The sequence below is a fragment of the Burkholderia sp. AU28863 genome (assembly GCF_002223195.1).
GTDB lineage: Bacteria > Pseudomonadota > Gammaproteobacteria > Burkholderiales > Burkholderiaceae > Burkholderia > Burkholderia sola.
In genome coordinates this window covers 397,802-453,724 of record NZ_NKFE01000003.1, presented here as the reverse complement: position 1 = coordinate 453,724, position 55,923 = coordinate 397,802, and the positions used below count along the sequence as shown (strand labels likewise).

56 protein-coding genes, 1 tRNA gene and 1 pseudogene (2 of these 58 only partly in view) are annotated in these 55,923 nt (G+C 67.6%); 40 read left to right on the top strand and 18 right to left on the bottom strand.

Annotated features, from left to right (window positions below):
* Positions 1-1,790 carry the 5' portion of a DNA translocase FtsK gene (locus tag CFB81_RS04435; protein ID WP_069621126.1) on the bottom strand. It extends 520 nt beyond the left edge of the window, so 1,790 of the gene's 2,310 nt are visible here — the first part of the coding sequence; its start codon is at positions 1,788-1,790; its stop codon lies off the left edge, out of view.
* A 387-nt stretch (positions 1,791-2,177) separates the two neighbouring features.
* On the opposite strand from CFB81_RS04435, the gene trxB reads away from it, so the two are divergent.
* The 3 genes from trxB to CFB81_RS04420 all read left to right on the top strand — a co-directional run bounded on the left by trxB (position 2,178) and on the right by CFB81_RS04420 (position 4,665).
* Complete coding sequence (gene trxB, locus CFB81_RS04430; protein WP_050011600.1) at positions 2,178-3,140, top strand: thioredoxin-disulfide reductase; 963 nt, start codon at positions 2,178-2,180, stop codon at positions 3,138-3,140.
* 135 nt (positions 3,141-3,275) lie between these two features.
* A complete protein-coding gene (locus CFB81_RS04425) occupies positions 3,276-4,055 on the top strand; it encodes a Smr/MutS family protein (protein WP_089434682.1) in 780 nt (259 codons plus the stop codon).
* Positions 4,042-4,665, top strand: a complete 624-nt coding sequence (locus CFB81_RS04420) for a trimeric intracellular cation channel family protein (protein WP_069621128.1) — start codon at positions 4,042-4,044, stop codon at positions 4,663-4,665. The genes CFB81_RS04425 and CFB81_RS04420 overlap by 14 nt, the downstream gene beginning before the upstream one ends.
* A gap of 103 nt (positions 4,666-4,768) precedes the next feature.
* Here CFB81_RS04420 and CFB81_RS04415 read toward each other — a convergent pair whose 3' ends face one another.
* The 4 genes from CFB81_RS04415 to CFB81_RS04400 all read right to left on the bottom strand — a co-directional run bounded on the left by CFB81_RS04415 (position 4,769) and on the right by CFB81_RS04400 (position 9,171).
* Positions 4,769-5,887 (bottom strand): ABC transporter ATP-binding protein, encoded by a 1,119-nt coding sequence (locus CFB81_RS04415; RefSeq protein WP_069621129.1) that lies wholly within the window; start codon positions 5,885-5,887, stop codon positions 4,769-4,771.
* Between the two features lie 112 nt (positions 5,888-5,999).
* Positions 6,000-6,857, bottom strand: a complete 858-nt coding sequence (locus CFB81_RS04410; RefSeq protein WP_011544828.1) for a carbohydrate ABC transporter permease — start codon at positions 6,855-6,857, stop codon at positions 6,000-6,002.
* Positions 6,847-7,785 (bottom strand): carbohydrate ABC transporter permease, encoded by a 939-nt coding sequence (locus tag CFB81_RS04405; RefSeq protein WP_069621130.1) that lies wholly within the window; start codon positions 7,783-7,785, stop codon positions 6,847-6,849. Before CFB81_RS04405 ends, CFB81_RS04410 begins: the two co-directional genes overlap by 11 nt.
* Before the next feature lie 138 nt (positions 7,786-7,923).
* Positions 7,924-9,171 carry an ABC transporter substrate-binding protein gene (locus tag CFB81_RS04400; RefSeq protein ID WP_006491170.1) on the bottom strand — a complete coding sequence of 416 codons (1,248 nt, stop codon included), beginning with the start codon at positions 9,169-9,171 and terminating at the stop codon, positions 7,924-7,926.
* 431 nt (positions 9,172-9,602) lie between these two features.
* Here CFB81_RS04400 and zwf point away from each other — a divergent pair, with 431 nt between their 5' ends.
* From zwf to CFB81_RS04375, 5 genes and pseudogenes are all read left to right on the top strand, one after another.
* Positions 9,603-11,072, top strand: a complete 1,470-nt coding sequence (zwf, locus tag CFB81_RS04395; protein WP_069621131.1) for a glucose-6-phosphate dehydrogenase — start codon at positions 9,603-9,605, stop codon at positions 11,070-11,072.
* An 88-nt stretch (positions 11,073-11,160) separates the two neighbouring features.
* Entirely contained in the window at positions 11,161-11,841 is a 681-nt protein-coding gene (gene pgl, locus CFB81_RS04390) for a 6-phosphogluconolactonase (RefSeq protein ID WP_069621132.1), read from the top strand.
* Positions 11,819-13,747, top strand: coding sequence for a bifunctional transcriptional regulator/glucokinase (locus tag CFB81_RS04385; RefSeq protein ID WP_069621133.1), 1,929 nt, complete (start codon positions 11,819-11,821; stop codon positions 13,745-13,747). The genes pgl and CFB81_RS04385 overlap by 23 nt, the downstream gene beginning before the upstream one ends.
* A gap of 570 nt (positions 13,748-14,317) precedes the next feature.
* Positions 14,318-14,748, top strand: a pseudogene (locus CFB81_RS04380) (STM2901 family protein).
* Positions 14,748-15,104 (top strand): DUF1493 family protein, encoded by a 357-nt coding sequence (locus tag CFB81_RS04375; RefSeq protein ID WP_089434679.1) that lies wholly within the window; start codon positions 14,748-14,750, stop codon positions 15,102-15,104. Before CFB81_RS04380 ends, CFB81_RS04375 begins: the two are co-directional and overlap by 1 nt.
* 289 nt (positions 15,105-15,393) lie before the next feature.
* Here the strand turns inward: CFB81_RS04375 and CFB81_RS04370 are convergent, their stop codons facing one another.
* The gene (locus CFB81_RS04370) at positions 15,394-16,611 is read right to left on the bottom strand and encodes a Bcr/CflA family multidrug efflux MFS transporter (RefSeq protein WP_069621136.1); all 1,218 of its coding nucleotides are present in this window, start codon (positions 16,609-16,611) and stop codon (positions 15,394-15,396) included.
* Between the two features lie 249 nt (positions 16,612-16,860).
* On the opposite strand from CFB81_RS04370, the gene CFB81_RS04365 reads away from it, so the two are divergent.
* The 9 genes from CFB81_RS04365 (at position 16,861) to CFB81_RS04325 (ending at position 24,912) form a co-directional block, all read left to right on the top strand.
* Positions 16,861-17,313: a hypothetical protein gene (locus CFB81_RS04365; RefSeq protein WP_012328082.1), complete on the top strand. Its 453-nt coding sequence runs from the start codon at positions 16,861-16,863 to the stop codon at positions 17,311-17,313.
* A 179-nt stretch (positions 17,314-17,492) separates the two neighbouring features.
* Positions 17,493-18,776 (top strand): glutamate-1-semialdehyde 2,1-aminomutase, encoded by a 1,284-nt coding sequence (gene hemL / locus CFB81_RS04360; protein WP_089434678.1) that lies wholly within the window; start codon positions 17,493-17,495, stop codon positions 18,774-18,776.
* A gap of 15 nt (positions 18,777-18,791) precedes the next feature.
* Entirely contained in the window at positions 18,792-19,913 is a 1,122-nt protein-coding gene (gene ribD / locus CFB81_RS04355; RefSeq protein WP_089434677.1) for a bifunctional diaminohydroxyphosphoribosylaminopyrimidine deaminase/5-amino-6-(5-phosphoribosylamino)uracil reductase RibD, read from the top strand.
* Between the two features lie 14 nt (positions 19,914-19,927).
* Positions 19,928-20,557, top strand: a complete 630-nt coding sequence (locus CFB81_RS04350; protein ID WP_089434676.1) for a riboflavin synthase — start codon at positions 19,928-19,930, stop codon at positions 20,555-20,557.
* Between the two features lie 268 nt (positions 20,558-20,825).
* Complete coding sequence (locus CFB81_RS04345) at positions 20,826-21,344, top strand: DUF1993 family protein (RefSeq protein WP_069621140.1); 519 nt, start codon at positions 20,826-20,828, stop codon at positions 21,342-21,344.
* A 157-nt stretch (positions 21,345-21,501) separates the two neighbouring features.
* Positions 21,502-22,644, top strand: coding sequence for a bifunctional 3,4-dihydroxy-2-butanone-4-phosphate synthase/GTP cyclohydrolase II (gene ribBA / locus CFB81_RS04340; protein ID WP_069621141.1), 1,143 nt, complete (start codon positions 21,502-21,504; stop codon positions 22,642-22,644).
* A gap of 53 nt (positions 22,645-22,697) precedes the next feature.
* The gene (gene ribH / locus CFB81_RS04335) at positions 22,698-23,213 is read left to right on the top strand and encodes a 6,7-dimethyl-8-ribityllumazine synthase (protein ID WP_006476661.1); all 516 of its coding nucleotides are present in this window, start codon (positions 22,698-22,700) and stop codon (positions 23,211-23,213) included.
* Entirely contained in the window at positions 23,210-23,647 is a 438-nt protein-coding gene (gene nusB, locus CFB81_RS04330) for a transcription antitermination factor NusB (protein WP_089434675.1), read from the top strand. The genes ribH and nusB overlap by 4 nt, the downstream gene beginning before the upstream one ends.
* A 68-nt stretch (positions 23,648-23,715) precedes the next feature.
* Positions 23,716-24,912 carry a pyridoxal phosphate-dependent aminotransferase gene (locus CFB81_RS04325; protein WP_089434674.1) on the top strand — a complete coding sequence of 399 codons (1,197 nt, stop codon included), beginning with the start codon at positions 23,716-23,718 and terminating at the stop codon, positions 24,910-24,912.
* A 110-nt stretch (positions 24,913-25,022) separates the two neighbouring features.
* Here CFB81_RS04325 and CFB81_RS04320 read toward each other — a convergent pair whose 3' ends face one another.
* The gene (locus CFB81_RS04320; protein WP_089434673.1) at positions 25,023-26,159 is read right to left on the bottom strand and encodes a lytic transglycosylase domain-containing protein; all 1,137 of its coding nucleotides are present in this window, start codon (positions 26,157-26,159) and stop codon (positions 25,023-25,025) included.
* 597 nt (positions 26,160-26,756) lie between these two features.
* On the opposite strand from CFB81_RS04320, the gene CFB81_RS04315 reads away from it, so the two are divergent.
* On the top strand, positions 26,757-28,313 hold the full coding sequence (locus CFB81_RS04315; RefSeq protein ID WP_069621144.1) for a UbiD family decarboxylase: 1,557 nt from the start codon (positions 26,757-26,759) through the stop codon (positions 28,311-28,313).
* A 58-nt stretch (positions 28,314-28,371) separates the two neighbouring features.
* The gene (locus tag CFB81_RS04310) at positions 28,372-29,037 is read left to right on the top strand and encodes a LysE family translocator (protein ID WP_089434672.1); all 666 of its coding nucleotides are present in this window, start codon (positions 28,372-28,374) and stop codon (positions 29,035-29,037) included.
* A gap of 125 nt (positions 29,038-29,162) precedes the next feature.
* On the opposite strand, the gene CFB81_RS04305 is transcribed toward CFB81_RS04310, so the two are convergent.
* Positions 29,163-29,459, bottom strand: a complete 297-nt coding sequence (locus CFB81_RS04305; protein WP_006488565.1) for a hypothetical protein — start codon at positions 29,457-29,459, stop codon at positions 29,163-29,165.
* A gap of 511 nt (positions 29,460-29,970) precedes the next feature.
* On the opposite strand from CFB81_RS04305, the gene CFB81_RS04295 reads away from it, so the two are divergent.
* Both CFB81_RS04295 and CFB81_RS04290 read left to right on the top strand, forming a co-directional pair.
* Entirely contained in the window at positions 29,971-30,900 is a 930-nt protein-coding gene (locus CFB81_RS04295) for a Rossmann-like and DUF2520 domain-containing protein (RefSeq protein WP_089434670.1), read from the top strand.
* 75 nt (positions 30,901-30,975) lie between these two features.
* The gene (locus CFB81_RS04290) at positions 30,976-31,539 is read left to right on the top strand and encodes a YggT family protein (protein WP_069621147.1); all 564 of its coding nucleotides are present in this window, start codon (positions 30,976-30,978) and stop codon (positions 31,537-31,539) included.
* A 13-nt stretch (positions 31,540-31,552) separates the two neighbouring features.
* On the opposite strand, the gene CFB81_RS04285 is transcribed toward CFB81_RS04290, so the two are convergent.
* Together CFB81_RS04285 and crcB are read right to left on the bottom strand one after the other, a co-directional pair.
* Positions 31,553-31,903, bottom strand: a complete 351-nt coding sequence (locus tag CFB81_RS04285; RefSeq protein ID WP_069621222.1) for a DUF190 domain-containing protein — start codon at positions 31,901-31,903, stop codon at positions 31,553-31,555.
* A 23-nt stretch (positions 31,904-31,926) separates the two neighbouring features.
* Positions 31,927-32,313, bottom strand: coding sequence for a fluoride efflux transporter CrcB (crcB, locus tag CFB81_RS04280; RefSeq protein ID WP_069621148.1), 387 nt, complete (start codon positions 32,311-32,313; stop codon positions 31,927-31,929).
* 407 nt (positions 32,314-32,720) lie between these two features.
* Here crcB and CFB81_RS04275 point away from each other — a divergent pair, with 407 nt between their 5' ends.
* Entirely contained in the window at positions 32,721-33,932 is a 1,212-nt protein-coding gene (locus CFB81_RS04275) for a S53 family peptidase (RefSeq protein WP_069621149.1), read from the top strand.
* Positions 33,933-33,968: 36 nt separating this feature from the next.
* On the opposite strand, the gene CFB81_RS04270 is transcribed toward CFB81_RS04275, so the two are convergent.
* The 3 genes from CFB81_RS04270 to CFB81_RS04260 all read right to left on the bottom strand — a co-directional run bounded on the left by CFB81_RS04270 (position 33,969) and on the right by CFB81_RS04260 (position 35,998).
* Positions 33,969-34,838: a Sir2 family NAD-dependent protein deacetylase gene (locus CFB81_RS04270; protein ID WP_089434669.1), complete on the bottom strand. Its 870-nt coding sequence runs from the start codon at positions 34,836-34,838 to the stop codon at positions 33,969-33,971.
* Positions 34,839-35,021: 183 nt separating this feature from the next.
* Positions 35,022-35,402 (bottom strand): DUF4406 domain-containing protein, encoded by a 381-nt coding sequence (locus tag CFB81_RS04265; RefSeq protein ID WP_069621151.1) that lies wholly within the window; start codon positions 35,400-35,402, stop codon positions 35,022-35,024.
* Positions 35,399-35,998 carry an NUDIX domain-containing protein gene (locus tag CFB81_RS04260; protein ID WP_089434668.1) on the bottom strand — a complete coding sequence of 200 codons (600 nt, stop codon included), beginning with the start codon at positions 35,996-35,998 and terminating at the stop codon, positions 35,399-35,401. The genes CFB81_RS04265 and CFB81_RS04260 overlap by 4 nt, the downstream gene beginning before the upstream one ends.
* Positions 35,999-36,088: 90 nt before the next feature.
* On the opposite strand from CFB81_RS04260, the gene CFB81_RS04255 reads away from it, so the two are divergent.
* The 3 genes from CFB81_RS04255 (at position 36,089) to CFB81_RS04245 (ending at position 38,135) form a co-directional block, all read left to right on the top strand.
* Positions 36,089-36,844: a DeoR/GlpR family DNA-binding transcription regulator gene (locus CFB81_RS04255; protein ID WP_089434667.1), complete on the top strand. Its 756-nt coding sequence runs from the start codon at positions 36,089-36,091 to the stop codon at positions 36,842-36,844.
* Positions 36,845-36,984: 140 nt separating this feature from the next.
* Complete coding sequence (locus tag CFB81_RS04250; protein ID WP_069621153.1) at positions 36,985-37,596, top strand: chromate transporter; 612 nt, start codon at positions 36,985-36,987, stop codon at positions 37,594-37,596.
* Positions 37,593-38,135, top strand: a complete 543-nt coding sequence (locus CFB81_RS04245; protein ID WP_089434666.1) for a chromate transporter — start codon at positions 37,593-37,595, stop codon at positions 38,133-38,135. Before CFB81_RS04250 ends, CFB81_RS04245 begins: the two co-directional genes overlap by 4 nt.
* 144 nt (positions 38,136-38,279) lie before the next feature.
* On the opposite strand, the gene CFB81_RS04240 is transcribed toward CFB81_RS04245, so the two are convergent.
* Both CFB81_RS04240 and CFB81_RS04235 read right to left on the bottom strand, forming a co-directional pair.
* Positions 38,280-39,458: an enolase C-terminal domain-like protein gene (locus CFB81_RS04240; protein WP_089434665.1), complete on the bottom strand. Its 1,179-nt coding sequence runs from the start codon at positions 39,456-39,458 to the stop codon at positions 38,280-38,282.
* A gap of 338 nt (positions 39,459-39,796) precedes the next feature.
* Entirely contained in the window at positions 39,797-40,141 is a 345-nt protein-coding gene (locus tag CFB81_RS04235) for a cupin domain-containing protein (protein WP_027783759.1), read from the bottom strand.
* 200 nt (positions 40,142-40,341) lie between these two features.
* Between CFB81_RS04235 and CFB81_RS04230 the strand changes: the two genes are divergently transcribed.
* Both CFB81_RS04230 and trmB read left to right on the top strand, forming a co-directional pair.
* A tRNA-Gly gene (locus CFB81_RS04230) sits at positions 40,342-40,416 on the top strand.
* 140 nt (positions 40,417-40,556) lie between these two features.
* Entirely contained in the window at positions 40,557-41,333 is a 777-nt protein-coding gene (gene trmB / locus CFB81_RS04225) for a tRNA (guanosine(46)-N7)-methyltransferase TrmB (RefSeq protein WP_089434664.1), read from the top strand.
* Positions 41,334-41,426: 93 nt separating this feature from the next.
* Here the strand turns inward: trmB and CFB81_RS04220 are convergent, their stop codons facing one another.
* The 3 genes from CFB81_RS04220 to CFB81_RS04210 form a co-directional block, all read right to left on the bottom strand.
* Positions 41,427-42,257, bottom strand: coding sequence for an undecaprenyl-diphosphate phosphatase (locus CFB81_RS04220; RefSeq protein ID WP_089434663.1), 831 nt, complete (start codon positions 42,255-42,257; stop codon positions 41,427-41,429).
* 79 nt (positions 42,258-42,336) lie between these two features.
* Positions 42,337-42,918 (bottom strand): DUF1439 domain-containing protein, encoded by a 582-nt coding sequence (locus tag CFB81_RS04215; protein WP_089434662.1) that lies wholly within the window; start codon positions 42,916-42,918, stop codon positions 42,337-42,339.
* Positions 42,915-43,232: a YkgJ family cysteine cluster protein gene (locus tag CFB81_RS04210; RefSeq protein WP_089435324.1), complete on the bottom strand. Its 318-nt coding sequence runs from the start codon at positions 43,230-43,232 to the stop codon at positions 42,915-42,917. Before CFB81_RS04210 ends, CFB81_RS04215 begins: the two co-directional genes overlap by 4 nt.
* Positions 43,233-43,404: 172 nt before the next feature.
* Between CFB81_RS04210 and hemN the strand changes: the two genes are divergently transcribed.
* The 13 genes from hemN to ureC form a co-directional block, all read left to right on the top strand.
* Positions 43,405-44,796 (top strand): oxygen-independent coproporphyrinogen III oxidase, encoded by a 1,392-nt coding sequence (gene hemN, locus CFB81_RS04205; RefSeq protein ID WP_069621159.1) that lies wholly within the window; start codon positions 43,405-43,407, stop codon positions 44,794-44,796.
* An 88-nt stretch (positions 44,797-44,884) separates the two neighbouring features.
* Entirely contained in the window at positions 44,885-45,142 is a 258-nt protein-coding gene (locus CFB81_RS04200; RefSeq protein ID WP_006488573.1) for a hypothetical protein, read from the top strand.
* 104 nt (positions 45,143-45,246) lie between these two features.
* Complete coding sequence (locus CFB81_RS04195; protein ID WP_069621160.1) at positions 45,247-45,903, top strand: protein-L-isoaspartate O-methyltransferase; 657 nt, start codon at positions 45,247-45,249, stop codon at positions 45,901-45,903.
* A gap of 14 nt (positions 45,904-45,917) precedes the next feature.
* Positions 45,918-46,241 carry a rhodanese-like domain-containing protein gene (locus CFB81_RS04190; protein WP_089434661.1) on the top strand — a complete coding sequence of 108 codons (324 nt, stop codon included), beginning with the start codon at positions 45,918-45,920 and terminating at the stop codon, positions 46,239-46,241.
* A 345-nt stretch (positions 46,242-46,586) separates the two neighbouring features.
* Positions 46,587-47,894, top strand: a complete 1,308-nt coding sequence (gene urtA, locus CFB81_RS04185; protein WP_069621162.1) for an urea ABC transporter substrate-binding protein — start codon at positions 46,587-46,589, stop codon at positions 47,892-47,894.
* Between the two features lie 142 nt (positions 47,895-48,036).
* A complete protein-coding gene (urtB, locus tag CFB81_RS04180) occupies positions 48,037-49,656 on the top strand; it encodes an urea ABC transporter permease subunit UrtB (RefSeq protein WP_089434660.1) in 1,620 nt (539 codons plus the stop codon).
* A 1-nt stretch (position 49,657) separates the two neighbouring features.
* Complete coding sequence (gene urtC / locus CFB81_RS04175; protein WP_089434659.1) at positions 49,658-50,845, top strand: urea ABC transporter permease subunit UrtC; 1,188 nt, start codon at positions 49,658-49,660, stop codon at positions 50,843-50,845.
* Positions 50,842-51,702 carry an urea ABC transporter ATP-binding protein UrtD gene (gene urtD / locus CFB81_RS04170; RefSeq protein ID WP_069621165.1) on the top strand — a complete coding sequence of 287 codons (861 nt, stop codon included), beginning with the start codon at positions 50,842-50,844 and terminating at the stop codon, positions 51,700-51,702. The genes urtC and urtD overlap by 4 nt, the downstream gene beginning before the upstream one ends.
* Before the next feature lie 4 nt (positions 51,703-51,706).
* Entirely contained in the window at positions 51,707-52,399 is a 693-nt protein-coding gene (gene urtE, locus CFB81_RS04165; protein ID WP_069621166.1) for an urea ABC transporter ATP-binding subunit UrtE, read from the top strand.
* Positions 52,400-52,576: 177 nt separating this feature from the next.
* Positions 52,577-53,452 carry an urease accessory protein UreD gene (locus tag CFB81_RS04160; protein WP_089434658.1) on the top strand — a complete coding sequence of 292 codons (876 nt, stop codon included), beginning with the start codon at positions 52,577-52,579 and terminating at the stop codon, positions 53,450-53,452.
* Between the two features lie 231 nt (positions 53,453-53,683).
* Positions 53,684-53,986, top strand: a complete 303-nt coding sequence (gene ureA, locus CFB81_RS04155) for an urease subunit gamma (protein ID WP_006406310.1) — start codon at positions 53,684-53,686, stop codon at positions 53,984-53,986.
* A 10-nt stretch (positions 53,987-53,996) separates the two neighbouring features.
* Positions 53,997-54,302: an urease subunit beta gene (locus CFB81_RS04150; protein ID WP_011544772.1), complete on the top strand. Its 306-nt coding sequence runs from the start codon at positions 53,997-53,999 to the stop codon at positions 54,300-54,302.
* Positions 54,303-54,330: 28 nt separating this feature from the next.
* Positions 54,331-55,923 carry the 5' portion of an urease subunit alpha gene (gene ureC / locus CFB81_RS04145; protein ID WP_089434657.1) on the top strand. The gene runs 114 nt beyond the window's last position, so 1,593 of the gene's 1,707 nt are visible here — the first part of the coding sequence; its start codon is at positions 54,331-54,333; its stop codon lies beyond the right edge, outside the window.

Sequence of the window (55,923 nt, the reverse complement as noted above, 5' to 3'; positions counted from 1 at the left end):
ACGTCGACCGACGGCCGCTGCGTCGCGAGGATCAGGTGGATGCCGGCCGCGCGCGCCTTCTGCGCGATCCGCGCGATCAGCTCCTCGACCTTCTTGCCGACGACCATCATCAGGTCGGCCAGCTCGTCGATCACGACGACGATGTTCGGCAGGCGGCCCAGCGGCTCAGGATCTTCCGGCGTCAGGCTGAACGGGTTCGGGATCTTCTCCTCGCGCTTCGCCGCCTCGTCGATCTTGTTGTTGTAGCCGGCGAGGTTGCGCACGCCGAGCTTGCTCATCAGCTTGTAGCGGCGCTCCATCTCCGCGACCGTCCAGTTCAGCGCGTGGCCAGCCTGGCGCATGTCGGTGACGACCGGGCACAGCAGGTGCGGAATGCCTTCGTAGACGCTCATTTCGAGCATCTTCGGATCGATCAGGATCAGGCGCACCTGCTCGGCGGTGGCCTTGTACAGCAGCGACAGGATCATCGCGTTGATCCCGACCGACTTGCCCGAACCGGTCGTGCCGGCCACCAGCAAGTGCGGCATCTTCGCGAGATCCGCGCACACCGGCTTGCCGCCGATGTCCTTGCCGAGGCTCAGCGTCAGCGCCGACGATGCGGCCGCATACACCTCGGAGCCGATGATCTCGGACAGGTGCACCGTCTGCCGACGCTGGTTCGGCAGCTCGAGCGCCATGTAGTTCTTGCCGGGAATCGTCTCGACCACGCGGATCGACACGAGCGACAGCGAACGCGCGAGATCCTTCGCGAGGTTGACGATCTGGCTGCCCTTCACGCCGGTGGCCGGCTCGATCTCGTAGCGCGTGACGACCGGGCCCGGATACGCGGCGACGACGCTCGCCTCGACGCCGAAGTCCTTCAGCTTCTTCTCGATCAGCCGCGACGTGAATTCGAGCGTATCGGCGGAAATCGCTTCCTGCGTCTTCGGCGCCGGGTCGAGCAGCGACACCGGCGGCAGCGTCGAATCGCCCGGCAGGTCGGTAAAGAGCGGCACCTGGCGTTCGCGCTCGACGCGCTCGGACTTCGCCGGCGTGACGACCGGCGGCACGATCGTCACCGGCTCGTGATCCTCGATGCGCACGCGCTCCTCCTCGACCTTGCCTTCACGGCGCACGGCAGCGGCCTCGCCGAGCTTGCGGTCGCGCTCGGCCTCGCGGCGCAGCTTCGCGACGTTGACCGCGGACAGGATCGCGCCGCCGACGCGCTCGGCGACCGACAGCCACGAGAAACGGAAATACAGCGACAAGCCGATCGCGAGCGCGATCAGCAGCAGCAGCGTGCCGCCCGTGAAGCCGAACGCGTGCGACATCGCACCGGCGACGGCCTCGCCGACGACGCCGCCCGGCGCGCGCGGCAACTGCACCTTCAGCGACCACATGCGCAGCGCCTCGATGCCGTCGCATGCGAGCACGACCAGCACGAACGCGAAGATCTCGGTGAGCCAGCCGATCGGCCGCTCCGGTTCGTCCGGAATCGCGTCGTGGCGCGTGATGCGGCGGTAGTTGACGGCGATGCGCCGCCCGAGCGGCACGATCAGCCAGTAGGCCGACAGGCCGAACAGCAGCAGGATGATGTCGGCCGTCCACGCGCCGACGCGACCGGCCCAGTTCGAGATGTGATCGACCTGGGCGGCGTGCGTCCAGCTCGGATCGCGCCGGCTGTAGCTCAGCAGGGCCATCACCAGAAAAGCGCAGAGCGCAACCTGGAGAATCCAGCGGATCTCCGTGAGGAGCTTCGACATCCGGTGCGGCAACGCCTGTGCCTGGGCGGAATAAGGAGCTTTTGCCATGAATCCGTATAAAGAGGACGGGCCGTGCGCCCGCCTGTCGTTCGATCGCGCTTATTGTAAACGCTGCACCGCGCCGCCAAGTGTAAATGACGGTTACATAGCGGGGACCGGGCGCCGAACCGGCGTGACCGGCCGCGCCATGCGGAGCCGAGGCCCACGTCTGCGACAACGCGCCGCCGCCGGCGAGGCTGCCGTCCGCCTCGCCGCCGCGATACGTGGGGCACGCCGCGAAACGCTATCGCCACGATTGAAACTCTCGTTCGGCAGCGCAGCAACGGGGCCTTTATAATGCGCGTCTGATACCCATCTATGACGGCATCCCGGTCACCCCGGACCGTCCGGCGAGCCGCATCCCGCCCGCCGCAGCCGCCTTTTACGGATTCGCACATGTCCACGCCCAAACACGCCAAAGTCCTGATTCTCGGTTCCGGCCCCGCCGGCTACACGGCCGCCGTCTACGCGGCACGCGCCAACCTGTCCCCGGTGCTGATCACCGGCATCGCGCAGGGCGGCCAGCTGATGACCACGACCGACGTCGAAAACTGGCCGGCGGACGCGAAGGGCGTGCAAGGGCCGGAACTGATGGCGCGCTTCCAGGAGCACGCGGAGCGCTTCAACACCGAAATCGTCTTCGACCACATCCACACCGCGAAGCTGCACGAAAAGCCGATCCGGCTGATCGGCGACTCGGGCGAATACACGTGCGACTCGCTGATCATCGCGACCGGCGCGTCCGCGCAGTATCTCGGCCTGGCCTCCGAGGAAGCGTTCATGGGCAAGGGCGTGTCGGCCTGCGCGACCTGCGACGGCTTCTTCTATCGCAACCAGGAAGTCGCGGTGATCGGCGGCGGCAACACGGCGGTCGAGGAAGCGCTCTACCTGACCGGCATCGCGAAGAAGGTCACGGTGATCCACCGCCGCGACAAGTTCCGCGCGGAGCCGATCCTGATCGACCGCCTGCTGGAAAAGCAAAAGGAAGGCGTCGTCGACATCAAGTGGGATCACGTGCTCGACGAAGTGACGGGCGAAGAGTCGGGCGTCACGGGCCTGCGCATCAAGAACGTGAAGACCGGCGCGACGGAAGACCTGCACGTGCAGGGTGTGTTCGTCGCGATCGGCCACAAGCCGAACACCGACCTGTTCCAGGGCCAGCTGGAGATGAAGGACGGCTACATCCTGACGAAGAGCGGGCTGCAAGGCAACGCGACGTCGACGAGCGTGCCGGGTGTGTTCGCCGCGGGCGACGTGCAGGACAACGTGTACCGCCAGGCGATCACCAGCGCGGGCACGGGCTGCATGGCCGCGCTCGACGCGCAGCGCTACCTCGAAAGCCTGCACGACAAGAAGTAAGCCGGAAGGCTTGCCGCGGCGGGCGCTACAATGGCGTCCGCTGCCGCGAAGCGGGCTCGACCGGAAAGCCGCTGCCGCCGCGCAGCGGCTTTTTTTTGCCCGCGCGCCCGAACGCGCCTGCCCTGTTACCGAATCATGGCGAAGAACCAGCCCCATCCGAGCGATCCCGCGAAGCGGAAGATCGCTGCCCGTCCCGTGACCCCGGCGCCCGCCGCGCCGCCGCCCGCGCCCGATGCGGCCGCGTTGCGCGGCCAGGGGCTCGCGGGCCTCGGCGCGTTGCGCAAATCGCTGCAAGGCGAGGCCGATCGTCGCGAACGCGCACGCGTCGAAGCCGCGCAGGCCGAGCGCAAGGCGGAAGCCGACGCGAACCTGTTCCGCAACGAAATCGGCACGGTCCGGCCGCTGAACGCGCCGCCGCGCGCGTCGTCGGGCCGCATGCCGCCCGACCCGGTGCCGAAGCAGACGCAGCGCGACGAGGAAGCCGTGCTGAACGCGACGCTGTCCGACGAATTCGATCCCGAGACGCTGCTCGACAGCGACGACTCGCTCTATTACCACCGCCCCGGCATCAGCCGCGACGTCGTGCGCAAGCTGCGCAGCGGTGCGTGGATCGTGCAGGCGCAGATCGATCTGCACGGCATGCGGCGCGACGAAGCGCGCGATGCGCTCGCCGAATTCATCCGCGAAGCCGGCAAGAAAGGGCTGCGCTGCCTGCGCGTGATCCACGGCAAGGGGCTCGGCTCGATCGGCAAGGAACCGGTGCTGAAGGGCAAGGTGCGCGCGTGGCTCGTGCAGAAGGAAGAAGTGATCGCGTTCTGCGAAGCGCGCGGCCACGACGGCGGCGCGGGGGCGGTGCTCGTGCTGCTGCAGCCGCACGCGGCGCCGGCCGACCGGGGGCCGCGTGCCGCATCCTAGGCTGACGCTCGCGATCGCGGTACTGGAGGCGATCGCCACGCTGGCTTTCGCGATTTCGGGGTTCATCGAGGCGCGCAAGAATCGCCTCGACTCGGTCGGCACGTTCGTCGTCGCGCTCGCGACCGCCTTCGGCGGCGGCACGCTGCGCGACATCCTGCTCGAGCGCCGGCCGTTCTACTGGGTCGTGCACGACGACTACGTGATCGCGATCTTCGTGCTCGCGCTGTTCGCGCCGTTCGTGCTGCGGATGCTGTCGCGGCTGTCGGCCGAACGGCTGCTGCTGATCGCCGACGCGATCGGGCTCGGCATTTTCAGCATCTCGGGCACGTCGATCGCGCTCGACGCCGAGATGCCGCGCTTCATCGCGGTGATGATGGGCGTGATCACCGGCGTGGTCGGCGGGATCGTCCGCGACGTGCTGTGCAACGACATTCCGCTGATCCTGCGCGATTCCCGGCCGTACGCGACCTGTGCGTTCGTCGGCTGCTGGTTCTACCTGCTGCTCGTGTGGCTGCAGTTCGACTCGGTGTACAGCGTGCTGCTCGCGACCGGCTTCATCCTCGTCGCACGGCTCGCGACGTTCAAGTTCGACGTACGGTTACCGCATTGACCTGACCGACGCATCCGCGGACGCGTCAGCCGCATCGCCGAAACGAAAAAGGGGCCGTTCATCGAAACGGCCCCTTCGTCTTTCGTTCAGCGCAAGCGTCGCGTCACGCGATCCGCTCTTCCGACGCCGGATCGAACAGCACGGCCTTCGACACGTCGAACAGCAGCGACTGCGTCTGCCCCGGCTGCGGGTTCGCGGCCGGGTGCACGCGGCTCACGATCCGTTTGCCGTTCACCTGCGCGAACACGTGCGTGTCCGGGCCGGTCGGCTCGGTCACGTCGACGCGCACGTCGATCGGCTGCAGCTTCGATGCCTCGCCGTGATGTGCGTTGCGCGCGTCGGTGATGCGCTCCGGACGCAGGCCGAGGATCACCTCGCGGCCGACGTGCGACTTCAGCTTCGCCGCGTCGAACGGCAGGATCAGCGCGCTGCGCGCGAGGCCCGTGTCGATCTCGAGCGCGATCCCGCTGCCCTGCTCGACCAGCTTGCCGTTGATGAAGTTCATCGGCGGCGCGCCGATGAAGCCAGCGACGAACAGGTTCGACGGCGAATCGTAGATGTCCTGCGGCGCGCCGAACTGCTGGACCACGCCGTCCTTCATCACCGCGATCCGGTCGCCGAGCGTCATCGCCTCGATCTGGTCGTGCGTCACGTAGACGATCGTCGTCCCGAGACGCTGGTGCAGCAGCTTGATTTCCGCGCGCATCTCGATGCGCAGCTTCGCGTCGAGGTTCGACAGCGGCTCGTCGAACAGGAACAGCGACGGATCGCGCGCGAGCGCGCGGCCCATCGCGACGCGCTGGCGCTGGCCGCCCGACAGCTGGCCCGGCTTGCGGTCGAGCAGGTGCTGGATCTGCAGCATCGCCGACACGCGGTCGACGATCTGCTGCTGTTCGTTCTTCGGCACCTTGCGGATGTTCAGGCCGAACGAGATGTTCTCGCGCACCGTCATCGACGGATACAGCGCGTATGACTGGAACACCATCGCGATGTCGCGATCCTTCGGCGACAGGTCGTTGACGACCTTGCCGTCGATGCAGATCTCGCCGCTCGTGACGGTCTCGAGCCCGGCGATCATGTTGAGCAACGTCGATTTCCCGCAGCCCGAACCGCCGACCAGGATCAGGAACTGTCCGTCCTCGATCTCGATGTCGACACCCTTCAGGACCGGCACCCCGTTCGGGTAGGTCTTGTACACGTCACGGATGGAAAGGCTTGCCATGCTGTGAATCCTCTGTCTCGTCTCGCGCGGCGCGCTCGGGCGCCGCGTCGGGTTCGTTTCGATGCGCCGCGCGTGGTGCGCGGCCGGTTCGTCGTATCGGATGAAGCCGCGCCTACCCCTTCACCGCGCCCGCCGTCAGCCCGCGCACGAAGTAGCGGCCGGCGACGATGTAGACGAGCAGCGTCGGCAGCGCGGCGATGATCGCGCCGGCCATGTCGACGTTGTATTCCTTCACGCCCGTCGACGTGTTAACGAGGTTGTTCAGCGCGACCGTGATCGGCATCGAGTCGACGCCGGAGAACACGATCCCGAACAGGAAGTCGTTCCAGATTTGCGTGAATTGCCAGATAAGGCACACCATGAAGATCGGCAGCGACACCGGCAGCAGGATCTTCGTGAAGATCGTGAAGAAGCCGGCGCCGTCGATGCGCGCGGCCTTCACGAGTTCGGCCGGCACGCTCACGTAGAAGTTGCGGAAGAACATCGTCGTGAACGCGATCCCGTACACGACGTGCACGAACACGAGGCCCGGAATCGTGTTCGCGAGACCGAGCATCCCCTGCAGGCGCGCCATCGGCAGCAGGATCACCTGGAACGGGATGAAGCAGCCGACCAGCATCATCGTGAACAGCGCGTCGGCGCCGCGAAAGCGCCAGTGGGTGAGCACGTAGCCGTTGAACGCGCCGATCAGCGACGAGATCAGCACGGCAGGGATCACCATCTGCAGCGAGTTCAGGAAGAACGGCTTCATCCCGTCGCAGCGCACGCCGGTACAGGCGCCGCTCCATGCCTTCACCCACGGGTCGACGGTCCACGTGGTGGGCGGCGTCAGCAGGTTGCCGGTGCGCAGCTGGTCGAGGTCCTTGAACGACGTCGACAGCATCACGTAGATCGGGAACAGGAAATACAGCGCGAACAGGATCAGTGCCGCATAGATCACTGCCCGGCTGATCGTCATCTTAGGCTGCATTGCGGGTGCTCCTCGATTCCATATACATCAGCGGCACCAGCACCGCGACCACGGTCGCGAGCATCATCACCGAGGACGCCGCGCCGAGCCCGAGCTGGCCGCGGTTGAACGAAAACGTGTACATGAACATGGCCGGCAGCGACGACGACGTGCCCGGGCCGCCCGCCGTCAGCGCGACGACGAGGTCGAAGGTCTTGATCGTGATGTGGCAGAGGATCAGCAGCACCGAGAAGAACACCGGGCGCATGCTCGGGATCACGATCTTGCGGTAGATGGTCGGCAGCGTCGCGCCGTCGACCTGAGCGGCCTTGAAGATCTCGCCGTCGACGCCGCGCAGCCCCGCGAGGAACAGCGCCATCACGAAGCCGGTCGACTGCCACACGGCCGCGATCACCACGCAGAAGATCGCCTTGTCCGGATCGTCGAGCCAGCCGAACGAGAAGCTCGTCCAGCCCCAGTCGTGCATCACCTTCTCGAGGCCGAGGCCCGGGTTCAGGATCCACTGCCATGCGGTGCCGGTCACGATGAACGACAGCGCCATCGGGTACAGGAAGATCGCGCGCAGCGCGCCTTCGTTGCGGATCCGCTGGTCGAGCAGGATCGCGAGGAACAGGCCGAGCCCGACGCAGATCGCGATGAACGGGATCCCGAACCACCCGAGGTTCGCGGCGGAGGTCCACCACACGTCGTTCTGGAACAGGTCCGTGTAACGGCCGAAGCCGTCGAATTCGTAGTTGGGCAACAGCCGCGAGCGGGTCAGCGACAGATAGCCGGTAATCAGGATGAAGCCGTAGATGAACACCACGGCGATCGCGACGCTCGGCGCGAGCACGAGCTTCGGGATCCAGCGATCGGCGAAGGCCGACATCGGCGACGCACGCCGTGCGGCGGCAGCGCCGGATCCGTTTCCGCTAAGAGGGGCAGCCACTTGATTCGACTCCTGGAACGAGGGCGACGCAGGCCGGGCCGGCGCCGGGTACGGCACGGGCCCGCGGGCGAGCCCGTTTGCTGCACATGCAAAAACGCCCGGCCGACGAAGCGTTTCCGGCCGGGCGCCTGGCGCGCGTTACTTGACCTTCGCGGCCTTCGCGAGCGCGGCGACCGCGCTCTTCGAATCCTGCTGCGAGTTCATGAACTTCGTCACGACGTCCGTGATCGCACCGGCGGTCGCGTCGCCTTGCGCCATGCCGTGCGCGAGCGACGGCACGAAGCCGCCCGACTTGATCGCGGTCTGCTCGTCGGCGTACGACTTCTTCGCGCAATCGTCGAACTTGTCCATCTTCACGCCGAGACGGACCGGCACCGAACCCTTCAGCAGGCTGAACTGCTCCTGGAAGTCCGGCGTCATGATCGTCTTCGCGAGCGCGAGCTGGCCCGGCGTCGCGTTCTTCTCGCCCTTCTGCTGGAAGAACACGAACGAGTCGACGTTGAACGTGTACGAATTCGCGGTGCCCGGCACCGGCGCGCACACGTAGTCCTTGCCCGCCTTCTTGCCGGCGTTCTCGAACTCGCCCTTCGCCCAGTCGCCCATGAACTGCATGCCGGCCTTGCCGTTGATGACCATCGCGGTCGCGAGGTTCCAGTCGCGGCCGTTACGGCCGGTGTCGAAGTAGCCCTGGATCTTGCGCACCGTGTCGAACACCGACAGCATCTGCGGCGACGTCAGCGTCGCCTGGTCGAGGTCGACCAGCGCCTTCTTGTAGAACGCCGGGCCCTGCGACAGCACGACGTCTTCCCACAACGTCAGGTCCTGCCACGGCTGGCCGCCCATCGCGACCGGCTGGATGCCCGCGGCCTTCAGCTTGTCGGCCACCGCGAAGAATTCCGGCCAGGTGGTCGGCACCTTCGCGCCGACCTTGTCGAGCGCGGCCTTGTTGATGTACAGCCAGTTGACGCGGTGCACCGAGAACGGCGCGGCGACGGTATGGCCCTTGTACTTGATGATCTTGTCGATTTCCGGCGGCAGGTTCTGCTTCCAGTCGCCGGCAGCCGAATCGATGTTGACGAGCACGCCCTGGTCGGCCCAGTCCTGGATCAGCGGGCCCTTGATCTGCGCAGCCGACGGAGAATCGCCGCTGATCACCTTGGTCTTCAGCGCGGTCATCGCCGCGGCGCCGGCGCCGCCCGCGACCGCGAAGTCCTTCCACACGTAGCCCTGCTTCTGCAGGTCGTCCTTCAGCACGCCGACGGCCTTCGACTCGCCGCCCGAGGTCCACCAGTGCAGCACGGTTACGTTCTCGGCTGCCTGCGCCGCCACGGCGCCAGCCATCAGGCCTGCGGCGCAGAGCGCGCCCATGATCGAGCGAACTTTCATTACTTATCTCCTCCAGACTGAATCAACTCGTGAGGTTCCCTGACCGGGAACCGGCTTCTTGATAACGACGGGGAAATCGAGCCGCGGGACGCATGCAGCGTACGGGGCCGATGACCGGCCGGGCTCTTACAGAAAGCGTGAATCGAGATTCAACGGCGTGTCTCCTCTTTGTGTTTCTGGCCCGCCGCGATGATGCGACGCGAGCCCGGGGCCGACGGCGCGCCAACGATGCGCGCCGCCAATGTCCGATAACATTCGGCACAAGGCGTTCCCGAAGGCGAAGCTCGCGCAGTTCATCGACCGCACTTCTTTTTTTCTTCACCCAGGTGCTACCCCTTGCGGCGGATTGTAGTTAAACTACAATTCAGTGTCAAAAATATTTTTATCGCACTACGGATCGCTTCCGAGCACCCCCAACACGGCGGAGACACATGCATACCGATTCCAGCTTTACCTTCGTACTTTTCGGCGGCACCGGCGATTTGTCGATGCGCAAGATCCTGCCCGCGCTGTTCGAAGCGCACCGCGCGAGCATGCTGGCGGCGAGCGGCCGGATCGTCGCCGTGGCGCGACACGAATCGGATCGGGCGGCCTATCTCGAATGGGTCGACACGCACGTGAAGCCGCATGCGGCGAAGGCGGCCGGCAACGCATTCGACGACGCGGCATGGAAGTCGTTTCTCGACCGCATCGAGTACGTGAAGCTCGATCTCGGCCGCGCGGAGGACTACGTCGTGCTGCGCGACGCGATCGCGTCGCTGCCCGGCATCCGCGTGTTCTATCTCGCGACGGGCCCGTCGCTGTTCGTGCCGATCTGCAACGCGCTCGCGTCGGTCGGCCTGAGCGAAGGCTCGCGCATCGTGCTCGAGAAGCCGCTCGGCTACGACCTGAAATCGTCGAACGCGATCAACGACGCGGTCGGCGAGATCTTCGCGGAAGGCCAGATCTACCGGATCGACCACTACCTCGGCAAGGAGCCGGTACAGAACCTGCTCGCGCTGCGCTTCGGCAATGCGCTGTTCGAGCCGCTGTGGCGCCGCGAATGGGTCGAGAGCATCCAGATCACGATCGCCGAGGAGCTCGGCGTCGAGGCGCGCGGCGATTTCTACGACAATACGGGCGCGCTGCGCGACATGGTGCAGAACCACCTGCTGCAGTTGTTGTCGATCGTCGCGATGGAGCCGCCGCACTCGATGGATTCCGACTCGGTGCGCGACGAAAAGCTGCGCGTGCTGCGTGCGCTGAAGCCGGTCGACCCGCGCGACATCGGCAAGGTTGCCGTGCGCGGCCAGTATCATGCGGGCGTGATCAAGGGCGCGCAGGTGCCGGCCTATGCGACCGAGCCGGGCGTGAAGCCCGACAGCCAGACCGAAACCTTCGTCGCGCTGAAAGTCGAGATCGAGAACTGGCGCTGGGCCGGCGTGCCGTTCTTCCTGCGCACCGGCAAGCGTCTGGCCGATCGCGTCGCGGAGATCGTCGTCAACTTCCGCCCGGTGCCACACTCGGCGCTTGGGGCCTCCGCGCTGCGCGCCGGTGCGAATCGTCTCGTGATCCGGCTGCAGCCGAACGAGACGATCCGCCTGTACTGTCTCGCGAAGCAGCCGGGCGAAGGGATGAATCTCGCGAGCGTGCACCTCGATCTCGCGTTCGACCAGTTCTTCAAGGAAGGGCAGATGGAGGCGTACCAGCGTCTGCTGCTCGACGTGATCAACGGCCGGCTCGCGCTGTTCGTGCGTCGCGACGAACAGGAAGCCGCATGGCAGTGGGTCGAGCCGATCCTGAACGAATGGGCGCGCACGCTGAAGCCGCCGAAGCCGTATGCGGCGGGCACGTGGGGGCCGGCCGCGTCGAGCGCGATGCTCGCGCAGCACGACACCTGCTGGCTCGAAGAAGAAAACTGATACAAACCGTTGCCGCGTACGCCACCGTACGCGGCAACGTGCGTCACGATTCGTACGATTTGAACAGACAAAGCAGTCCGGAGGAGATGTGATCGAGATCCACGCTTTCGACACCCAGGAAGCGCAAAGCGAAGCGCTCGCGCGCGCCGTCGGCGATGCGCTGCGCGCGGCGCTCGCCCGCCCCGCGCGGCCGACGCTCGCGGTGTCCGGCGGCACCAGCCCGCGCCCGTTCCTGCACACGCTGTCGCACGCGGCGCTCGACTGGGCCGGCGTCGACGTCACGCTGGTCGACGACCGCTGGGTACCGGACGACGACGCGGCCAGCAACGCGCAGCTCGTGCGCGACACGCTGCTGCAACACGCGGCGGCCCCTGCCCGCTTCCTGCCGCTCGTCGACACGCGCACCACGCTCGACGCGCACGTCGCCGCGCTCAACGCGAACGCCGACTACCGCGTGCCGACCGTCGCCGTGCTCGGCATGGGCGAGGACGGCCACACCGCGTCGATCTTCGCCGACGCGCCCGAATGGGACCACGCGATCACGACGCCCGAGCGGTTCGTCGCCGTGCATCCGGGCGCCGCGCCCCATGCACGCGTGAGCTATTCGCTCGATGCGCTGAAGCGCGTCGACCGGCTGTTCCTGCTGATCGCGGGCGCCCGCAAACGCGACGTGCTCGACGCCGCGGCCGCGTCGCTGCAGAAGAACGCGATTTCCCAACTGGCCAACGACAAGGGGACCCAGCTCGATGTCTACTGGTGCGCAAAGTAAGGCGGTCGTCGCGGGTCAGCATGCCGACGGCCCGCGCCTGCTCGCGGACGTCGGCGGCACCAACGCGCGCTTCGCGCTGGAAACCGGGCCGGGCGAGATCACGCAGATCCGCGTGTATCCCGGCGCCGACTATCCGACGATCACCGACGCGATCCGCAAGTATCTGAAGGACGTGAAGATCAGCCGCGTGAACCACGCGGCGATCGCGATCGCAAACCCGGTCGACGGCGACCAGGTCACGATGACCAATCACGACTGGAGCTTCTCGATCGAGGCAACGCGCCGCGCGCTCGGCTTCGACACGCTGCTGGTCGTCAACGACTTCACCGCGCTCGCGATGGCGCTGCCGGGCCTGACCGATGCGCAGCGCGTACAGGTGGGCGGCGGCGCGCGCCGCCAGAACAGCGTGATCGGTCTGCTCGGGCCCGGTACAGGGCTCGGCGTGTCGGGCCTGATCCCGGCCGACGACCGCTGGATCGCGCTCGGCAGCGAAGGCGGTCACGCATCGTTCGCGCCGCAGGACGAGCGCGAGGATCTGGTGCTGCAGTATGCGCGCAAGAAGTTTCCGCACGTGTCGTTCGAGCGCGTGTGCGCGGGCCCGGGCATGGAGATCATCTATCGTGCGCTCGCCGCGCGCGACAAGAAGCGGGTGGCCGCGTCCGTCGACACGGTCGAGATCGTCGAGCGCGCGCATGCGGGCGACGCGCTCGCGCTCGAGACGGTCGAATGCTTCTGCGGGATTCTCGGCGCGTTCGCCGGCAGCGTCGCGCTCACGCTCGGCGCGCTCGGCGGCGTGTACATCGGCGGCGGCGTCGCGCTGAAGCTCGGCGAACTGTTCACGCGCTCGTCGTTCCGCGCGCGCTTCGAGGCGAAGGGCCGCTTCACGCACTATCTCGAGAACATCCCGACCTACCTGATCACCGCCGAATACCCGGCGTTCCTCGGCGTATCGGCGATTCTCGCGGAACAGTTGTCGAACCGTTCCGGCGGCGCGTCGTCGGCCGTGTTCGAGCGGATCCGCCAGATGCGCGACGCGCTGACGCCGGCCGAGCGCCGCGTGGCCGATCTCGCGCTGAACCATCCGCGCTCGATCATCAACGACCCGATCGTCGACATCGCGCGCAAGGCCGACGTGAGCCAGCCGACGGTGATCCGCTTCTGCCGCTCGCTCGGCTGCCAGGGGTTGTCGGATTTCAAGCTGAAGCTCGCGACCGGCCTCACCGGCACGATCCCGATGAGCCACAGCCAGGTGCATCTCGGCGATACGGCCACCGACTTCGGCGCGAAAGTGCTCGACAACACGGTGTCCGCGATCCTGCAGCTGCGCGAGCACCTGAATTTCGAGCACGTCGAGAACGCGATCGAGATCCTGAACGGCGCGCGTCGCATCGAGTTCTACGGGCTCGGCAACTCGAACATCGTCGCGCAGGATGCGCACTACAAGTTCTTCCGCTTCGGGATCCCGACGATCGCGTACGGCGACCTGTACATGCAGGCCGCGTCGGCCGCGCTGCTCGGCAAGGGCGACGTGATCGTCGCGGTGTCGAAGTCGGGACGCGCGCCCGAGCTGCTGCGCGTGCTCGAGGTCGCGATGCAGGCCGGCGCGAAGGTGATCGCGATCACGTCGAGCAACACGCCGCTCGCGAAGCGCGCGACCGTCGCGCTCGAGACCGATCACATCGAGATGCGCGAGTCGCAGCTGTCGATGATCTCGCGGGTCCTGCATCTGCTGATGATCGACATTCTCGCGGTCGGCGTCGCGATTCGTCGCGCGTCGACCAACGGCGAATTGCCGGAGGCCGTCGCGCAGGCGCGCGCGCGGGCGAACGACGACGAAACGGCCGACGTGCTCGACTGGCTGAGCCACGGCGCGTCGCCGGCGGCGAAGGACGTCGCGCGGGACTGACGCTTCGGCGAAACACCGTCGACCCACGACACCCCGAACGCTGGATTCAAGCCCGGCGTTCGGGGTGTTTTGCATGAGCGCCCCCGGAACCACAGCGACTCGGCATGCATCGACGATGCCTTCTGCCGAGGGCTGCGCGTGACGTCATACGTTCGTACACGCTCCCATTTTCGAACAAGTCCAATTGTCAGCAGTTGCCCAGGCTCGGTAACGTCCTTCACTCCGCGTGATGCCGCCATCCCGGTCCGACGCGAGAAATGACACGTTTCTCACAGAACCCCGATTGGCACCGACAGCATCACGTTCATCCAGTTTGCGGAGAGGGATATGCCTAGACCACGTTTTTCAGCCGCATGGGCAGCAGCAATGCGCATTTACGCGCCGATAAATTCCGCGGAGCAAGTTGCGCTAACGATTGGGGCCAACGTGGCCACCAATATCCAGCGATGGGACAAAGCAGAAGGGATCAAATTCCCGCCTTCGCTGGGAGCCAGTACCCTGGACGGTAGGCAGGGGATCGTTCTCTTCGAGGTATCAGCCTCGTCGATAGCCTGAGAGAGGAATACTATAATGAACAATACGTATACCTTGGTACACATCGAGATCTCACGCCGATGGAGCTGTTTTTTCTCGTCTTTATCGATGAGACATGCAAGGAGCTTGGTGTTGACGATGTAGCAGCAGTGGTTGCGATTGTGGCCGGTCAAAATTGGATGCCAACACGAGCGAAGCCCTTTGGTACCACGCCGGGTACTTCTGTTGCGTCGATATTGAGTCGCAAGTATCTGGACTACGATTTGAAGAAGAAGATCCTCCCAACGCTGACCAATGCCAGCGTCAAGCGCTTGAAGTTCATTCTGGTAAGAAACATTGGGGGTTTCGTTGGGCGCGCGGTTCCTGTCGTTGGCTGGGTCATTGCTGCCAAGGATGTCACGACGATCAGCATTCGTTCCGTGTCGCGCTATAACGCGCTTGTTAAGCCTGAAGACAAGGTATTCTGATGAGCCAGTTCACATGGAATGAGTTTGAAGATTTTGTGAGAAGGGAGGCCGGCGTTAGTCCCAAGAAAATTCTCACAAAAAATCATGCCATCGAGGGTGATTTGGATATCACTGGCGACGATGCGGTCGAGTTCATGGAGCGCTTCTTCGATAAATTTCCGGTGCAAGTTGGAGATTTTGAGTTCAATCGCTACTTCTCGGGAGAGGGCTTTAGCTTGATTGAAGTGGCGCGGATAGTCTTCTCCAGAAAACACCGAAAAAAGTATGACAAAGTGCCACTGACTCTAGGCATGCTCTATCAGGCTATTTTGGATGGAGAGTGGAACAATCAGCGTTTGGAAAGCCTGCCACGCTGATTGCACCTCGCCAAATAGACCAGTTTATTGTTTAGGCGATGCGTCGGATCCGTGCATACCTCTGGAGTCCGCCATGAGACAAAATCCGCTGCTCCGTGTGTGTCGTGCCCCACCCGAAGCGCAGCTATCGACTCGACAATCGCTCGTCAGACCGTTCCAAGTGATGCGGACGCGGAAATGACCCGCGTCGCCGGCTGACCGGGTTACATCGGCATGGTGTTCGCTCGGGTTGCCGGTTGCGCGAATATCGTCGACATACTCGCGCCCTCCGCCAGTTCCGCCGCGCCGCTCAGGCGCCCGCCTTCACCGGCCGTCCATGCCAGCGCAGCACCAGATAGCGCCCGACGAAGCACAGCACGCCGGTAACGCCGATCGTCACGCCCATCGCGAACGGCGTGCCGTCCGCGAGTGCGCCGATCGCGACGCTCGCGAGCGCGCCGAGCGCGAGCTGCATCGCGCCGAACACGGCCGCCGACGCGCCCGCGTTGTGCGGATAGCGGTGCATCAGGTCGGTCGTGCAGTTCGCGGACAGGATCCCGACCACGCCGACGACGAAGAACAGGCACACGACGATCGACCACAGCCCGCCCAACCCCGTCAGCGCGACGAACGCGACCGCGAGCGACGCGATGCAGCTCACGAGCGACGCGGCCGAGATGATGCGCAGCGAGCCGATGCGGCCGACGAGCCGCGTGTTCGCGAAGTTGCCGATCATGATCCCGACGACGTTCAGGCCGAACAGCAGCCCGTAGTGCTGCGGCGACACGTGGAAATACTCGATGTACACGAACGGCGTCGCGGTGATGTACGAGAACATCGACGCGAACGCCATCCCGCCGCACAGCATGTGCCCCCATGCGACGGGGTCGGACAGGATGCGCCCGTACGATGCGAACGACGCGAGTACGGCCGCGCTCTTGCGCCGCTCCTTCGGCCAGGTTTCGGGCACGCGCAGGTACGCGGTCGTCGCGCATATCGCGCCGAACACGGCCAACACGACGAACACGCCGCGCCAGCCGGAGAAACGCAGGATCTGGCCGCCGATCAGCGGCGCGAGCAGCGGCCCGACCGCGGTGACGATCGCGACCATCGACAGCACCTTCGCCGCGTCGCTCGGCTCGTGCGCATCGCGCGCGATCGCCCGCGCGAGCACCGACGCGGCGCCGGCGCCGAGCGCCTGCAAAAAGCGCACGACGATCAGCATGTCGATCGAGCCCGACACGAAGCAGCCGATGCTCGCGAGCGTGAACAGCGCGATCCCGCCGAGCAGCACGGGACGGCGGCCCCACGTGTCGGACAGCGGGCCGTACAGCAGCATCCCGATCGAGAAGCCGGCCATGAAGCTCGTCAGCGTGCGTTGCGCGGCGCCGGGGCTGACGGAGAAGCCGGCGGCGATCGACGGCAGGCTGGGCAGGTACATGTCGGTGGCGATCGGCCCGCAGGCCGCGAGCGCGCCGAGCAACAGGATCAGCCGGGCATCGGGCCGGCGCCGGACGACGTGAGACATGGGTATCCGGAATGGGAGCCCGCGCGCATCGAAGCGCGCGTGACGGTGAAGACGGGAGGCCGCGCCGCAAGCGGCGCGCTCAGGTCCATGATTGTACGCGCAACTTTTTTGCCTGCCTCGAGCCCGGTGCGGCGGCGGACGGAGATACGCCCACACTCGCCATGAGCCGAACGAGCGCGCCGGCCGATTCGATTAAGCTTGCTGCTGCTCGCCCCTCTTGTCTGATCAATTCGACGCACGACCGAACCGATGACCGCTTTCCTGCTGATCTGGAGCCCCAAGAAATGGCCATGGCCCGAGTTGCCCGACGTCGCCGCGCGCGTGAAGGCCGGCGAGGCCGTGCATGACGTGTGGGGCTGCGGCTTCGCGCGCGGCATCCTGCCGGGCGACCGCGTGTTCCTGCACCGCGTCGCGAAGGAACCGAAGGGCGTGTTCGGCTCCGGCTATGTGACGCGCGCGCCGTACGAGGTGCCCGATCCGTCGACCAAGCGCGGCTACCGGCTGTGCATCGACTTCGTGTACGACTGGCTCGTCGACGCGCATCAGGATGTCGTGATTCCGCGTGATGCGCTGCGTGTGCATCCGTACTCGGTGCAGACGTGGGACGCGCAGAGTTCCGGCACGTCGATCAAGCCGATGGTCGAAGGTCCGCTCGAAAAGCGCTGGGCCGAGCTGACGGGCAAGCGCAAGCCGCCGCGATAAGCGAAAACCGGGGCGAATCGGGGCCGCCTTCCGCTCGGCCCTCCCCGTCGCGCGCCGAAAGGCCGCAGACCGCCCGGCGGGCTTGGCGCGCGCGTCTCCGGTACAATCAGACGATCGTTCCGCCCAGGCGCCGCGGCCCGTGCACTGGCCCCCGCGCCCTTCTCTCGCAGGTTTCGCTCATGTCCAACAATCAGATCCTCTTCGAACGCGCCCAGAAGACCATTCCCGGCGGCGTCAACTCGCCGGTGCGTGCGTTCCGCTCGGTCGGCGGCACGCCGCGTTTCGTCGCGCGCGCGCAAGGCCCGTATTTCTGGGATGCCGACGGCAAGCAGTACATCGACTACATCGGCTCGTGGGGCCCGATGATCGTCGGCCACGTCCATCCGGACGTGCTGTCGGCCGTGCAGAACGTGCTCGCCGACGGCTTCTCGTTCGGCGCGCCGACCGAAGCCGAGATCGAGATCGCCGAGGAAATCTGCAAGCTCGTACCGTCGATCGAACAGGTGCGGATGGTGTCGAGCGGCACCGAGGCCACGATGAGCGCGCTGCGTCTCGCGCGCGGCTTCACGGGCCGCAGCCGCATCGTGAAGTTCGAGGGCTGCTACCACGGCCACGCGGACAGCCTGCTGGTCAAGGCCGGCTCGGGCCTGCTGACGTTCGGCAATCCGACGTCGGCCGGCGTGCCCGCCGACATCGCGAAGCACACGACCGTCCTCGAATACAACAACGTCGCCGCGCTGGAAGAGGCGTTCGGCGCGTTCGGCGACGAGATCGCCGCGGTGATCGTCGAGCCGGTCGCCGGCAACATGAACCTCGTGCGCGGCACGCCCGAATTCCTGAACGCGCTGCGCGCGCTGTGCACGAAGCATGGCGCCGTGCTGATCTTCGACGAGGTGATGTGCGGGTTCCGCGTCGCGCTCGGCGGCGCGCAGGCGCACTACGGGATCGCGGCCGACCTCACCTGCCTCGGCAAGGTGATCGGCGGCGGGATGCCGGCCGCCGCGTTCGGCGGCCGCCGCGACATCATGGCCCATCTCGCGCCACTCGGCGGCGTGTACCAGGCCGGCACGCTGTCGGGCAACCCGATCGCGGTCGCCGCGGGCCTGAAGACGCTGCAACTGATCCAGGCGCCGGGCTTCTACGACGCGCTCACCGCGCAGACCAAGCGGCTCGCCGACGGCCTCGCGGCCGCAGCGCGCGCGGCCGGCGTGCCGTTCGCGGCCGACTCGATCGGCGCGATGTTCGGCCTGTACTTCGCCGAGCGCGTACCGACCAGCTTCGCGGAAGTCACGAAGAGCGACACCGAGCGCTTCAACCGCTTCTTCCACCTGATGCTCGACGAGGGCGTGTACTTCGCGCCGTCCGCGTACGAAGCCGGCTTCGTGTCGAGCACGCACGACGACGCGGTGATCGACGCGACGCTCGCGGCCGCGCGCCGCGCGTTCGCGGCGCTCGCCGCCTGACCCGGGGGCGCGCGCATGTTCTCGGACACCGATTTCGCCCACATGCAGCGCGCGCTCGCGCTCGCCGCGCGCGGCATGTACACGACCGCGCCGAATCCGCGCGTCGGCTGCGTGATCGTCAAGGACGGCGACGTGATCGGCGAAGGCTTCACGCAGCCGGCCGGCCAGGACCACGCGGAAGTGCAGGCGCTGAAGGACGCACGCTCGCGCGGCTACGACGTCGCGGGCTCGACCGTCTACGTGACGCTCGAACCGTGCAGCCATTTCGGCCGCACGCCGCCGTGCGCGAACGCGCTGATCGACGCGCGCGTCGCGAAGGTCGTCGCGGCGATGGAAGACCCGAATCCGCAGGTGTCGGGCCGCGGCCTCGGGATGCTGCGCGATGCGGGCATCGACGTGCGCTGCGGGCTGCTCGCGCATGAAGCGGGCGAGCTGAACATCGGGTTCGTGTCGCGGATGACGCGCGGCCGGCCGTGGGTGCGGATGAAGACCGCCGCATCGCTCGACGGCCGCACCGCGCTGCCGTCCGGCGAGAGCCAGTGGATCACCGGCGAGGCCGCGCGCCTCGACGGGCACGCATGGCGCGCACGCGCGTGTGCAATCCTCACCGGCATCGGCACCGTGCGCGAGGACAATCCGCTGCTGACCGTGCGCGGCATCGACACGCCGCGCCAGCCGCAACGCATCCTGGTGGACAGCCGCCTCGACCTGCCGCTCGACGCGCGGCTGCTCGAAGGCGCGCCGCTGCTGATCTTCTGCGGCCGGCTCGACGCCGCCGGCGAAGTCCGCGCGAACGTGCTGAAGTCGCGCGGCGCGGAAATCGTGCCGCTCGCGAATGCGCACGGCAAGGTCGACCTGCCCGCGATGCTGGCGGCGCTCGGCGCGCGCGGCGTCAACGAGCTGCACGTCGAGGCCGGCCACAAGCTGAACGGTTCGCTGCTGCGCGAGCACTGCGTCGACGAATTGCTGGTGTATCTGGCGCCGAGCCTGCTGGGCGCCGACGCGGCCGGCATGTTCGATCTCGCCGCGCCGGCCAGCCTCGATGCGCGCACGCGGCTGTCGTTCCACGGTATCGAGCGGATCGGCGACGACCTGCGGATCCTCGCGCGCATCGCGCCGCCCGACGCCTCTCACTGAACGGAATCGTCACGATGTTTACCGGAATTGTCGCGGCCGTCGGCCGCATCGAAACGATCGCCCCGCTCGGCACGTCGGCCGATGCCGGCGTGCGGCTGACCGTGCACGCCGGCGGGCTCGACCTGGCCGATGTCGCGCTTGGCGACAGCATCGCGATCCAGGGCGCGTGCATGACGGTGATCGAAAAGACCGACGCCACGTTCGACGTCGACGTGTCGCGCGAAAGCCTGAACCGGACGGTCGGCCTCGCGCAGCCCGGCGCAGTGAACCTCGAGAAGGCGCTGCGCGCGCACGATCGCCTCGGCGGGCATATCGTGTCGGGTCATGTGGACGGCCTCGGTACCGTCACGCGCTTCGCGCCGGTCGGCGAGTCGCATGAACTGCGGATCGTCGCGCCGCGCGAACTCGGCCGCTATCTCGCGTACAAGGGCTCGATCACGGTGAACGGTGTGAGCCTGACCGTCAATACGGTCGACGACCGCGCGGACGGCTGCGAATTCTCGATCAACCTGATTCCGCATACGGTCGAAGTCACGACGCTGCGTCACGTGAAGACCGGCGACAAGGTCAACCTCGAAGTCGACATGATCGCGCGGTATGTGGAGCGGATGCTGTCGTCGTCGCAGGGCGTGCATCAGGACTGATCGGCCAACTCGGTCCCCTACATGAAATGACGGCTGACGGTTCGGCCCGGCATTGTCCGGGCGTCGCCGCAGCCCTGTCGCTCCACCGGGCGTTGCTCCCTCCCTACTTCGTGCCGGGCCGCCCCGCCGGCCAGCCGACACCTGGCCGAACGGCCAACGACGCGCACGGGTCATGCCATCGCGCTAAGATGCGTCGACAGCGGTTTCCACGCCGCCACGCACGACGCGCCGCGTAGCGGCCGCCCCTCTTCCCATTGGAGTCGTCCCCATGTCCATCTCGATGTACCAGGCTTCGCTGCCCGTCCTGATCCGCGGCCTCACCAACCTGCAACACATCCTCGGCAAAGCGCAGGCGCATGCGGCCGAAAAGCAGATCGATCCGTCGGTGTTCATCGGCGCACGCCTCTACCCGGACATGCTGCCGCTCGTCCGCCAGGTCTATATCGCGACCGACACGGCCAAGGGCTGCGCCGCGCGGCTCGCCGGCGCCGAGATCCCGAGCTACCCGGATGTCGAGCAGACTTTCGACGAGCTGCATGCGCGCATTCAGAAGACGATCGACTACCTGAAGAGCTTCGACGCCGCGCAGATCGACGGCAGCGAGGCGCGCCAGGTCGTGCTGAAGATGCGCGTCGGCCCGATCGAGTTCACCGGCCAGTCGTACCTGCTGAATTTCGTGCTGCCCAATTTCTTCTTCCACGTGACGACCGCGTACGACATCCTGCGCCACAGCGGCGTCGAACTCGGCAAGCTCGATTACCTCGGCGGGCGCAACGAACACGCGTGACGCGCGGCCGGGCCACGCCCGGCCCGCAACCGTCCGCACCCGCGCGCAGGCCGGCCGCGGCGCTTTCCGGCGCCCTCGCCGGCCGCACGCGGCCCGCGCCAGCCGAAACGCCGTCCGGCTGGCGTAAAATACGCACTTTCCTCTTTCTCGCCCCCTTATGACGCTCGCCTCCACGCTCGACATCATCGCCGAGCTGAAAGCCGGCCGGATGGTGATCCTGGTCGACGAAGAAGACCGCGAAAACGAGGGCGACCTCGTGATCGCCGCCGAATTCGTCACGCCGGAAGCGATCAACTTCATGGCCAAGTACGGCCGCGGCCTGATTTGTCTGACGTTGACGCAGGAACGCTGCAAGCAGCTTCACCTGCCGCTGATGACCTATCGCAACGGCACGCAGTACGGCACCGCGTTCACGGTCAGCATCGAAGCGGCCGAAGGCGTGACGACCGGCATCTCGGCCGCCGACCGTGCGCACACGATCGCCACGGCGGTCGCGCACGACGTGCGCCCCGAGCACATCGTGCAGCCGGGCCACGTGTTCCCGATCATGGCGCAGCCGGGCGGCGTACTCGTGCGCGCCGGCCATACCGAGGCCGGCTGCGACTTCACCGCGCTCGCGGGGCTGACCCCGGCCGCGGTGATCTGCGAGGTGATCAAGGACGACGGCACGATGGCGCGCCTGCCCGACCTGCTCGAATTCGCGAAGGAACACAACCTGAAGATCGGCACGATCGCCGACCTGATCCAGTACCGCAGCCGCACCGAATCGATCATCGAGCGGATCGCCGAGCGCACGATGCAAACCGCGCACGGCACGTTCCGCGCGGTGCTGTACCGCGACCAGCCGAGCGGCTCGCCGCACATCGCGCTGGTGCGCGGCACGCCGACGCCCGACGTCGATACGCCGGCGCGCGTGCACGAGCCGCTGTCGGTGCTCGATCTGCTCGAGACGGGCGTGTCGACCCATTCGTGGACGCTCGACGCGGCGATGCGCGAGATCGCGGCGCGCGACCTCGGCGTGATCGTGCTGCTCAACTGCGGCGATACGAAGGAACACCTGATCGACGTCTTCAAGGCGTTCGACGAGGAAGAAAAGGCCGCTGCGCTCAAGCGCCGGCCAGTCGATTTCAAGACGTTCGGCATCGGCGCGCAGATCCTGCGCGATGTCGGCGTCGGCAAGATGCAGGTGCTGTCGAATCCGCGCAAGCTGGGCAGCATGTCCGGCTACGGCCTCGAAGTCACGGGCTTCATTCCGATGCCCGGCGGCGAAGCCACGTCCTGCCCGGCGTCCCACGCGTAACCCGCCACGGCGCTTTCGCCCTATAACCGTTCATCCACACCACGGACCAGATCATGGAAATCGGACAATACCAACCGAATCTCGAAGGCGACGGCCTGCGTATCGGCATCGTGCAATCGCGCTTCAACGAACCCGTGTGCAACGGCCTCGCCGACGCGTGCGTCGAGGAACTGGAACGCCTCGGCGTCACCGGTGAAGACGTGCTGCTCGTGTCGGTGCCCGGCGCGCTGGAAATCCCGCTCGCGCTGCAGAAGCTCGCCGAAAGCGGCCAGTTCGACGCACTGATCGCGCTCGGCGCGGTGATCCGCGGCGAGACCTACCATTTCGAACTCGTGTCGAACGAGAGCGGCGCGGGCATCACCCGCATCGGTCTCGACTTCAACCTGCCGATCGCGAACGCGGTCCTGACGACCGAAAACGACGAGCAGGCCGTCGCGCGCATGACCGAAAAGGGTCGTGACGCCGCGCGCGTCGCCGTCGAGATGGCGAACCTGACGATGGCGCTCGACCAGCTCGGCGACGACGAGGACGAAGAGGAAGACGAAGACGACGAAGAGGAGCGCGCATGAAGAAGAGCGCCCGCCGACAATCGCGCGAGCTGGCGACGCAGGGCCTGTATCAGTGGCTGCTGTCGAACGCGCCCTCCGGCGAGATCGACGCGCAACTGCGCGGCGCGCTCGGTTACGACAAGGCTGACAAGGAACTGCTCGAAGCGATCCTGCACGGCGTGATCCGCGAGCATGCGACGCTCGTCGAAGCGCTGGCGCCGTCGCTGGACCGTCCGATCGATCAGCTGTCGCCGGTCGAGCGCGCGGTACTGCTGATCGCGACGTTCGAGTTCACGCACCATGTCGAAACGCCGTACCGCGTGATCATCAACGAAGCCGTCGAACTCGCGAAGACGTTCGGCGGCTCCGACGGCTACAAGTACGTGAACGGCGTGCTGGACAAGCTGGCCGCGAAGCTGCGCCCCGCCGAAACGCAGGCGCGTCGCAACGGCTGATACCGTTCGTTTGTCCACGGGCGCGCAGGCGCCCGTTTTTCATTCTTTTCCCTCCGCCCTGCCCGCCGATGAATACCACCGCCGATTCGCTCGTCACGCTCGCCGCACGCGTCGACGCGATCCAGCCCTTCTACGTGATGGAACTGATGAAGGAGGCACAGCGGCTCGAGTCCTTGGGGCGCGATGTTATCCACATGGGCATCGGCGAGCCGGATTTCACCGCGCCGGAGCCGGTCGTCGAGGCCGCCGCGGCCGCGCTGCGCCGTGGCGTCACGCAGTACACGAGCGCGCTCGGCATCGCGCCGCTGCGCGAGGCGATCGCCGCGCACTACGCGCGCGCGTACGGCCTCGCGATCGCCCCCGAGCGGATCGTCGTGACGGCCGGCGCATCGGCCGCGCTGCTGCTCGCGTGCCTCGCGCTGGTCGGCCGCGACGACGAAGTGCTGATGCCCGACCCGTCGTACCCGTGCAACCGGCACTTCGTCGCGGCGGCCGAAGGTCGCCCGGTGCTCGTCCCGAGCGGCCCGGACGCGCGCTTCCAGCTCACCGAAAACGACGTCCGCACGCACTGGAACGACCGCACGCGCGGCGTGCTGCTCGCGTCGCCGTCGAACCCGACCGGCACGTCGCTCGAACCGGACGAACTGAAGCGGATCGTCGAAGCCGTGCGTGCACGCGGCGGCTTCACGATCGTCGACGAGATCTACCAGGGGCTCAGCTACGACGCCGCGCCTGTGTCGGCGCTGTCGTTCGGCGACGACGTGATCACCGTGAACAGCTTCTCGAAGTATTTCAGCATGACGGGCTGGCGGCTCGGCTGGCTCGTCGTGCCGCCGGCGCTCGTCGGCACGTTCGAGAAGCTGTCGCAGAACCTGTTCATCTGCCCATCCGCGCTCGCGCAACATGCGGCGCTCGCCTGCTTCGAGCCGGCGACGCTCGACATCTACGAAACGCGCCGGCTCGAATTCAAGCGCCGCCGCGACTTCATCGCACCGGCACTCGAACGGCTCGGCTTCACGGTGCCGGTAATGCCGGACGGCGCATTCTATGTGTATGCGCATTGCGGCGGCGTCGCCCACCCGGCGGCCGGCGACAGCGCCGCGCTCACGCAGGCGATGCTGCACGACGCAGGCGTGGTGCTGGTGCCGGGGATGGACTTCGGTGTCCATGCGCCGCGCGACTACATCCGCCTGTCCTATGCGACCGCCTACTCGCGGCTCGAAGCGGCCGTCGACCGGCTCGCGACGCTGTTCGGCCAACACTGACGCCACGGCCGGCGCACCGGCCGCTTCACGTCCCGCAAAACGAAAAGGCACCCGATTCGGGTGCCTTTTGCATGTCCTGCCGGCCGGAGCCGCGCGGAGCGCGTGACGCGTTACGCGCCGAGCTCCGAGTGATCGCCGTGCGACTGCTTCGCGGTATCGACGCTGGCGTCGTCCTGCGACGCCGCTTCCTTCGGCGCCGCCTTGATCGACGTCGTGCCGTCGAGCGTCGCATGCACGCGCTTCGCGCCGCCTGCCGCGGCCGTCACGGCAGCGGCGGTGACGATCGGCTTCGCGGGCTGCGCGGGCGTCTGCGGCGCGTTGATCGGCACGCTGCGGCCGCGCGCGACGTCGCGCAGGCGACCGCGCTCGGCCATCACCTTCGAGCCGTAGCCGTTGTCGTCAGGGTTCGTCGAGCCGTTGTAAAGGCGCAGGCCGCTCGCCAGCGAGCCGCCGCGCGCGATGCAGTCCTTCAGCACCAGGGCGCCGACCTGCAGGTTCGCGAGCGGTTGCAGCGCGGTGTCGGTGCCGCCGAAATACTCGAACTTGTCGGAGTGAACCTTCGACATTACCTGCATCAGCCCCTTCGCGCCGACGCCGCTTTCGGCGTACGGGTTGAAGCCCGATTCGATCGCCATCACGGACAGCAGCAGCAACGGATCGAGGCCGACGTCACGCCCGGTCTGGAACGCGGCCTTGACGAGCTGGCCGAGCGGCTCCTGCGCGACGCGGTAACGGCGCGACAGATAGGTGGCGACGAGCGCCTGTTCGCGGTTCGACGCGAGTGCGCGATCGTCGCGGGCATCGGCCGCCACGCGCTGAATCGGAATCAGCTTGGCCAGTGCGACGGGCGACGGGCCGTTGCGGGCCGCGTCGGACGCATCGCCCTGGGCGCCTTGAGCGCCCGGTGCGGCGGTTTCCGGTGCGACATCGAGGCCGACCGCAAGCGCATCCGCTTCCGGTGTGTCTTCCTGCTGCGGCTGCGCGCCGGCAGGCGCGAAGTTCGGCAGCGGATGGCCGGACAGCAGACGGGCCGGACCGGCCTGCACGGCCGCGGACACGACCGGCATCAGCTTCGCGGCGAGCGTGCCGCGGACGGTTGGCAGCAGCCACAGTGCAAGCGCAACCGCGACAGCGAAACAGCCGACAACGCTGAATAGATGGTGACTGACACGCGTCCCGCGACGCAGCAAGTTGCGCACGATTTGCGCATGCTGCTCAGTGGGACGCCACGATAACCAAGCGTTCATTCAGATCATCTCCCATGAACATGACTCGTGCGGCTCGCTCAGCTCGATGGCGAGACAGAAAACGCGCCGCGGAATCACGACGCCGCACGCCTTGGTTGGGACGCGCGAGCATCGGGGAAACGGTATAAGTACCGTTCGAGGCCACGGTGTAAGAAGGCCGGCGCCTTCGCACACTGGGCGAGGCGGGCATACGCGGTGGCACCCACGCAAAAAACCAGCGTCTGGTGGCGCTGGCTGGGACTACGACATAAGCCGTCGAAGACGCCGTGCAGGATTCGGCGGACGGTGACGCGCTGCGTCAAAGATCGGTGATTGGCGGCTCGAAGCCTTTTACCCTGCAACCAATGTGAGCGGATTTTAGCAGGGTTTTATAGATCGTCAACACTATAAAACTTAAAAACTATAACAAAAAGTAATTTAAAACCCCTCTTCAGAACGCAATCCCCGTGCCGTAGGGGGTTTGCGCGCGGTCGACTTTTTTCTGCGCCGGGCGGCCGGGCGGCTGCGCGGGTAAAATCATCGGTCGATTCGGGGTCGCAGCCGGCCGCTGCGCCCGCCCATCGCTGCCCGTCCCTGCGGGTAGCTCGGACCTTCTTCATGAAATACAAAGACTTACGCGATTTCATTCAGCGCCTTGAGGCGCTCGGCGAGCTGCGGCGCGTCACGCAGCCCGTGTCGCCCGTGCTCGAAATGACCGAGCTGTGCGACCGCGTGCTGCGCGCCGGCGGCCCCGCGCTGCTGTTCAACGCGCCGCCCGGCAACGCGTTTCCGGTGCTCGGCAACCTGTTCGGCACGCCGCGCCGCGTCGCGCTCGGGATGGGCGTCGATGCGGGCGACGATGCCGCGCTCGGCTCGCTGCGCGATCTCGGACGCCTGCTGTCCGCGCTGAAGGAACCCGATCCGCCGAAGAGCCTGAAGGACGCCGGCAAGCTGCTGTCGCTCGCGAAGGCGGTGTGGGACATGGCGCCGAAGTCAGTGTCGTCGCCGCCGTGCCAGGAGATCGTCTGGGAAGGCGCCGACGTCGATCTGGACAAGCTGCCGATCCAGACCTGCTGGCCTGGCGATGCGGGGCCGCTCGTCACGTGGGGCCTGACGGTCACGCGCGGGCCGAACAAGTCGCGCCAGAATCTCGGCATCTACCGTCAGCAGCTGATCGGCCGCAACAAGCTGATCATGCGCTGGCTCGCCCATCGCGGCGGCGCGCTCGACTTCCGCGAGTTCGCGCTGCAGAACCCGGGCAAGCCGTATCCGGTCGCGGTCGTGCTCGGCGCCGATCCGGCGACGACGCTCGGCGCGGTGACGCCGGTGCCCGATTCGCTGTCCGAGTATCAGTTCGCCGGCCTGCTGCGCGGCAGCCGCACGGAACTCGCGAAGTGCCTGACGCCCGGCGTCGACACGCTGCAGGTGCCGGCGCGCGCGGAGATCGTGCTCGAAGGCTTCATTCATCCGCAGGAAGGCGCTCCCGGCCCCGCTCCGGCCGGCGCGCCGCCACGCCCGGCCGGCCATGCGGCGGCCGCATACGAGCACGCGCTCGAAGGGCCGTACGGCGACCATACCGGCTATTACAACGAGCAGGAGTGGTTTCCGGTGTTCACCGTCGAGCGCATCACGATGCGCCGCGACGCGATCTACCACTCGACCTACACGGGCAAGCCGCCCGACGAGCCCGCGGTGCTCGGCGTCGCGCTCAACGAGGTGTTCGTGCCGCTGCTGCAGAAGCAGTTCACGGAAATCACCGACTTCTACCTGCCGCCCGAAGGCTGCAGCTACCGGATGGCCATCGTCCAGATGAAGAAGAGCTACGCGGGCCATGCGAAGCGCGTGATGTTCGGCGTGTGGAGCTTCCTGCGGCAGTTCATGTATACGAAGTTCATCGTGGTCGTCGACGAGGACGTGAACATCCGCGACTGGAAGGAAGTGATCTGGGCGATCACGACACGTGTCGACCCCGTGCGCGACACGGTGATGGTCGACAGCACGCCGATCGACTATCTCGACTTCGCGTCGCCGGTGGCCGGACTCGGCTCGAAGATGGGGCTCGACGCAACCAACAAGTGGCCGGGCGAAACGAGCCGCGAATGGGGCCGCCCGATCGAGATGGACGCGGCCGTGAAGGCGCGCGTCGACCGGCTGTGGCAGGAGATCGGCCTCTGACGCCACACGGCCGGCGCGCGCCGGCCCGCACATCGCAATCGCCGCAGGCACCCAGAAGATGAGCTTTCCACCCGCCTCCATGCTGTCCGACGGATTCTTTCTGTCGCTGTCGTTGTGTCTCGACATCGGCCTCGTGAACGTCGCGATGCTGTCGCTCACGCTGTCGCATGGCTTCCGGCCGGGCTTCTGGCTCGGCGTCGGGTCGTGCGTCGGCGATCTCGTCTACGCGGCGCTCGCGCTCGCGGGGATGGCCGTGCTGCTGCAGTTCGAACCCGTGCGCTGGATCGTGTGGATCGGCGGCGGCGCGGTGCTGCTGTTCCTGACGTGGAAGATGGCGCGCGAAGCACTGACGCCCGCGAAGTCGACCGACGACGCGGACGACGCACCTCAACCGCGGGCGAGCGCGCGGCGCAGCTTTCTGCGCGGGATGCTGCTCGCGATGTCGTCGCCGAGCGCGATCCTGTGGTTCGCGGCGGTCGGCGGTGCGCTGATCGCGAAAGCCGGTGCGACCACGCCGGCCACCGCGTCGGTGTTCCTGTCGGGCTTTTTCCTCGGCGGCCTCGCGTGGACGCTCTTCATGTGCACGCTCGCGAGCCAGGGCCGCAAGCGCGCGGGCGCCGGGCTGATGCGGGCGTGTCACGTCGCGTCGGCGCTGCTGTTCGCGTACTTCTCGTACAGCGTGATCGTCGGCGGCTACCGCGACCTGATCGTGCACGCGGTGTAATCGCTGCCGCGCCGGCGACGGCGACGGCGCCATCATATGTCACAGCCCCAATGAAAAACGGCGCAGCGCCCCTCGCGGGACGTTGCGCCGTTTTGCCGCGCGCGGTCAGGCCGCGCGGAGACGAATCAGCGACGCCAGTAGCCGTGATGGCCCCAGCCGCCGTAACCATGGCGCCAGTACGGGCGACCGTAGTAGCCGCCGACGACCACCGCGGGCGGCGGCGCATAGTAGGCCGGCGCCGGCGCGTAATAGACGGGCGGAGGCGGCGGCGCGTAGTACACGGGCGGCGGCGGTGCGTAGACGGGGTAAGCGGGTGCGACCGGGATGCCGATGCCGACCCCGATCGACACGTGAGCCTGCGCGGCGCTTGCGGCACCCAGGCCCAGCGCGGCGGCGGCGATGAACGGAATGAGCTTTTTCACTTCGATTCTCCTGCTGGAGCGGTATTTTAGGCGCTCCTGTCGGCAACGGCGGGCATGCACGTCGCATGCAAGCAATGTAGCGAAAACCCGCGCCGCGCGTATCGTGCATTTGTTGCAAATTGCAATTGCACGCGGCCGCAGCGGCCGTCCGGCGCGGTGCCGGGCGTCGGCCGCGCGCCTTGCGGGTCGCGCGATTCCGTCCGAGGAGTCGGCCCCCGGCACGCCGACCGGTCAGTCTTACCGGATCCAGCGCGCACAGCGGGTACGCATACGTAATGAACGATTACAAATTCGACACAACATGCCGACATTCCACACCGGATGTGGCGGCGCAGTGTTTAGGGGTCGGATTCCACGATCCTGATTCGGCCGCGATGCCGGGCGGCCGCCCATCGACCTCTCTGCGTACCGGTAATTCATACACGCGGCAGCCCCGCGGCCGGTCTTCCGCGAAACGGCCGTCATTCCTGCGATACTGGCGGCTGCTTCGTTTTTGCTTACATCCGCCGCCATGCCGCTTCCCGACACACCCCGCCTCGGCTTCATCGGCGCCGGCCGCCTCGCGCGCTGTGTCGCGCAGCGTTTCGCGCAGGCCGGCTTCCCCGTCGTCGCGATCGCGAGCCGCACACCCGCGTCGGCCGCCGGCCTCGCCGCGCGCATCGACGGCTGCCGCGCGGTCGCCACCCCGCAGCAGGTGGTCGACGCCGCCGACCTGATCTTCGTGACGACGCCCGACGATCATCTCGCGTCGAGCGCCGCGGCGCTGCGCTTCGACGCATCGCGCGCCGCCGGCCAGGCGGTCGTCCATTGCAGCGGCGCATCGCCGGTCGCGCTGCTCGATCCGGCAAAGCAACAAGGCGCGGCCACCGGCGGCTTCCATCCGCTCTATCTGTTCGGCGGCAGCGACGCCGACCTCGCGCGCATCGACGGCTGCTCGGTCACGATCGAAGCGGACGGTGCGCTGCACGCGACGCTGCTGCGACTTGCCGCCGCACTCGGCTGTCATCCGCTGTCGATTCCGGCCGGCGGCCGGATGCTGTATCACGCAGCCGCCCACTACGCGGCGAGCTTCGCGCTGTGCGGGCTGTCGGAAGCGGTCGAGCTGTGGCGCGGCCTCGGTTTCGACGAGGACGCCGCGCTGCGCGCGCTGCTGCCGATGCTCGCCGGCACGATCGAAACCGCGCGCGACAAGGGGCTCGCGAATGCGCTGGCCGGGCCGGTATCGCGCGGCGACACGGCCATCGTCGAGCGCCAGCTCGCGCTGCTCGAAGCGCGCGGCGGCGATCACGCGATGCTGTACGCGCTGCTGACGCGCCGCGCGGTCGCGCTCGCGGCAAAGCGCGCGGCGCCGCCAGCGTCGCTGCCGGCGCTGGCCGAAGCCGTTGAAAAGTCCCTCGCGCGCGCGACCACGCCCCCCTCCCCGTCGCGAGACGAGGCGTGATAAGGTGTCGGCCGATGCGCCGCCAACCGGCGTTGGCGGCCGCACGCTACTGACTGTATAAAAAGGATGCCAACGATGTTCGGCGAGATCGCCCGTTTTCTGCTCAATACCGTCTTCACGCTATTCGGCGCCGCGCTGATTCTGCGCGTCTGGATGCAGGCCGTCCGCGTGCCGCCGTACAACCCCGTCACGCAAGCCGTGCTGCAGGCGACCAACTGGCTCGTGCTGCCGCTGCGCCGCGTGATCGCGGGCGTACGCGGCATCGACTGGGCCAGCGTCGTCGCCGCGCTGCTCACCGCGCTCGTCTATGTCGTGCTGATGGTCGTGATGGCCGGCTTCGATCCGGCCGCCGTGATCGCGACGCTCGTCGTGGTCGCGCTGCTCACCGTCGTGAAATGGGCGCTCAACCTCGTGATCTGGATGACGATCCTGATGGCGCTGCTGTCGTGGCTCAACCCGCGCTCGCCGGCGATGCCGATCCTCTACCAGCTCACCGCGCCGTTCCTGAACCCGCTGCGCCGCGTGATTCCGAACCTCGGCGGCATCGACCTGTCGCCGATCCTGCTGTTCGTGATCGTGCAGGTGCTGCTGATGGTCGTCACACGCGCCGCCGTGTCGCTGACGATGTTCGGCATCTGATCCGGCGCGACGCCTACGCCGCCGGCCCCTGCGCCGGCGGTGCGCCGAGCGTGTCGATCACGCCGAACTGCACGGGCATCATCGCGTAGCACACGCGCACTTTCTCGTGCGACAACCGCTCGAGCAGCCGCTGCGCCTCGTCCTCGGTGACGATGAATTCGACCTCGATCGCAAGCGAACCCTGCAGTTCGAAAAAACGATCCTCGTGCAGCACGCGATGCTGGCCGAAACCGGCCATCGCGCGAAACGCGGAACCGCCCGCGACGCCCATCCGGTTCGCCTCGTCCAACAGCCATTCCCACAGCGGCTTCCAGTGCAACCGATGCTGCTCGTGCACGTAGAAGCGCAACAAGACCCTGTCCATCGCTCCCTCCGATGGCAGCCCGTTCAGGCCGCCGCGAGCCACGCGCGCGCGGTCCACATGCCGAGCGCCGTCAGCGCGAACGATCCAGTCAAGTGTAGGACAGCCACCGCCAACGCCCATCCGAATTCGCCGTCGAGCGCGTGCGTCATCACTTCGACCGAATAGGTCGAGAACGTCGTGAGGCCGCCGAGAAAGCCCGTGATCACGAACAGCCGCCACTCGGGCGGCAACCCGACGCGAACGGTGAACACGACGGCGGCCACGCCGATCACGTAGCCGCCGAGCAGGTTCGACGCGAGCGTGCCGAGCGGCACCGCGGGAAAGAACGCGTTGAGCGCGAGGCTCAGGAACCAGCGCAGCAACGCGCCGAGCCCGGCGCCGACGAAGATCGCGACGATCGAATAGAACAAGGGCACCCCTCACGGACGACGCCGCGCACGCGGCTACGCTGAACTGTATGCGGAATCGCGCCGCGCCGGCAATGCCGACGGGCCGCGCACGCAGGCGGCGGATCGTATCGCGATCGCATGACGCGTTTCACGATTTCCCCCGCGCGCGGCCGTGGATATTTACCGAACGATTACATCCGACATGACGAACCAATTTTGAATTCACCGATTATTCATCAGCTTTTTCAAAACCGATAAAGCAGCTCGACCGCGCGCAGGTTAACCCTGCAAACGCTTGCCCCATCAAGGCTCCACGTACTTTCCCTTATCAGACATTCCCGTATTCAGCCGATATTCGATGTAGTTATCGTCGTCGATTTCGTAGAATTGTTTCGCCACTCCACTCCATCGACATGGAGACTCGAAAAATGAACAATATCCGCCTGTCATCCATGTTGATCCCGGCGCTGTGCGCGTCGCTGCTCGCGTCGGGCGTCGCGCTCGCCGACGGCAACGGGCCGCCGTCCTACGTCGAAGGCAACCGCGCACCGAAAGGATTCGCACGCCCGCCGTTCCACACGAAACCGCGCGCGAGCACCGCCACGATCGCCGGCCTCACGCCGGCGCTCACGCGACATGCATACGGATTCGACACGATCGCGAACCAGGGCGACGGGATGATCGTCGCGATCGTCGACGCGTACGACGACCCGAAGATCGAAGCCGATCTCGGCGTGTTCAGCAATGCGTTCTCGCTGCCGCCCTGCACGTCGTCGAACGGCTGTTTCACCAAGGTGTACGCCCGCGGTGCCCGGCCCAAGCCCAATGCAGGCTGGTCACTCGAGATCTCGCTCGACGTCGAATGGGTGCATGCGATCGCGCCGAAGGCGAAGATCGTGCTCGTCGAGGCGGCATCGGCCAGCTTCAACGACCTGATGGCCGCGGTGGACGTCGCGGTCAAGCGCGGCGCGTCGGTCGTGTCGATGAGTTTCGGCGGCAACGAATTCAGCAGCGAGACCGGCTTCGACAGCCACTTCAACGTCCCGGGCGTCACGTTCGTGGCGTCGTCCGGCGACAGCGGCACCGGCACCGAATACCCGGCCGCGTCGCCTTACGTGGTGTCCGTCGGCGGCACGACGCTGTCGTCGGATACGGCCGGCAATTACATCGGCGAGGCGGCGTGGAGCGGCAGCGGCGGCGGCGTGAGCAGCGTCGAGGCCGAGCCGGCCGGCCAGACCGCCTGGCCGATTCCGGTGGCCGGCAAGCGCGGCGTGCCCGACGTCAGTTACGACGCGAATCCGTCCAGCGGTTTCGCGGTGTACGACTCGGTCACCTATCAGGGGCAGGCCGGCTGGTTCCAGGTGGGCGGCACGAGCGCGGGTGCGCCGCAATGGGCGGCGCTCGTCGCGATCGCGAATTCGCTGCGCACGGCGGCCGGCAAGACATCGTTGAGCGGCGCCTACGACACGCTCTATGCGGTCGGCAAAACCGCGTACGGCAGCGACTTCCACGACGTGACGACCGGGTCCAACGGCAATTGCGGCAGCGTCTGCAGCGCGGCGGGCGGCTACGACTACGTGACGGGCCTCGGTTCGCCGATCGCGCCGGCGCTCGTGCAAGCGCTCGTCGCGCGGCCGTAAACCCGGGCCCCGGCCGGTCGCCTCGTGGCGCGTGGCTCAGCCGCCGCGCCACGCGCGGTCGAGCGCATTCAACGTCGCCCGCGCACCGCCCTTCAGCCCGATCACGTCCGCCCGGCGCGCATGCGCGTCGCGCGTGTTGATGCGGATCACGTCGGCGCCGAGCCGTTCGCTCAGCAGACGCACGGTCGGAATCGCGGTGCCCGCGCCGATCTCGACCACGGCGACGCGCCCGGCCCGCGCGATCCAGTCTTCGAGCGCGCGCTCCTGCGCGTCGTAGCGCGCACCGAGCCAGCCGGTGTCGCCGAACATCAGGATGTTCGGTCGCGCGAGACCGCCGCAGTGCGGGCAGCGCGGCATGTCGCCAACGAGGCGGCACGTCGCTTCGTCGACCGCCGGCACGAATGTCGCCGCGTCCCACGTGTCGTCCGTGCACGGGCGCAGGCACTGCATCGCATGAATCGAACCGTGGATCTCGACGATGCGCGCCGGATCGAAGCCGGCCTTCTGGAACTGGCCGTCGACGTTGCTCGTCAGCACGAAGCCGCCGTTCGGCATCGCATCGATCCAGCGGCGCAGGATCGCGAAGCCCGCATGCGGCGGCGTCGCGCGGTAAAGCGCGAGACGATGCCCGTAGAAGCCCCATGCGAGCGCCGCACGCGCACGAAACGCGTGCGGCGACGCGATCTCGTGGAATTCGAAACGCTCGTGGCGCAGCGCCGGATACGCGCGCCAGAAACCGTCCGTACCGCGAAAATCGGGCAGCCCGGAATCGACGCCGATGCCCGCGCCGGCCGTGACGAGCAATGCGTCGGCGCGCGCGAGTGCGGCGACGGCGGACGCGACGAGATCGGCGGGAAGCGGCGCGGCGGCGGAGTCGGCGGGATCAGCGGGATCGGAAAGCGGCATGATGGAAAAACGGTGGCGTCGAACGTTGCGCGGGTGGCGTCGCGATCATACGCCGGTTCGGGTGTCGCGCCGCATCGGCGACGCAACGACGTGGCGCTGCGCGCGTGCGGCAGCCGGCGATGCGAATGCGCGCCGTCCGCAAGCGCCGCACCGGCGATGCCGCGACCCGGCGCCTACGCTTGCTCAGTGAGCCGATTCATCCTGCGCAACCGGCATCTCGTCGACCGCGAAATAGACCGGCTTGCCGAGTTGCCGCGCGAGCGCGACGTCCGCATCCGCCCCGCGCGACGCGCCATCGATGCGCAGTACCGCATCGCAACGCCGCAGCAGCCGGTGCGCGGCCGGATACAGGAACGCCTCGCCGATCGCGTCGCCCACCTGCGTCGAGCCGGCCGCGGCCGCGAGCGGCAACGACACCCATTCGCCGATCATCGGCACGTGCCCGCGGCGATACACGGCGAGCGCCGCTGCTTCCAGCCGGTGCAGGTTCGCGGCGATGCGCGCCGGGTCGCCGTCCGTGCCGCTGCGATACGGGCCGGCGATCAGCACGAGCCGCGGCGTCATGCGGCGCGTGCGCCGACGGTTTCCCGCAGCGCGACGTACTGCAGCAGCATGATCGTCTTCGCGTCGACGATCTCGCCGCGCTCGATCGCGTCCAGCGCCGCCTGCAGCGGCATCTCGACGACCTCCAGATCCTCGCCCTCTTCCGCGACGCCGCCGCCCGCGCCGGTGCGCAGCGACGCATCGTATTCGCCGACGAAGAAATGCAGCTTCTCCGTCACGGAACCCGGGCTCATGAACGCCTCGAACACCTTGCGCACGCCGCGCACGCGATAGCCGGTCTCCTCCTCGGCCTCCGCGCGGATGCGCGCCTCGGGCGTGTCGTCGTCGAGCAGCCCGGCGGCCGCCTCGAGCAGCATGCCGTCGTGTCCGCTCACGAACGCCGGCATCCGGAACTGGCGCGTCAGCAGCACGTCGCCCGTCTCGGCATGACGCAGCAGGATCGTCGCGCCGTTGCCGCGATCGTAGGTCTCGCGGCTCAGGCGCTGCCACGTTCCGTCGCGGCGCAGGAAATCGAACGTCACCTTGCGCAGCACATACCAGTCGTCGGACAGCACCGTCGTATCGACGATGCGCACCCGCTCCCGCGTTGCAGCCATTCCAGCCATTGCAGCCTCCGGTTCGACAAAGGACGGCGCTCATGGTAACGTGCAGATTCGTGCAATTTCAAGAATTTTCGTGCAAACACGATGCTGACGACGCAACGCAAGAAGGCGATCCTCGATGCGCTCGCGCGCGACGGCCAGGTACTGGCCGCCGAGCTGAGCGTGCAATTCGGCGTGTCCGAAGACACGGTGCGCCGCGACCTGCGCGAGCTCGCGGCCGAAGGGCTGTTGCAGCGCGTGCATGGCGGTGCGCTGCCGGCGTCGCCGGCCGTCGCGCCGTTCGCGCAGCGCGAGGCGCTCGACACCACGGAGAAGCGGCGCATCGCGCGGCGAGCCGCGCAGATGATCGCGCCCGGACAGGTGGCGATCGTCGATGGCGGTACGACCTCCGCGCTGCTCGTCAGCCAGTTGCCGGCCGACCTGCGCGCGACGATCGTCACGCACAGCCCGAGCGTCGCGGTCGCGCTGGCCGCGCATCCGTCGATCGACGTGATCCTGATCGGCGGGCGGCTCTACAAGCACTCGATCGTCGCGGTCGGCGCGGCGGCGATGGAAGGCATCGCGCGCATTCATGCGGACCTGTATTTCATGGGCGTCACGGGCGTGCATCCGGTCGCCGGCCTGAGCACCGGCGATTTCGAGGAAGCGGCGATCAAGCGCGCGCTGAGCGAACGCGCGGCCGAGACGGTCGTGCTCGCGTCGCAATCGAAGCTGCGTGCGGCATCGCAGTTCGTGATCGGCGACATCTCGCTGGCGCAGACGGTCGTCGTCGAGAAGGAAACCGACGCCGCGCTGACGAAGCCGATCGAGGCGGCGGGCGTGACGGTGGTGCGCGCGTAGCGTGCGATGCATTGGTATTCGCGCTTGTCAGCTCGGTTGCAAAGTGTCGTCGCGCAGGCGCCCGAGTCGATGTCAGCGTGCTGACAGGCACCGCTTGCTAACATGGGCGATCGCCCGATCGCCACGTGTCCGCCCGCCCGATGCCCTCGCCCTCCGCCCCGACTCCCTCGGCACCGCCCGCAGGCGACGCACCGTCGCCGGGCGTCCTCGCGCTGTTCGTCGCGTTCGCGCAGATCGGCCTGACCAGTTTCGGCGGCGGGCTCAGCGGCCGAATGATGCGCGACTTCGTGCACGAGCGACGCTGGCTCGACGAAGAGGCGTTCCTCAACGGTCTCGCGCTGTCGCAGGCGTTGCCGGGCGTCAACGTGAAGAACCTCGCGATCTGGATCGGCTACCGGCTCGCCGGATGGCGCGGCGCGGTGGCCGGCTTCACCGGCATCATCGCGCCGCCGGCCGTGCTGATCGTGCTGTTCGGCGTCGCGTTCTCGACGCTTACGCGCTTTCCGCTCACGCATGTCGCGCTCGCCGGGGCGGCGGCCGCGGCGATCGGGCTGTCGATCTCGATGGCCGTCACCGCGGTGCGCCGGCTGCCGCGCCGCGTGCTGCCGTTCGCGATCATGACGCTCACCTTTGTGTCGGTTGCGGTACTGCACTGGCCGCTCGTGTGGACCGTGCTGATCGGCGGCACGCTGAGCGTCGCGCTCGAATACCGTCGCGCGGCCGCCGCGCCGGTCGGGAGCGACGCACGATGAACGCATCTGCGCGGTACGCAGCACTGTTCGGCGTGTTCGCGCCGCTATCGATTGCAACGATCGGCGGCGGGCAGGCGGTCATCGCGGATATCCAGCGGCAGGTTGTCGACGTGCATCACTGGATGAGCGCCACACAATTCGTCAACGACTTCGCGATCGCACGGATGGCGCCTGGCCCCGGCTCGCTGCTGGCTACGCTGATCGGCTGGCAGGTGGCCGGCTTCTGGGGCGCGGTGATCGCGACGCTCGCGCTGTTCGGCCCGACCGCGTTCCTGATCTACGGCGTCGCGCATCTATGGCGGCGGCACCGGGGCGCGCGCTGGCAGATCGCGCTCGAAGCCGGCCTGCGTCCGGTTGCGGCCGGCATGATCCTCGCGTCGGTGTGCGTGCTGCTGCAGGCGCTCGACGGCGGGTGGGCCGCACGCGCGATCGCGATTATGTCGACGCTGTGCGTGATGTACACGCGCGTTCATGCGCTGCTGTTGATCGCGGTGGGTGCACTGTTGCTCGTCGGCTTGCACGTGCTCGGCGGCGTGTAGCGCGGCGCCATTGCCTTTACGTTGCGACGCTGCCTGGGCGCCTAGACGTCCTGACGCCTGGACGGCGGCGACACACCGGCGCGCTCGGACAACAGCCGGATTAGCGCGGGAATGCCGCGGTGCGCGATCGACGCGCTGTAGGCGTCAGCGGCCCGCTATCGACACCGATCCCGATACCGCGCGGAATACGTCGTGCGCGTGGGCATGCAGCTCGAATCCGATGCCCGGCGCTTGCGGCACGCGCGCGTATCCCGCATCGACGATTTCGCCATCGGCGAGTCCGCTGAACGGATGGAATGCGAACGGGCTGACTTCCGCACCGCCGAGCCCGAGCGCCGCGACGACGTGCAACGAGAACAGATGGCCGCCGTGCGGCCAGAACGCGTCGCGCCGCCAGCCGCGCGATACGAAGTGATCGACGATCTGCAGATAGCCCGGCAGCCCGTAGCCGTGCACGGGATCGAACACCAGTACGTCGCGGTCGTTGCGCAAGCCGCCGTAACGGTCGAGCAGCTTCGCTTCCGCGAGCGAGAACAGCGCTTCGCCTGCCGCGATCGGCGGCGCGTATCGCGTGGCCACGTCTGCCTGGAGCGGCAGGTCGAGCGGATCGCAGATGTCCTCGAACCACCAGAGGCCGAACGGCGCGAGCATGTTGGCCGCCTCGTGGGCGGTCGTCGCGTCGTACGTGTTCATCGCGTCGACTGCGAGATGCGCAGGGCTCGCGAGCTGAGCGGCCGCGGTTTCGATGCGGCGCCGGTCCTGCTCGAGATCCGCGCCGCCGATCTTGATCTTCGCGTGCGTGTAGCCGAGATCGACGATCCGGCGCATCTCGTCCGACAGGCGCGCGAGATCGTCATGCGGATAGCGGTAGCCGCCGCCCGCGTACACGCGCACGCGCGACTGCGGCGTGCGTTCGAGACGATCGGCGAGAAAGCCGTGCAACGGCAGGTCGGCGATCTTCGCGGCGGCGTCCCAGATCGCCATGTCGAGCGTGCCGACCGCGACGCAGCGTTCGCCGTGCCCGCCCGGCTTCTCGCCGGCCATCATCGCGCGCCACGCGCGGAACGGGTCGAGGTTGGTGCCGGCTTCGTCGGCGAGTGCGTCGGCGGCGGCGAGCAGACGCGGCGCGAACCGTTCGCGGATGAGGCCACCCTGCGCGAAGCGGCCGATCGACGCGTAGCCGTAGCCCGTCACCGGGCGGCCGCCGCGCACGATGTCGGTAACGACCGCGACGACGCTCGTCGTCAGGCCGCCGGACGGAATCGCGGGATCGGCATAGCGGGACACGGGAATCGCACGTTCGTGGATCGCGGTGATGCGCATGGTCGGGGCTCCGGAGGGGTGTCCGGCGCAGGCGGAAGGTTCAGGCGCTGCAGCGGAAACGGTGGGCGGATCGCTGCATCTTAGGGGTTTGCGTGACAGCGTGCAGGACCGGTAGCGAGCGTCATCGCGTCGTCGCAGAACAACCGCGCGTCGAATTCGTCATGGGGGGCGATCGGATAGCGGAGCGCGCCGAGCACGCGCCCATCCTCGGCGCGCTGCTTCCGAACCGGGTGACTTTTATTGAGCCGGAATCTTCGCTCGCCCCTTCCGGCTTCGTGAACCGCGAAGACGCGGGGCGATGACGGTATGCATGGGTCGGGTCGAATCGACCGCCCCGCTCAGGCGAAGACGAAGTACTTGCGGACCGTCTCCACCACTTCCCACGTGCCTTTCATGCCGGGTTCGATCACGAACACGTCGCCGGCCTTCAGATGCACCGGCTCCTCACCTTCCGGCGTGATGATGCAGTAGCCATCGAGAAAGTGGCAGTACTCCCATTTTTCATAATTCACCTCGAACTTGCCCGGCGTGCAGATCCAGGTGCCCATGATCTTGCTGCCGTCCTTCGAGACGTACGCGTTGAGGTTCACGGTGTGCGGATCGCCGCCAATGCGCTTCCATTTGGTCGCGTCGAGGACAGGCGTCGGGCAGGTTTTGCGCAGAACGGTGATGAAATCGGACATGTCGGCTCCAGACTGATGATCGTATGAGAGACCTGTCACGTTAGTTCGAAAGCTTTACCCGGGCTTGTATGCTTCCGACGCCGACTCGTCCATTTTCGACATGGGCTGGCGGGCCGGCCGGGCCGCACCCGTTTCGATACCGGCGGCCAAGACGCCCCGCTTGCCATCCCCACCCAAACCCCTGTAGAATCGCCAGTTCTGCGGGCGTCGTATAATGGCCATTACCTCAGCTTCCCAAGCTGATGACGTGGGTTCGATTCCCATCGCCCGCTCCACTTTCCGGCTGCACGACAGCCTGCGCATGAGCCGCCTCGTCGAAGGCGGCTTTTTTGTACCATGCGCCGAATCGCCCGGCAGCATTGCTGCGTAACGGGCCCTCGGGGCCCTCGCCCGAACCGAGCCTTTCTCTGTACCGATGATGCACGACGATCCGAACGAAGCCGGCCTGCCGCCGCACGACGACGCCATTCCCGACGAAGCCGACCAAGCCGGCGCAGGCGCCGCCGAAGTCAACACGCTGCACCGCCGCCGCATCCGCAGCTTCGTGACGCGTGCCGGCCGCGTGTCGACCGGCCAGCGCCGCGCGCTCGACGAATTCGGCCCGCGCTTCGTCGTCCCGTATGCGCCGGAACTGCCCGACTGGAACGCGATCTTCGGCCGCAGCGCGCCGCGCATTCTCGAGATCGGCTTCGGGATGGGCGCATCGACCGCGGAAATCGCCGCGCATCGCCCGGGTGACGATTTCCTCGGCGTCGAGGTACACGAGCCGGGCGTCGGCGCGCTGCTGAAGCTGATCGGCGAGCAGGATCTGACGAACATCCGCATCATCCAGCACGACGCGGTCGAGGTGCTCGAGCACATGATCGCGCCGGAAAGCCTCGATGGCGTGCACATCTTCTTCCCCGACCCGTGGCACAAGGCGCGTCACCACAAGCGCCGGCTGATCCAGCCGCCGCTCGTCGCGCATCTCGCATCGCGCCTGAAGCCCGGCGCGTACCTGCACTGCGCGACCGACTGGCAGAACTACGCGGAGCAGATGCTGGACGTGCTCGGCGCGGAACCGACGCTCGAAAACACGGCCGCCGATTACGCGCCGCGCCCCGGCTACCGCCCGGTGACGAAGTTCGAACGGCGCGGGCTGCGGCTCGGCCACGGCGTGTGGGACCTGGTGTTCCGCAAGCGCGCAAGCTGAGCGTCCCCACCCCGCGCAGAATGAAAAATCCCGACCGGCGTCTCGCGCCGGTCGGGATTTTTCATGGAGCGGCGCATCGACCGCTCGCCAGCCTCACGCCCAGTTCAGCCAGCCGCTGTAACCCACCAGCAACACGAACAGCCCGAACGCGATCCGGTACCACGCGAACACCGTGAAATCGTGCGTCGCGACGTAGCGCAGCAGCCAGCGCACGCACACGAACGCGCTGACGAACGCCGACACGAGCCCGAGCGCGAACAGGCCGAGCGAATCGACGGTGAACGCCTGCCAGTCCTTCACGGTTTCGTAGAGCGTCGCGCCGAAGATGATCGGAATCGCGAGGAAGAACGAGAATTCGGTGGCCACGCGTCGGTCGAGGCCGAACAGCATCCCGCCGATGATCGTCGAGCCCGAGCGCGACATGCCGGGCACCAGCGCGAAGCACTGCGCGAGTCCGACCTTGAGCGCGTCGAGCGGCGTCAGCGCGTCGACCGACATCACGCGCGGAGGCTCGCCGCGTTCGCGCTGCCGCGCCTCGGCCCACAGGATGATCGCGCCGCCCACGACGAGCGCGAACGCGACGGGCACCGGCGAGAACAGCACGGCCTTGATCTTCTTCTCGAACAGGAGGCCGAGCGCGATCGCGGGAATCGTCGCGATCACGACGTTCAGCACGAAGCGCTGCGCGTCGGGCCGGCTCGGCAGCCCGGACACGACGGACACGATCCGCTGGCGGTATTCCCAGCAGACCGCGAGGATCGCGCCGAACTGGATCACGACGTCGAACGTCTTCGCGTGCGAATCGTTGAAATTGAGGAAGCTGCCCGCGACGATCAGGTGACCGGTGCTCGACACCGGCAGGAATTCCGTCAGCCCCTCGACGACGCCGAGGATCAATGCCTTGCAGATCAGGATCCAGTCCATCCGTGGCCCAACTCCGAAATGGTCGAAAGAAAAGGCCACTCTTGCGCGCGCGGCCCGCCCGGCCGCGCGCGCCCCGTCGTCACTTTTCGACGATCGCCACGCGTATGCCGTTTGTAAGGATCGTAATTGTACCGGGTTCGTAGTTCACCCCGGCAAATTGCAGTTGTTCCGGCTTGAACGTGTAGATCGGATAGTTGGTCAGCAGCTGCGTCGCGAGCAGGCCGGCGGCCGCGCCGACCTGCTGCGCGTACATCTGCGCGTCGCCGTCGAGCGCGAGGCTGTCGACGGCCGGCGCCTTCAGCACGACCGAGCGGCTCGGCGCGTCGTACGCGAGCTGGCCCGACACGGTGAACTTGCCGCTGACGGGCCCGCGCAGGAACGGGCTCACGAAGTTCGCGTCGAGCTGCACGGCGACGCGGTTCTGGTCGGGCAGCAGGTTGACGGCCGGATTCGCGAGCGACACGTCGACGACCTGGGCGACCGTCTTCTGGTACGGAAACTTCCGCGCGACGGCCTTCTGCACGTCGCCGCGCGAGAACGTGTAGTGGTCGGGAATGAACGGGAACGTCGACGCGCACGCGGCAAGCGATACGCACACGCCGACGGCGCCGATGGCGGCAGCGAGAAAACGGCGCCGGCCGGGCGCGCGAGGGGCGGTCATGCTGATTTCTCTCCTGGATGCGCCGGCCGCGTCGCGGCCTCGAGGCGCGTGAGCCACGCGAGCGCGTCGTCGCGCGCCGCGCCGCACATGTCGGCGGACGGCTGCAGCCCGGAACAGCACGCGGGGCGCTCGGGCCGGCCGAAGATCATGCAGCGCAGGTCGTCGCCAAGCTGCACGCAGCGCACGCCCGCCGGCTTGCCGTCGGGCATGCCCGGAATCGGGCTGGAAATCGACGGCGCGATGCAGCACGCGCCGCAGCCCTCGCGGCACGCATGCGGCGGCGGGGCTTCGGCGGGCGCCGGGCGGACAGGCATTTCGACGGACACTCGGCTCTCTCGACGAACACGAAAAACGGTGCGGCAACCGGACGCGGCGTCCGGCAGCCCCACCCCGCATTGTGCCATCGCCGCTGCGACGTTATTACACAATGCAGCCCGACCGCGGGTTCATATACTCGAAAGCATCTAAAAAAAGCGCGAGACCGCCATGCGTTCTGGTTCTGCCGACCCGATGTTCCGTCCCGATTTGCTCACGAAATACGGCGTGAACGGGCCGCGCTATACGTCGTACCCGACCGCGCTGCAGTTCCGCGACGATTTCGATCCGGCCGACTACGTCCGCGCGGCCCGCGACCCCGGCGCGTCGTCGAGCGACCTGTCGCTGTACTTCCACATCCCGTTCTGCAACACCGCGTGCTTCTACTGCGGCTGCAACAAGATCGCGACCAACAACCGCCGCCGCGCGCGCCCGTATCTCGACCAGCTCAAGCGCGAAATGGCGCTGCAGGCCGCGCTGTTCGATCCGTCCCGCCCCGTCACGCAACTGCACTGGGGCGGCGGCACGCCGACCTTCCTGTCCGACGACGAAACGGCCGAGCTGATGGCGGCCACGCGCGAGCATTTCGCGCTCGCGCCGGACACCGACGCCGAGTTCTCGATCGAGATCGATCCGCGCACGGTCACGCCGGCGACGCTCGTGCACCTGCGCACGATCGGCTTCAACCGGCTGAGCCTCGGCGTGCAGGATTTCGACCCGCTCGTGCAGCAGGCGATCAACCGCATCCAGCCGCGCGCGATGACGGCGGACCTGCTCGCAGCCGCACGGGCGACGGGCTTCCATTCGGTCAGCGTCGACCTGATCTACGGGCTGCCGCACCAGACGATCGCCGTGTTCGCACGCACGCTGGAGACGATCATCGAGCTCGCGCCCGATCGCCTGTCGGTGTTCGGCTACGCGCACATGCCGCATCTGTTCAAGATGCAACGGCAGATCGACGATGCGACGCTGCCGCCGCCGGAAACGCGCATCGCGCTGCTCGGCCTCGCAATCGACATGCTGACGTCGGCCGGCTACGTGTACATCGGGATGGACCACTTCGCGCGGCCGTCAGACGAACTCGTGCGCGCGCAGCGCAACGGCACGCTGCAACGCAATTTCCAGGGCTACAGCACGCGCGCGGATACCGACCTGATCGGCTTCGGCGTGTCGTCGATCGGCAAGGTCGGCGACGTCTACGCGCAGAACGCGAAGGACCTGCCTGCATACGGCGCCGCGCTCGACGCGGGCCGGCTGCCGATCGCGCGCGGCGTGCGGCTCACGCCGGACGACCGGCTGCGCCGCGACGTGATCACGCAACTGATGTGCAACCTCGAACTGCCGTTCTCGCATGTCGAGGCCGCGCACGGCATCCGCTTCGCCGATCATTTCGCGCGCGAGCTGGACGCGCTGCGTCCGTTCGAGCGCGACGGGCTGCTGACGATCGCGCGCGACCGGCTGACGATCCATCCGGCCGGCCGGATGGTCGTGCGCAACATCGCGATGGCGTTCGACGCATACCTCGGCCAGACGCCGCGGCAGCGCTACTCGCGCACGGTCTAGCGCGCGCTTCGCGCCGGCCACGGGCGGGCGCCGGCCCGGCCGGTTTGATAGAGTGTGAGGCTTACATCCGCTTCGCCTGCCCTCCAAGATGCGCACCACCAAAGCGACCCACGCGGTCGAACGCCTGAAGACCCGCTCCGGCAACCCGCAATTCGCGGCCGTCGCGATGGCGGGCGGCCTGTTCTATCTCGTCGACCGCTCGGGCGGCACCGCCGAGAAGCGCTGCGAGCCGCTGCCGCTCGACGAGTTCGTCAAGTTCGTCGACGAATTTGGCCCTAAAAAACCGCGCAAGGCGAGCAAGCTCGACCTCGCGTTCGAGGCGCAGATCAAGAAGAGCAAAGGGTAAAGGTCTGTTGCAGGCCGCCTGAAGGCTTCGCGGCCGTGCCGTTTGGTACAATCACGAAGTTTCTCTACCCCCGCTGATGGCCGACCAGGCTGCGTGACCACACCATGAATATCGAAAACGCGCGTTTCAACATGATCGAACAGCAGATCCGTCCGTGGGACGTGCTGGATCTGGATGTCCTGGGCCTGCTGTCGATCGTCAAGCGTGAAAACTACGTGCCGGCCCAATACCGCGATCTCGCGTTCGCCGATCTCGAACTCCCGCTGCCGGGCGGCGCGAGCAAGATGCTGTTCCCGCGCGTCGAAGCGCGCGTGCTGCAGGAGCTGGCGGTCAAGAAGCACGAGAACGTGCTCGTGATCGGCGCGGGCTCGGGCTACCTGGCCGCGCTGTTCGCGCATCGCGCGCAGCACGTGACGGCCGTCGAGATCGATCCGGCGATCGCGAAGTTCGCGGCAGACAACCTGCGCAACGACGGCGTGACCAACGCCGAAGTCGTGCTCGGCGACGGCTCGCGCGGCTGGGCGGCCAAGGCGCCGTACGACGTGATCTGCGTCGCGGGCGGCCTGCCGGTCGTGCCGCAGGAAATGCTCGAGCAGCTGAAGGTCGGCGGCCGCCTGTCGGCGTTCGTCGGCGGCCGTCCGGTGATGAAGGCGCAGATCATCACGCGCATCGACGACAAGCAGTACCGCGTCGCCGACGTGTTCGAAACGTACATCGACCACCTCGTCAACGCGATCGAGCCGTCGCGCTTCAAGTTCTAAGCGGCGGAGCCTCCATGCAGATCCTGACGCCCGCGATGCTCGCGGAATGGCTCGGCGACACGGCGCGCCCCACGCCGGTCGTGCTCGACGTGCGCGAGCCGTGGGAAATCGCGACCGCGCAGATCGCCGGCAGCGTGTCGATTCCGATGCAGCAGATTCCCGCGCGCAGCGAAGAACTCGACGACGAAGCGGAAATCGTCTGCGTGTGCCATCACGGGATGCGCAGCGCGCAGGTCGCGATGTTCCTCGAATCGCGCGGCTTCACGAAGCTGTACAACCTGCAAGGCGGGATCGACGCGTGGTCGCGCGACGTCGATCCGTCCGTGCCGCGCTACTGATCGATCCTTCCGGCGGCGCATCGCGCGCCGCCGCGCCGCCCGGCACGCCGCCGCCGGCCGCACCGATCCGCCGAACGGGCGCGCACCGCGCGCCCGTTTCGCTTTCCTCCCCGGTTTCCCTGCGTTTCGACGCCGCGGCACCGCCGTGCACCATTTGCGCCCGTGCGTCTGCACCGCAACGGACCGCGCATGCTGCACGGCGCGTCATCCGCACCGCGCCAATGCCCGCCGATGGCCCGCGCAGGCACGCCGGGCGTGCATCCGCGCGACTGGCACATGCCTTGCGTTACACGATGGCCGGCGCCGCCACGGCGCACGCGCATCCAACACGACAAGGGGATACCGATGAAACGTCGCAGTCTGTTGAAGTTCGGTTCGATGGCCGGCGCGCTCGCGCTGGCGGGCAAGAGCCCGTTCGCGCACGCGGCCGATGCGGGCACCGGCCCGATCAAGGTCGGCATCCTGCATTCGCTGTCGGGCACGATGGCGATCTCGGAGACGTCGCTGAAGGATACCGCGCTGATGACGATCGCCGACATCAACAAGAGCGGCGGCGTGATGGGCCGCAAGCTCGAACCGGTGGTGGTCGACCCGGCGTCGAACTGGCCGCTGTTCGCCGAGAAGGCGCGCCAGCTGCTCACGCAGGACAAGGTCGCCTGCGTGTTCGGCTGCTGGACGTCGGTGTCGCGCAAGTCGGTGCTGCCGGTGTTCGAGGAACTGAACGGGCTGCTCTACTACCCGGTGCAGTATGAAGGCGAGGAAATGTCGCGCAACGTGTTCTACACGGGCGCCGCGCCGAACCAGCAGGCGATTCCGGCAGTCGAGTACCTGATGAGCGCGGAAGGCGGCGGCGCGAAGCGCTTCTTCCTGCTCGGCACCGACTACGTGTATCCGCGCACGACCAACAAGATCCTGCGCGCGTTCCTGAAATCGAAGGGCGTGAAGGACGCCGACATTCAGGAGGTCTACACGCCGTTCGGCCACAGCGATTACCAGACCATCGTCGCGAACATCAAGACCTTCGCGCAGGGTGGCAAGACGACCGTGATCTCGACGATCAACGGCGATTCGAATGTGCCGTTCTACAAGGAGCTCGGCAACCAGGGGCTCAAGGCGACCGACGTGCCGGTCGTCGCGTTCTCGGTCGGCGAGGAGGAGCTGCGCGGGATCGATACGAAGCCGCTCGTCGGCCATCTCGCCGCGTGGAACTACTTCATGTCGGTGAAGAATCCGACCAACACGAAGTTCAAGGACCAGTTCGCCGCGTGGGTGAAGGCGAACAACCTGCCGGGCGGCGCGAAGCGCGTGACCAACGATCCGATGGAAGCCACCTACGTCGGGATCCATATGTGGAAGCAGGCCGTCGAGAAAGCGAAGAGCACCGACGTCGACAAGGTGCGCGTCGCGATGATCGGCCAGACGGTGGCCGCCCCGTCGGGCTTCACGCTCTCGATGGACGGCAACCATCACCTGCACAAGCCGGTGATGATCGGCGAGATCCGCGGCGACGGACAGTTCAACGTCGTGTGGAAGACGAAGACGGCCGTGCGCGCGCAGCCGTGGAGCCCGTACATCGCGGGCAACCAGGGCAAGCCGGACGTCGTGAGCTCGATCCCGGCGTTCCTGCGCCGGCAGCGCGCGGCGCTGGCGTGATGCCGTGCGGCGCGTCGCGCTTCGTGTGCGACGTGCCGCTCGCTTGCCCGCCCGCTGCCGATGCGCCGGCCGCGCTTGCCGTGACCCATCGCCGGCGCCACGCCGCACCGCTCCCCTTCCCCACGCCCGACAGGATTCCCCGATGCCTACACGCTTTCGCCGAGCCGCCCGCGCGATCGCGGCATGCGCCGCCCTCGCGGGCCTGCTGCCGCACGCCGCGTTCGCGCTGACCGCGGCCGACACCGCCGCGCTCGCCGGCGACGACTTCGATGCGAAGACGGCGGCGATCGAACGGCTCGCCGCCGACACCGACCCGCGCGCCGTTGCGGTGCTCAACGCGCTGTCGAGCGGCGATGCGCTCGCGACCGGCGACGGCCACCTGCTGATCCAGTCCGGCGACACCGCGCACGACGCGCTCACGCAGGCCGCGACGCCGGCCGGCGACGCGCAGCCGGTGATGCTGAACAACCTGCTGCGCACGAAGATCGCCGGCGCGCTGTCGGGCCTCGCACTCGCGTCGCCCGACGTGGCCGCGCGCCGCGACGCGATCGACGCGCTGCTGAAGTCGCCCGACCCGGCGCTCAAGCCGATGATCGACCGCGCCCGTGCAAAGGAAACCGATCCGGCATTGAAACGTCGCCTCGATGCGCTGTGGGCGATCGCCGCGCTGCACGATGCCGATCCGGCGAAACGCCTCGAAGCCGTGCAGGTGGTGGCCGCGCGCAGCGATCTCGACATGATCGAACAACTGCGCCCGCTCGTCGCGAAGAACGCCGACGGCAGCTACGCGGAACCCGACGCGCGCGTGCGCGACGCCGCGCAACACGGGCTCGATACGTTGCACGCGCTGCAGCGCCGCGGCGAAATCGTCGGCACGGTGTTCGCGGGCCTGTCGCTCGGCAGCGTGCTGCTGCTCGCCGCGCTCGGCCTCGCGATCACGTACGGGCTGATCGGCGTGATCAACATGGCACACGGCGAATTCCTGATGATCGGTGCGTACGCAACCTATGTCGTGCAGACGCTGATCCAGCGCTACGCGCCCGGCGCATTCGACTGGTATCCGCTCGTCGCCGTGCCGGTGTCGTTCGCGGTGGCCGCGCTCGTCGGCATCGTGCTCGAACGGCTCGTGCTGCGGCATCTGTACGGCCGCCCGCTCGAAACGCTGCTCGCGACCTTCGGCGTGAGCCTGATCCTGATCCAGGCGACGCGCATGCTGTTCGGCGCGCAGAACGTGCAGGTCGTGAACCCGTCGTGGATGAGCGGCGGCGTGACCGTGATGCAGAACCTGATCCTGCCGTACAACCGGCTCGCGATCCTCGCGTTCGCGCTCGCGGTGGTGTTCGTCGCGTGGGCCGTGCTGACGAAGACGCGGCTCGGCCTGTTCGTGCGCGCGGTCACGCAGAACCGCCGGATGGCCGCCTGCGTCGGCGTGAAGACCGCCCGCGTCGACGCGTATGCGTTCGCATTCGGCGCGGGCATCGCGGGCCTCGGCGGCTGCGCGCTGTCGCAGATCGGCAACGTGGGTCCCGACCTCGGCCAGAACTACATCATCGATTCGTTCATGGCCGTCGTGCTCGGCGGCGTCGGGCAGATCGCCGGCACCGTGCTCGGCGGCTTCGGGCTCGGCCTCGCGAGCAAGGCGATCGAACCGTTCTGGGGCGCCGTGCTCGCGAAGATCGCGGTGCTCGTGATGATCGTGCTGTTCATCCAGAAACGCCCGCAGGGCATGTTCGCGCCGAAGGGCCGCAGCGCGGAGGCTTGACGTGACTTCATACACCGATTCGATGTCGAACCCGGTCGCCGACACGGCGAGGCCCGCCGGCGGCGCGCGCGCGGCGGACGGCTTCGCGCTCGGCCTGCCGCCCCGCCCCGCGCTGCTGTCGCGCCGCGCGTGGCTCGCGCTCGTCGCGCTGTGCGTCGCGATCGGCGTCGGCGTGCCGCTCGCCGCGCTCGTCGCGCCGGAAGCCAGCGCGTTCCATCTGTCCGCCTACGCGATGACGCTCGCCGGCAAGCTGATGTGCTACGCGATCGCCGCGCTCGCGCTCGATCTCGTGTGGGGCTACTGCGGGATCCTGAGCCTCGGCCACGGCTTGTTCTTCGCGCTCGGCGGCTATGCGATCGGCATGTACCTGATGCGCGAGATCGGCCGCGACGGCAAGTACGGCAGCGACCTGCCCGACTTCATGGTGTTTCTCGACTGGCACCAGTTGCCGTGGTACTGGAGCGGCACGCAGCATCTCGCATGGGCGCTCGCGCTCGTCGTGCTCGTGCCGGCCGTGCTCGCGTGGGTGTTCGGCTTCTTCACGTTCCGCTCGCGCGTGAAGGGCGTGTACCTGTCGATCATCACGCAGGCCATGACGTTCGCCGCGATGCTGCTGTTCTATCGCAACGAGACGGGCTTCGGCGGCAACAACGGCTTCACCGATTTCAAGCGCATCGCCGGTTTCGCGATCACGTCGCCGGGCACGCGCACGGTGCTGTTGCTGCTGACCTTCGCGACGCTCGTGCTCGCGTTCGTCGCCGCGCGCGCGATCGTCACGAGCAAGCTCGGGCGCGTGGTGACCGCGGTGCGCGACGGCGAGACGCGGCTGATGTTCCTCGGCTACAGCCCGCTCGCGTACAAGCTGTTCGTGTGGACCGTGTCGGCCGTGCTGTGCGGCATCGCCGGCGCGCTGTACGTGCCGCAGGTCGGCATCATCAATCCCGGCGAGATGTCGCCCGGCAATTCGATCGAAATGGCGATCTGGGTCGCGGTGGGCGGGCGCGGCACGCTGATCGGGCCGATCGTCGGCGCGTTCGCGGTGAACGGCGCGAAGAGTTTCTTCACCGCGTATTTCGCCGAATACTGGCTGTTCTTCCTCGGCCTGATTTTCGTGCTCGTGCCGCTCTTGCTGCCGCGCGGAATCATGGGCCTCGTCGAAACCGTGCTCGCGAAGGGGAAACGCGCATGAACGGAACGGCTCTCTATCAGTTCACGCCACCGCCGCCCGAAGACGAGCTGCTCGCCGTCAGCGGCAGTGCGTCGATGGGGCGCGTCGTGCCGGCCGGCATCGACACGTCGCACGGGACGATCCTCTATCTCGAGGATATCGAGGTGAGCTTCGACGGCTTTCGCGCGCTGAAGAAGCTGTCGCTCGCGATCGACGCGGGCGAGCTGCGCTGCGTGATCGGCCCGAACGGCGCGGGCAAGACGACGATGATGGACGTCATCACCGGCAAGACGCGGCCCGATGCGGGCAAGGTGTTTCTCGGCCAGACCATCGATCTCGCGCGGATGAACGAACCCGAGATCGCGCGTGCGGGCATCGGCCGCAAGTTCCAGAAGCCGACCGTGTTCGAACAGCATCCGGTGTGGGAAAACCTCGAGCTCGCGATGCAGACCGACAAGGGCTGGCTCGCGTCGCTGCGCGCGCGGCTCGACCGCACCGCGCAGGCGAAGATCGAGGAGACGCTCGCGCTGATCGGCCTCGAAAGCCACGCGTATCGCGCGGCCGGCGAGCTGTCGCACGGGCAGAAGCAGCGGCTCGAAATCGGCATGCTGCTGATGCAACGTCCCGCGCTGCTGCTGCTCGACGAGCCGGCGGCCGGGATGACCGACCACGAGACGATGGAACTCGCCGAGCTGCTGAACACGCTGCGCGGCACCTGCTCGATGATGGTCGTCGAGCACGACATGGAGTTCGTCGCGGCGCTCGCGGGCGACACGGGGCGCGTGACGGTGATGGCCGAAGGCGCGGTGCTCGCGCACGGCACGCTCGACCAGGTCAAGCGCGACGAAGCGGTGATCGAGTCTTACCTCGGACGATGATGCGATGCTGAAAATCGAAGCGCTGAACCAGTACTACGGCGGCAGCCATATCCTGCGCAACGTGAACCTCGCGGCCGACGACGGCAAGCTGACCGTGCTGCTCGGCCGCAACGGCGTCGGCAAGAGCACGCTGCTGCGCTGCCTGATGGGGGTCGTCGCCGCGAAAAGCGGCAGCGTGTCGTGGCGCGGCACCGCGCTCGGCGCACTGCCGCCGTATGCGCGCGTCGCGGCCGGACTCGCGTACGTACCGCAGGGCCGCGACATCTTTCCGCGGCTCACCGTCGAGGAGAACCTGCTCGTCGGCGCGGCGAGCCGCAAGGCGCCGTCGAAGGTACCGGACCGCATCTACGACCTGTTCCCGGTGCTGAAGGACATGCGCGCGCGGCGCGGCGGCGACCTGTCGGGCGGCCAGCAGCAACAGCTCGCGATCGGCCGCGCGCTGATGAGCGAGCCGCAATTGCTGATCCTCGACGAGCCGACCGAAGGCATCCAGCCGTCGATCATCCAGGACATCGGCCGCACGCTGCGCCAGCTCGTCGACGAATCGAAGATGACCGTGCTGCTCGTCGAACAGTATTACGATTTTGCGCGATCGATCGCCGATCGCTACTGGGTGATGAGCCGCGGCGAGATCGTCGCGGGTGGTGACGCGCACGACATGGAGACGAACGGCGTGCGCGAGTTGATCGCGGTGTGACGGGCGGCACGGCGGTAGGCACGGCAGTAGGCACGGCGGTAGGCACCGCGGGGGACATGTACGGCCGGCTCGCGGGACACACGCACGCGGCGCTTCCTGCGAACGCGGCATCTGCATTATTGTTCCGGTAGCATCCACGTTCTTCGCACCCGCTTCCTTGTTTCCCGTTCGCCGCCGATGTCCGCCCCCGATTCGCATGCCTCGCTGTCCCGCCCCGCCGTCGCCAAGTCGTGGCGCGGCCGCCTCGAACTCGGCTTCGAGCGGCACGGTGCGCGCACGACGCTCGCGCACCGGCTGCACGACGGCCCGCTGCGCGTGCAGCGGCCGCTGTATCCGGAAGGCGACGCGATCTGCCACGCCGTGATCGTCCATCCGCCGGGCGGCGTCGCGGGCGGCGACCGGCTCGACATCGACATCGCGCTCGGCGACGGCACGCACGCGGTGCTGACGACGCCCGGCGCGACCAAGTGGTACAAGTCGAACGGCCTCGACGCGACGCAGCGCATCGGCATCGCGGTCGGCGCGCACGCGAAGCTCGACTGGCTGCCGCAGAACAACCTGTTCTTCGACGCGGCGCACGCGGCGCTCGACTTCACGGTGACGCTCGGCGCAGGCGCGAGCGCGATCGGCTGGGACGCGACGCAGCTCGGCCGGCAGGCGGCCGGCGAAACGTGGTCGGCGGGACGCATCGCGTCGACGTCCGCGCTCGTCGATGCCGACGGCCGGCCGCTGTGGACCGAGCGCGCGCTGCTCGACGCGCGCGATCCGCTGCGCGGCGCGCTGCAGGGCCTCGCCGGCTTTCCCGCGTACGGCACGCTGTGGGCGGCCGGCGCCGCGTGCGACGCCGCGCTCGCCGAATCGCTCGCCGCGCGCATGCCGTTCGACGACACGCTGCGCGCGGGCGCCACCTGCGTGACGCCCGGCGTCGTGCTCGTCCGCGCGCTGGCGACGTCGATGGAAGCGCTGCAGCGCCACTTCACCGACTGCTGGCTGCAGTTGCGACCGATCGTGCACGGCGTCGACGCGCGGCCGCTGCGCCTCTGGCAAACCTGAGCGCGCATCGCGCACCGTTTCGGCGCAACGCCGCCCCGCACGGCGCACCCTCTACATGCATCACGCACCATGAATGCGCACGGCGGCACGCCGGATGCACATGGCACGCACCTTGCTGCTTACATAAGCGATACACGACGCACGCCGAACAGCGCGGTGCTAGGATGATTCGCCCCCTGCCCGGTTGCGTGCGCACCGATAAAAATTACGTTTTCCTGAACGCCTGCCTTCATGAAACTGACTCCCCGCGAAAAGGACAAGCTGCTGATCTTCACGGCGGCGTTGCTTGCCGAACGCCGCCGCGCGCGCGGCCTGAAGCTCAACTATCCGGAGGCGGTGGCCTTCATCACCGCGGCGCTGATGGAAGCCGCGCGCGACGGCAAGACCGTGGCCGAGGTCATGCATTACGGCACGACGCTGCTCACGCGCGACGACGTGATGGACGGCGTGCCGGAAATGATTCCCGACATCCAGGTCGAGGCGACCTTCCCCGACGGCACGAAGCTCGTGACCGTCCACCACCCGATTCCGTGAGGCCCCCCGCATGATCCCCGGCGAAATCCTCACCGACGACGGCGAACACGAACTGAACGCGGGCCGCGCGACGCTGTCGCTCGTCGTCGCGAACACCGGCGATCGCCCGGTGCAGGTCGGCTCGCACTACCACTTCTTCGAAGTCAACGACGCGCTGTCGTTCGACCGCGCGGCCGCACGCGGCTTCCGGCTCAACATCGCGGCCGGCACGGCCGTGCGCTTCGAGCCGGGCCAGACGCGCACCGTCGAGCTCGTCGCCCTCGCGGGCGAGCGCGCCGTCTACGGTTTTCAGGGCAAGGTGATGGGGCCGCTGTAAGCCGTGCCCCGCTCTTCAGGAACAGCACATGACACTACGCTTGAGCCGCCGCGCGTACGCGGAAATGTTCGGGCCGACGACGGGCGACCGCGTGCGGCTCGCCGATACCGAACTGCTGATCGAGATCGAACGCGACTTCACGACCTATGGCGAGGAAGTGAAGTTCGGCGGCGGGAAAGTGATCCGCGACGGGATGGGCCAGTCGCAGCGCGTCGCCGCCGACGTACCCGATACCGTCATCACGAACGCGGTGATCCTCGATCACTGGGGTATCGTGAAGGCCGACATCGCGATCAAGCACGGCCGCATCGCCGCGATCGGCAAGGCCGGCAACCCCGACATCCAGCCGGGCGTGACGATCGCGATCGGCGCGGCCACCGAAGTGATTGCCGGCGAAGGGCTGATCGTGACGGCGGGCGGCATCGACACGCACATCCACTTCATCAGCCCGCAGCAGATCGACGAGGCGCTCGCGTCCGGCGTCACGACGATGCTCGGCGGCGGCACGGGGCCGGCCACCGGCACCAACGCGACCACCTGCACGCCGGGCCCGTGGCACATGGAGCGGATGCTGCAGGCGGCCGACGGCTGGCCGATCAACCTCGGCTTCCTCGGCAAGGGCAACGCGAGCCTGCCGCAGCCGCTCGTCGAGCAGATCGCGGCCGGCGCGATCGGCCTGAAGCTGCACGAGGACTGGGGCACGACGCCCGCCGCGATCGACAATTGCCTGTCGGTCGCCGACGACACCGACACGCAGGTCGCGATCCACACGGACACGCTGAACGAGGCCGGCTTCGTCGAATCGACGGTCGCCGCGTTCAAGGGCCGCACGATCCACACGTACCACACCGAAGGCGCGGGCGGCGGCCATGCGCCCGACATCCTGAAGGTGTGCGGCGAGATGAACGTGCTGCCGTCGTCGACCAATCCGACGCGTCCGTACACGATCAACACGCTCGACGAGCATCTCGACATGCTGATGGTGTGCCATCACCTCGATCCTTCGATCGCCGAGGATCTCGCGTTCGCCGAATCGCGCATTCGCCGCGAGACGATCGCGGCCGAGGACATCCTGCACGATCTCGGCGCGCTGTCGATGCTGTCGTCCGATTCGCAGGCGATGGGCCGCGTCGGCGAAGTGATCATCCGCACGTGGCAGACCGCGCACAAGATGAAGGTGCAACGCGGCGCGCTGCCGGAAGACAACGCGCGCAACGACAACTTCCGCGCGAAGCGCTACGTCGCGAAGTACACGATCAACCCGGCGCTCACGCACGGCATCGCGCACGAAGTCGGCTCGATCGAGCCCGGCAAGTGGGCCGATCTCGTGCTGTGGGAGCCCGCGTTCTTCGGGATCAAGCCGTCGATGATCCTCAAGGGCGGGATGATCGCCGTCGCGCAGATGGGCGACCCGAACGCGTCGATCCCGACGCCGCAGCCGGTTCACTATCGCGAGATGTTCGCGACGCGCGGCGGCGCGCTCGCGCGCACGTCGCTGACCTTCGTGTCGAAGCTGGCGGCCGATGCGGGCATCGCGGAGCGTTACGGCCTCGCGAAGCGGATCGTGCCGGTACGCAACTGCCGCAACGTGACGAAGGCCGACATGATCCACAACGCATGG

Bases quoted from the DNA above. Each gene is read 5' to 3' on its own strand.
- trxB (WP_050011600.1), top strand. From the start codon at position 2,178: ATGTCCACGCCCAAACACGCCAAAGTCCTGATTCTCGGTTCCGGCCCC.
- CFB81_RS04425 (WP_089434682.1), top strand. From the start codon at position 3,276: ATGGCGAAGAACCAGCCCCATCCGAGCGATCCCGCGAAGCGGAAGATC.
- CFB81_RS04415 (WP_069621129.1), bottom strand. From the start codon at position 5,887: ATGGCAAGCCTTTCCATCCGTGACGTGTACAAGACCTACCCGAACGGG.
- CFB81_RS04410 (WP_011544828.1), bottom strand. From the start codon at position 6,857: ATGCAGCCTAAGATGACGATCAGCCGGGCAGTGATCTATGCGGCACTG.
- CFB81_RS04400 (WP_006491170.1), bottom strand. From the start codon at position 9,171: ATGAAAGTTCGCTCGATCATGGGCGCGCTCTGCGCCGCAGGCCTGATG.
- zwf (WP_069621131.1), top strand. From the start codon at position 9,603: ATGCATACCGATTCCAGCTTTACCTTCGTACTTTTCGGCGGCACCGGC.
- CFB81_RS04385 (WP_069621133.1), top strand. From the start codon at position 11,819: ATGTCTACTGGTGCGCAAAGTAAGGCGGTCGTCGCGGGTCAGCATGCC.
- CFB81_RS04375 (WP_089434679.1), top strand. From the start codon at position 14,748: ATGAGCCAGTTCACATGGAATGAGTTTGAAGATTTTGTGAGAAGGGAG.
- CFB81_RS04370 (WP_069621136.1), bottom strand. From the start codon at position 16,611: ATGTCTCACGTCGTCCGGCGCCGGCCCGATGCCCGGCTGATCCTGTTG.
- CFB81_RS04365 (WP_012328082.1), top strand. From the start codon at position 16,861: ATGACCGCTTTCCTGCTGATCTGGAGCCCCAAGAAATGGCCATGGCCC.
- hemL (WP_089434678.1), top strand. From the start codon at position 17,493: ATGTCCAACAATCAGATCCTCTTCGAACGCGCCCAGAAGACCATTCCC.
- ribD (WP_089434677.1), top strand. From the start codon at position 18,792: ATGTTCTCGGACACCGATTTCGCCCACATGCAGCGCGCGCTCGCGCTC.
- CFB81_RS04350 (WP_089434676.1), top strand. From the start codon at position 19,928: ATGTTTACCGGAATTGTCGCGGCCGTCGGCCGCATCGAAACGATCGCC.
- CFB81_RS04345 (WP_069621140.1), top strand. From the start codon at position 20,826: ATGTCCATCTCGATGTACCAGGCTTCGCTGCCCGTCCTGATCCGCGGC.
- ribBA (WP_069621141.1), top strand. From the start codon at position 21,502: ATGACGCTCGCCTCCACGCTCGACATCATCGCCGAGCTGAAAGCCGGC.
- ribH (WP_006476661.1), top strand. From the start codon at position 22,698: ATGGAAATCGGACAATACCAACCGAATCTCGAAGGCGACGGCCTGCGT.
- nusB (WP_089434675.1), top strand. From the start codon at position 23,210: ATGAAGAAGAGCGCCCGCCGACAATCGCGCGAGCTGGCGACGCAGGGC.
- CFB81_RS04325 (WP_089434674.1), top strand. From the start codon at position 23,716: ATGAATACCACCGCCGATTCGCTCGTCACGCTCGCCGCACGCGTCGAC.
- CFB81_RS04320 (WP_089434673.1), bottom strand. From the start codon at position 26,159: ATGAACGCTTGGTTATCGTGGCGTCCCACTGAGCAGCATGCGCAAATC.
- CFB81_RS04315 (WP_069621144.1), top strand. From the start codon at position 26,757: ATGAAATACAAAGACTTACGCGATTTCATTCAGCGCCTTGAGGCGCTC.
- CFB81_RS04310 (WP_089434672.1), top strand. From the start codon at position 28,372: ATGAGCTTTCCACCCGCCTCCATGCTGTCCGACGGATTCTTTCTGTCG.
- CFB81_RS04295 (WP_089434670.1), top strand. From the start codon at position 29,971: ATGCCGCTTCCCGACACACCCCGCCTCGGCTTCATCGGCGCCGGCCGC.
- CFB81_RS04290 (WP_069621147.1), top strand. From the start codon at position 30,976: ATGTTCGGCGAGATCGCCCGTTTTCTGCTCAATACCGTCTTCACGCTA.
- CFB81_RS04285 (WP_069621222.1), bottom strand. From the start codon at position 31,903: ATGGACAGGGTCTTGTTGCGCTTCTACGTGCACGAGCAGCATCGGTTG.
- CFB81_RS04275 (WP_069621149.1), top strand. From the start codon at position 32,721: ATGAACAATATCCGCCTGTCATCCATGTTGATCCCGGCGCTGTGCGCG.
- CFB81_RS04270 (WP_089434669.1), bottom strand. From the start codon at position 34,838: ATGCCGCTTTCCGATCCCGCTGATCCCGCCGACTCCGCCGCCGCGCCG.
- CFB81_RS04265 (WP_069621151.1), bottom strand. From the start codon at position 35,402: ATGACGCCGCGGCTCGTGCTGATCGCCGGCCCGTATCGCAGCGGCACG.
- CFB81_RS04260 (WP_089434668.1), bottom strand. From the start codon at position 35,998: ATGGCTGCAACGCGGGAGCGGGTGCGCATCGTCGATACGACGGTGCTG.
- CFB81_RS04255 (WP_089434667.1), top strand. From the start codon at position 36,089: ATGCTGACGACGCAACGCAAGAAGGCGATCCTCGATGCGCTCGCGCGC.
- CFB81_RS04250 (WP_069621153.1), top strand. From the start codon at position 36,985: ATGCCCTCGCCCTCCGCCCCGACTCCCTCGGCACCGCCCGCAGGCGAC.
- CFB81_RS04245 (WP_089434666.1), top strand. From the start codon at position 37,593: ATGAACGCATCTGCGCGGTACGCAGCACTGTTCGGCGTGTTCGCGCCG.
- CFB81_RS04240 (WP_089434665.1), bottom strand. From the start codon at position 39,458: ATGCGCATCACCGCGATCCACGAACGTGCGATTCCCGTGTCCCGCTAT.
- CFB81_RS04235 (WP_027783759.1), bottom strand. From the start codon at position 40,141: ATGTCCGATTTCATCACCGTTCTGCGCAAAACCTGCCCGACGCCTGTC.
- trmB (WP_089434664.1), top strand. From the start codon at position 40,557: ATGATGCACGACGATCCGAACGAAGCCGGCCTGCCGCCGCACGACGAC.
- CFB81_RS04220 (WP_089434663.1), bottom strand. From the start codon at position 42,257: ATGGACTGGATCCTGATCTGCAAGGCATTGATCCTCGGCGTCGTCGAG.
- CFB81_RS04215 (WP_089434662.1), bottom strand. From the start codon at position 42,918: ATGACCGCCCCTCGCGCGCCCGGCCGGCGCCGTTTTCTCGCTGCCGCC.
- CFB81_RS04210 (WP_089435324.1), bottom strand. From the start codon at position 43,232: ATGCCTGTCCGCCCGGCGCCCGCCGAAGCCCCGCCGCCGCATGCGTGC.
- hemN (WP_069621159.1), top strand. From the start codon at position 43,405: ATGCGTTCTGGTTCTGCCGACCCGATGTTCCGTCCCGATTTGCTCACG.
- CFB81_RS04200 (WP_006488573.1), top strand. From the start codon at position 44,885: ATGCGCACCACCAAAGCGACCCACGCGGTCGAACGCCTGAAGACCCGC.
- CFB81_RS04195 (WP_069621160.1), top strand. From the start codon at position 45,247: ATGAATATCGAAAACGCGCGTTTCAACATGATCGAACAGCAGATCCGT.
- CFB81_RS04190 (WP_089434661.1), top strand. From the start codon at position 45,918: ATGCAGATCCTGACGCCCGCGATGCTCGCGGAATGGCTCGGCGACACG.
- urtA (WP_069621162.1), top strand. From the start codon at position 46,587: ATGAAACGTCGCAGTCTGTTGAAGTTCGGTTCGATGGCCGGCGCGCTC.
- urtB (WP_089434660.1), top strand. From the start codon at position 48,037: ATGCCTACACGCTTTCGCCGAGCCGCCCGCGCGATCGCGGCATGCGCC.
- urtD (WP_069621165.1), top strand. From the start codon at position 50,842: ATGAACGGAACGGCTCTCTATCAGTTCACGCCACCGCCGCCCGAAGAC.
- urtE (WP_069621166.1), top strand. From the start codon at position 51,707: ATGCTGAAAATCGAAGCGCTGAACCAGTACTACGGCGGCAGCCATATC.
- CFB81_RS04160 (WP_089434658.1), top strand. From the start codon at position 52,577: ATGTCCGCCCCCGATTCGCATGCCTCGCTGTCCCGCCCCGCCGTCGCC.
- ureA (WP_006406310.1), top strand. From the start codon at position 53,684: ATGAAACTGACTCCCCGCGAAAAGGACAAGCTGCTGATCTTCACGGCG.
- CFB81_RS04150 (WP_011544772.1), top strand. From the start codon at position 53,997: ATGATCCCCGGCGAAATCCTCACCGACGACGGCGAACACGAACTGAAC.